Source organism: Paenibacillus sp. UNC496MF (assembly GCF_900113915.1).
In the GTDB taxonomy this organism is placed as follows: domain Bacteria; phylum Bacillota; class Bacilli; order Paenibacillales; family Paenibacillaceae; genus Paenibacillus_Z; species Paenibacillus_Z artemisiicola.
The window spans coordinates 16979-73769 of sequence record NZ_FORE01000018.1 but is presented as its reverse complement, the minus strand read 5'-3'; the positions used below and the strand labels follow the sequence as shown (position 1 = coordinate 73769).

Here is a 56791-nt window from a genome sequence, read left to right as displayed (position 1 = left end):
TTCGACGCCGCAGCGGACGGTGACGACGACGGGCGAGGAGCGGACGATCCGCACCGAGGGCCGGCACGATCCGTGCATTTGCCCGCGGGTGGTGCCGGTCATCGAGGCGATGGCCTGCCTCGTGCTGGAGGACCACTACAAGCGCCAAGCCGCGCTGCACGGCTGAGCGGCGGGCGCGCGGGCAAGGCGGGCTGACGTGGTCGGCGATGAGCGGACAGTGATCTGGAGGCGGGCGGACGGTGGTCGGCGAACAGGCCGGCGGGATGCCGCGGCGAATAGGACGGACCGGCCGGCAGCATCCTAACCTGGATTTGACAGGGAAGGAGGGAGGCACATGCGAACATGCGCCGCGCTGCTGCTTGTTCCGCTGCTGCTGCTCGCGTGCCGTCAGACGGCCGCCCAAGCGGGGGCGCCCGCGAAGTACGAGCCGGAGGACGGCTACCACTCGTACGTCCGCTGGAACGGATTGGCGCGAGAGGCCGTCTCGACACGCTACCCGGGGGCGGCGCTGATCGACATGCATTATCTCGGCTGCACGTGCGAGTCGCCCTCGTCCCGGCAGTACTTGTTCAAGTATTGGTTGCGCCGGCACGGCCGGGAATTCGGCGTCTACGCGACCGTGGACGCGCCCCTCGGCGCGGGTGCTCCCCGGGCGGCGGCCGCGGAGACGGCGGATGCGCGCATTGCTTCGTTCGCGCGGTGGGAGCGCCATGCCGCCGCCGCCGTTCGGGCGAAGCATCCCGGCGCCGAGCTCGTCGGCCGGAAGCCTTTCGGCTGCCGCTGGCTGGGCGCGGGCGCCGCGAGGCAGGCGTTCCGGTTCTGGATTCGGCAGGACGACCGCAACCGGCTGCTCCGGGTCGAGGTCGACTACGCGTTGGATACGCGCCGGCCGATCGCCGCGCGCGTGGAGTCGCTTCGCGAGTTCTAGCCGGCGGGCGTGCGGCTCGGCGCAGGGAGCGCTCGTGAGCGGCCGGCTCGGCCGCGAGCTTCGCTCCGGGCGGGGCAGCGCTGTCCGCTTCCGCCGCCGGATCGCGGGAATTTCCCGGCTGCGCGCGGTTTGCGGCCTGCCTGACGCTCGGATGGCGGCGCCGCCGCATGCCGAGATTCGCCGCGAGGCGGTACAAACCCGAATACCCCGGCATCCGAGATCGCGGATGCCGGGGTATTCGACGCAGCCGGCTCGGCAAACGAGCGCGGGCGAGTTTTCGCGGCCATAGGATCCGTTAGTAGACCCGGATGCGGCTCTTACAACGTCTTTTCGCGGCGATAACGGAACGTGTGTCGGCATGATTCGAAATGGGCCCTGAATCGGAGGAGTAGCGAAAAGTATGTCCGCCCGATCATCGGTCCGTATCGCCGGCTCCATTCAGCAGTGCCAGGGCTAGGCGCAAGGCCATGCGGGCGAACAAACGGCGGATCAGGATCCCGGTAATGCGGGACCCCGATCCGCCGTTTCGCGTACAAAGCGTGTCGCGTGCGCCCTCGAAGGCGCGGCCGGGCGTTCTGAGCGCCAGCCGCACACGCGCTCGCCAGCCGCCCGGACCGGTGGCGCGGGCCATGCGCCCGACTGCCGCTCGTCCGTCGCTCCGCCGTACGCCGCGTACCCCTTGGTCCGCCGAAAGCGCCTCAGCCGAGCGACTGCAGGTACTGCGCCAGCGCCGGCTTGACCGTGACCGCGCCGTACAGGCCGCCGACCTCCCGCGACGCGACGATGCGCTCCCCGTCGAGGGCGATCGAGGCGGCTTTGCTTTTGTCGAGCGCGCCCGCCTTGCGGATCGCCCGCAGGAAGGCGAGGTTGCCGGTCATGCGGGTGCTGTCGAACACGACGCACCACTCGCCCCGCGCCTTCGGCAGCGCCTTGCGCAGCGCGTTGAAGTCGGCATGGTACGAGTAGTAGAGCACGCGGACCCGCGGATCCTCGTAAGGGGCCAGCACGGCCTCGGTCTCGTGCCGCGTCGCCAGGCTCACGACCAGCAGCTCGAAATTCGTCTCGTACTGGTCGATGACCTTCTGAATGGCGTGCGTCGCCTGTTCGACCTCGTTCGGCCGCAGGAGGAACAGCACGCTGATGTCGGGCTTGATGCCCCGCCGCTGCCGCGTCTCGTAGTGGGACCGGTGCACCTCGTTCCAGCAGACGCGGTGTTTGGCGGGCTGCTCGACGATGTGCGTCGACAGGCTGAACGGCGAATCGATCCGGTAATCCATGAGCTGGATCGGGATGTACTTGATGTCGCAGTAATCGGTCAGCCGGATCCAGTAGTCGTAATCCTGAATATAGGTGAACCGGTAGCCGTCGATTAGACGGCAATACGACGTGCGCTGCAAAAAGCAAGGCCCGATGATGCAGCCTTCCAGCAGCGCGTGTTTGGACCGGTCCTGGAACCGGCGGACCTCCTCGATCACTTCCGGCGGATGCGCGGCCATGCCGTCTTCCCGGATATGCCGAAAGGCGCTGTAGACGATGCCGATATTCGGATGGGAACGGTCCATTTCGCGAACGAGGACGTCGAGGCAATACGGATAGTAGTAGTTGTCCGTCGACACCCAGGTCAAATATTCGCAGCCGGCGTCCATCACGATTTCGAAGCCGTAGTTGAGCGCGTAGGCGACGCCTTGATTCTGGGGATAGGCGGCGATGCTCACCCGCGGGTCGCCTTGCGTCAGCTCCTGGAAAAGCGGCACCAGATCCGGGGCGCCGTCCACGACGATGGCGAGGAGGAAGTCCCGGTAGGTTTGGTTCAGGACGGATGCGATCGCGATCCGGATATAGGCTTCGTTTTGATAGTAAGCGGGCATGACGATTCCGACTTTCGCCACGGTTCACACTCCTTCCTTTTCTAGCAGTCTATGAATCTCGCGCGGCGGGGGAACGGGCCGAGCGTCCATTTTTGGCCGGGCGGGGAAAGCTGGCGGCGCGATCGCGCGGAATAGATTGACAGTCGATGTATCGAGTGCTAATATATCAACATACGATATATCGACTAACGAAGTAATGGAGGCCGTCCGCTATGGCAAAGCCGAAAGTGCCGCTTCCGCTCACGGAGGCGTTCTATTACATTCTGATCGCCCTTTATCCGCGTCCTTCGCACGGCTACGGCATCATGCAGGACGTCGAGGCGATGAGCGGCGGCCGGGTGAAGCTCGGGGCGGGCACGCTGTATACCGCGCTGAACGCGCTGCTCGGCAAAGGGATGATCGAGCATTACCCCGTTCCGGACGGGACGGACGCAAGGCGCAAGCTGTACGTCATGACGGAAGCCGGCAAAGAGGCGGCCGCGGCCGAGATGAACCGGCTGGAGGAGCTGCTGGCGGCCGGCCGGCGCATCATGCAATCGGGGGAGGCGTGAGGAAGATGGCAGTGGAGACGGTGAAGAAGACCCATCTGTGGATGAGCTGGCAGTACGAGCAGGAAGAGGACTGGGTGAACGCCATGTCCGCCCAAGGGCTGCATCTGCGGCGGGGGGGCGTCGTTCGGAGCACGTTCGAGCGGGATGCTTCCGCGCGCTACACGTACCGGCTCGACTATCAGCCGGGGCTCGGGAAGGGGGAGAAGCTGGCGTCGTACCTGGAGCTGTACCGCGACGCCGGCTGGGAGCACGCCGGGAGCTTCTCCGGCGTCTGGTTTTATTTCCGCCGCCCGTGGCAGCCGGGGGAGAGCCCGCGTCTGTACACGGACCGGGACTCGCTCGTCGCGCACTACAAGCGCATTCGCGGGGTGATGGCCGTGATGCTGCCGATCAATGCCATGCTGCTGTGCGTGAACGGCGTGAACCTGCTTCCCCGGGCGGGCCATCTGTGGGGCATCGTCATTCCCGTGCTGGCGATCTATGCCGCGATCTTCGCGCTGCTCGGCATCGGCATCGCCAAGATGAACCGCAAAATCAAAGAAATCGAATCCTGAGCCGGGCAGGACTCGGCGAGCGCGAAAAAAAGGCCGGCCCGCTCCCAAGGGAGCAGGCCGGCCTTCCGCCGCTTCGGTCGTCTGCCCCGTCGGCAGCCTGCCGCATCTAGGGCCACCGCCGTATCGGGTCCTTCGCCGTATCGCCCCTCCGCCGCATCGCCCATCCGTTGCGCGGCGTTTGCCGGAGGCCGGCTTAACGCGTGTCCCCGTCCTGCGGGATCGCCACGCGTTCCGTCAGCCCTACCGCCGCGAGCCGCTCCCGCAGCAGGTCGCGGGTAACGCGGCAATGGTTGATCGCGTCCATATGGACCGCGATCACCTCGGCGTCCGGCGCATGGCGGACGACCGCGATTACGTCGTCCGCGTCCATCGTGATCGGGCCGCCGGTCAGAAACTCCGCGCCGCCGGCATTGACGACGACGACGTCCGGCCGGTGCGCGTCAAGCGCGCCCTTGACCTCGTCGCACCAGATCGTGTCGCCCGCGACGTAGACGGTCGGCTCGCCCGGCGCCCGCAGCACGAAGCCCGAGACCGGGCCCATCCGCCGGCCGATCTCGCCGGTGCCGTGCCGCCCGCCCGTGCGGACGATCGAGATGCCGCGGAACGAGGCGCCGCCTTCGACCTCCGTGACGTCGCCGAAGCCCCGGCCGCGGAAGGCCGCTTGATCGCCGGGCTGGCAGAAGACGGGCACCGCCTTCGGCAGCCCCTCGGCCGCCGCGTCGTCCCAATGGTCGAGGTGAAGATGCGTGACGAGCACGGCGTCCGGAGACAGCCACCGCGCCGGGTCGCCCGGCAGGCCGACCAGCGGATTGCGGCGGTCGTCGCCGGAATTCGGGATGGGCGGGTTGACGCCCGCCGCGCCGAGCATGGGATCGACGAGCAGCGTCGAGCCGGCGTATTCGAGCCAAAGCGAAGCATGGCGAATCAGCGTGAATTTCATGGATATGCACCTCTCCTGCTAGGATTAATCGGTTCCGTAACGATGGTACCACGTAACGCCCGCCGCGTCCCGCGCGCGCTGAACGCATACGGGGCCGGCGATTTTCACGGTGAAAGGAAAGTGAACGGGATGACGCATCGATTCGACGACACGGACCGGCGGATCGTAGCCTGCTTGTTGGAAGACGCCGCCAGGTCGAACAAGGACATCGGCGCCGTCGTGCATCTGACCGGACAGGCGGTCGGCGCCCGCATTCGGAGGCTGCGGGAGCTCGGCGTCATCGAGGGCTGCACGCTCCGGTGGAACCCGGACAAGCTCGGCCTGGCCGTGCAAGCCTTCATCACGATGTTTCTCCGCTCCAATTCGGCGCACGCGGCGCTGATCGCGTTCGCCCGGGAGCGGGAGGAAATCGCCGAGATGCACCGCGTCAGCGGCGAAGGCTGCTACTGGCTGCGGGTCCGCGTGAGCGGCGGGGCAGAGCTGAACGCCTTGCTTGACGAGCTGCAGGCGTTCGGCAATTACAAGGTCAGCCTGTCCATCGAGACGGTCAAATCCGAATGAAGCCGGCCGCCGATCCAGGCGGCACCATGCGCAAAGAGCGCGGCCCGTACATCGGTCCGCGCTCTTGTTATCATGGCCGGCTTATACCGTCCCCTGCGTGCTCCTGCCCGCTCCGTAGATAGCGGCCGTCTTGGCCACGCGCGATCCCAGCGCTTCGCCGAGCGCAAGCCCTTTCGCGAACAGCGACTGGCTCAGCGGATCGTGGGTATCCTCGACGGGCGACGTCACCCCGACGCCGTAATAGCTGCCGTAGAGCGCGTTTTCCGGGATGTTCGCCGGCAGGCCGACGATCATCATGCCTTGATGCAGCATCGGCGTAATGAGGTTCAGCAGCGTGGCTTCGATCCCGCCGTGAATGGTGGCCGTCGTGCAGAACACGGCGCCGAGCTTGTCGACCAGCGTCCCGTTCGCCCACAGGTAGCCCAGCTTGTCGATCCATTCCTTCAAGCCGGAGCTGATGGAGCCGAAGTGTCCGGGGCAGCCCCAGATGATCGCGTCCATGTCGGCCAGGTCTTTGACGTCCGCCTTATTGACGTGATTGATGAACACCTGCGCGCCCGGCACGCGTTCGGCCCCTTTGGCGATGGAACGGGCAAGCTGCTCCGTATGTCCCGCTTCGCTATCGTACACAATATAGATTTTCATCGATTGTTCTCCTCTCTGAATGGTCGTTCCGCGCGCGTCCTCACTCGTTTTCCTTAAGCGACCCGGTCAATTTCTTGAGCGTTTCCCGGTAGGCCTGGTCGGGGGACAGGTCTTTCTTCGGTTCCGCGTCCTCGATGGGCGCGCTCTTCAGCTTCAGCAGCGCCTTCCGGTACTCCTTATCGTTGAAACTCTCGTCGTCCGCGGCGGGCGGCGTCGGATTGAGAAACCCGCGGATGGCGTCGCGGAACTCGACGTCCTTGCTCGGCCGGTCCGCGTGGGCCGCGATTTCCGCGCGCGCCGGCTGGGCCGCCGCCACGCTTGCTTCCGGCACGGCGGCCATGTCCTGCGGCACCGGGACCTGAACCGGATCCTCCTGCGGCTTCACCTTGCGGATGAAGAACGCCAGGAGGAGCGCGGCCACGGTCAGCCAGGTCGCGACGACGAACGATTGATTGATGCCGTAGATGGTCGCCTGCTGCGTGACCTCGGCCATTTTGGCCGCGTCCTTCGGGTCGATCTGTCCCGCGATGACGAGGTCCTTGGCGTGGGCGGTCGCCTGGTTGGTCATGACCGTGACGAGCAGCGCCGTCCCGAGGGCGCCGGAGACGTTCCGCAGCGTCTGGGACATCGCGGAGCCGTGCGCGTTCAGGCGGCGCGGCAGCTGGTTCAGGCCGGCGGTCTGAATCGGCATCATCAGCATGGACATCCCGAACATCCGCGCCGTATAGACGATCATCATGTGGCTATACGTCGAGTCGGCTTCCAGATGGCTGAATTCGTACGTGGTGATGGTCGTGATGACGAGGCCGATGACGGCAAGCCAGCGCGCGCCGATCTTGTCGAACACCATGCCCGTAATCGGCGACATGATGCCCATCAGGATCGCGCCCGGCAGCAGCAGCAGCCCGGATTCGAGCGGCGTGAAGTGCCGGATGTTCTGCAGGAAGATCGGCAGCAGGATCATGCCGGAGAACATCGCCATCGTGATGATGGCGTTGATCAAGGACGTCAGCGAGAACATCCAATATTTGAACACGCGCATTTCGAGCAATGGATTCTTCACCAGAACGGAGCGCAGGATAAAGAGGATGAGCGCGACGGCGCCGACGGCGATGCAGACGATGACCTCGGTCGCGTCCCAGCCCTTGGTGCCCGCTTCGCTGAAGCCGTACAGCAGGCCGCCGAAGCCGAGCGTGGATAAGACGACGCTCAGGACGTCGAGCTTCGGCCGCGAAGTCTTGATGACGTCCTTCATCGAGAAGGCGCCGAAGATGACCGCGGCGACCGCGAGCGGCAGCACGATGTAGAACAGCACGTGCCAGTCGTAGTTCTCGACGATCCAGCCGGAGAGCGTCGGGCCGATCGCCGGCGCGAAAATCATCGCGACGCCCATGAGGCCCATCGCTTTGCCCCGTTCCTCGACGGGGAAGATGGTGAGCGTGACGACCGTCATGAGCGGCATCAGAATGCCGGCGCCGATGGCCTGCACGAGACGGCCGGTCAGCAGGATGCTGAAGTCGCCGGAGAGCGCGCAGACGATCGTGCCGATCGCGAATAGAGATGAGGCCGTGAGAAAAAGCTTCCGGGTGGTGAACCGGTTGACGAGAAAGGCGCTGATCGGCACGAGCACGCCGTTCGCCAGCAAATAGCCGTTGGACAGCCATTGGATCGTGCTTTCCGTCACGCCGAGATCCGTCATCATTTTCGGAAGCGCGACGTTCAGCACCGTCTGGCTCAGCAGCGCCACGAACGCGGCGATGAGCAAGGAGGCCATGATCGGCCCTTTGCGCAAAGAGTTGGATACCATCGTAGTCATGGTCTAAGCTTCCTCCCTGGATTTTCGTAAAAGACGCAGTACTTCGCGCTGGAGCCGGTCGAGCTCGCGCTGGTCGGCTTCCGACAGCTCCAGCAGCGACCGCATCATGTGCAGCCGGGTGGCTTCCGTTTCGCGCCAGAGCGCCTCGCCCTGCCCGGTCAAGGTCAGCGTCATCGCCCGCCGGTCGGACGGGGTGCGTTCCCGCTCCACGAGGCCCGCCTTGACCATCCGGTCGACGATGCCGCTCGTCGTGCTGTTGCCGAGAAAGAGCTTGTCGGCCAGCTCCGACAGGCGGAGGGCGGGCTGTTCGTGCAGCACGCGAAGGACGATGAGCTGAGGCGCGCTTAATTTATGCTTGCTTGCCGCTTTGGTCATCAGCTGGAAGAACGACTGATTGACCTCGCGGTAGCTTTCGAAGATGCGCAAGATCCGCTCCTCCATGAAAAACTCCTTCCGCTGAATATTTCGCATGCGAACTATTATCCACCCGTTTAGTCAATATGTCAATCGAGACATATAAAAAGTTTATGCCAATCCAGGCTGCAATTTGTCTAAGCTGCGGTTAGTATCCTCCGTCAGCACGCGGTTCATCCTCGAACGGAGCCCGACCGGGCGCGGATCAAAGAATTCCAAAAATTGTGAACGTATGCTATGATGGGGGCAAAATTCAACGAATCGGATGGTGACGCGCATGTGCCGGAATATCAAAACGTTGTTCAACTTCGACCCGCCCGCGACGGAAGACGAAATCAAGGCGGCCTCGCTGCAGTTCGTGCGGAAGCTGTCGGGCTTCAACCAGCCCTCCAAGGCGAACGAGGAAGCCTTCCGGCAGGCCGTCGACGAGGTGACCGCGGCCGCGGAGAAGCTGCTGTCCTCGCTCGTGACGAACAGCCCGCAGCGCAGCCGCGAGGCGGAGATCGAACGGGCGCGCATCCGCTCCGTCAAGCGGTTCGGCCCGAAAGAAGGCTGACTTCGCCGGTCGGCCGCCTTGGCATGACAAACAGCCTTGTGCCGGTTCGGGTCCGCCGCCGCGGTCCGAGTGGACAAGGCCTTTTTGGAGTTGGGAGCCGGCAGCGCGGCCGGCTTTCAATCGCCCCGCTTGCGGCGGTATACTGGGCTTCGGAGCCCGCGATCGCCGCGCGTTCCCAATTCATCTTGCGAGGTTCCCAATAAACGAATGTCTAATCGAACGCCTGCTCGAACGCCGAAAACCAAGTTTCCTTATTATTTGCTGCTGGCCGTCGCGGCCGCGTTCATCGCGTACGCGATCTACAAGAACGTGCTTCAGGACCCGGAGGCCGCCGGATTTTTGCGTCATAAGACGAATCCCGCCGATCTCGTCAATCTGCCCGTCTGGCTGCCCGTGATGCGGATTCACCTGGGCTTCGCCTGCCTCGCCCTGCTGACGGGGGCGGTCAACTTCTCGCCCTGGGTCGTTCGCCGCGCGCGCCGGTTCCATCGGGGCAACGGATACGCCTACCTGATCTCCGTGCTCGCGGTTTCCTTAAGCTCCGGCTACATGGCGCCGAACGCGACGGGCGGCGAGGCGGTCAGCTTCGCGTTCAATATGCTCAACATCGCGTGGCCGGCCTTTACCGTGCTCGGGATTCTCGCGATCCGCAAGAAGCGCGTCGAACGCCACCGGCGGTGGATGGCGCGCAGCTACGCGTTCTGCTTCACGAACGCGGCCGTCCATTCGCTGGCCTACGCGCTCGACCGCTGGACGAGCCTCTCCTACGAGGAAGCGTACCGCATCGGCGTCTACGGCGGCATCGCGCTGCTGCTCGCGGCGGGGGATCTCGCCGCCCGGCTGTTCTTCCGCAAGCCGGCCGCGATCGAGCCGACGCCGTGATGTTCATGCGGCCGGGGGCTCTCCGGCCGGGCGCGCCGCAGCGCCAAGAAGGGCTGCGTCCGCAGCTGCACGAAGCAGCCGGCCGCAGCCCTTCTTCGCGGGCGGGCGCCCGCCCGCGCGTCAAGCGCTTTAAGGGAGGCCGAGCTCCCGGCCGTATTCTTCCGGCGACTTGCCGATCAGCGCCTTGAAGCTCTTGATGAAGTGGGCCTGGTCGTAGAAACCGAGGTCCTGCGCCAGGCGCGGCCAGTCCGGCGCGCCGCGCTCGCGTTCGATCCGCTCGGCCGCTTCCTGCAGCCGGTACCGCTGGATGATCCATTTCGGGCCGACGCCGACGTAGCGGCCGAAGAGGCGCTGCAGCGCCCGTTTGTTCAAGGCGAACCGTTCGACGAGGTCCTCGACCTTGGCGAGCTCCCGGTTGCCGATGACCTCCCGCACGATGTCCCCGACGAGGCGAACGGCTTCGTCGTCGTCCGGCGCCGGGAGGCGCGAGCCGAAGAAGGCTTCCGCCAGCCGCACCCGTTCTTCGTCCGCGTCCGCGGCGAACAGCCGCGCCTCCGCGTCCCGCGCCGCCTCGCCGAACAGCTCCGTCCACGGCACGGCGCGGCCGGTCAACAGCGCCGCCGGCCGCCGCCAGAACGGATAGAAGCCGCCCGGGCGGAATTTGATGCCGAGCACGTCGCCTTCCTTCCGCAGCCGGCGGACGAACGTCCGCGTCGGCACGCCGTACACGCCGGCGAAGCGGCCGTCCCCTTCGCGCTCGAACGCGACGTTGACGCTGGGATAGGACAGTACCGTCTGGGAGTAGGGGGCCTGACCCCGCAAGTCCCAGCGCACGATCCAGTAATGCTCGATATACGGCGCGAGGACGGGAGACGGGTCGATGCGCCGCAGCGCGAACTTTTGCCGGGCCAGATCCGCCTTCAGGATGCCGCGGTCCGATCGGCCGCCGGAATTGTCCCAATCGTTCATGCGATGCCTCCTTCCGCGAGCGCTGTCGCGTTTTTACAATACCGGCCGAGATTGAAGCGCTATACTCGAGACTAGCACCATGATGCCGGGCGTGCAATAAAAAACGGTAGTCATTGCGGACAAGTTTGGAGGCGCATTGGAATGGAAGAGTTGAAGTACGAGCTGTATATCGGGGCGAAGCCGGAGGACGTCTGGCGCGCGCTCGTATCGCCGGAAGGCACGAAAGCGATCTTCTTCGGCTGCGTGCTGGAGACGACGTTCGAGCCCGGCTCGCCCTTCGCGTACGTCGGCCCCGGCAACGACGGGGACCGGACGGTTCACGTCTACGGCACCGTCGTCGACTACGAAGCGAATAAGCGGATGAGCTATCTGGAACATCCCGGCCCGTCGTACCGGGACAATCACGAGGCGCTGGAGACGCGCGTCGCGCTGACGCTGGAACCCGTCGGCGAAACGGTGAAGCTGACGCTCGTCAACGACCTGTGGCCGGAGGGACACCCGTCCTACGCGAATACGAAGCAGAGCTGGCCGATGATTCTGAGCAACGTCAAGACGTACGCCGAGACGGGCAAAACGCTGGATTTCGGCTGGTAGACGGCGCTCCCGCCCGCCTGCCGGACGGATGTCCCGCTGCATCTTCCGCTAGCCAGGGCAGTGCCGCAATCGCGGCGGGCCTTGGCTCTTCGCATGCTTGCCGGCTTCAGCACCGAACGCGAAGCTCCGGCTTTGCCGATTCTTCGGTTTACGGCTCCCGCAGTCGGCCTTTATACTGATGGGACAGCAGGGGCCGCTTATGCGAAGCCCGTCGGCACGCGGCGGGCAAGGCGGCTCCGGACCAAAGGAGTGGTGGAGAAGATGGAGCATTACGTATACGGTCAGCTCGCTTTCGTGCGCGCGCAGACGCTGAAGCTGATGGAGGGCGTGACGGAGGCGCAAGCGGACGTCGTTCCCGAAGGATTCCGCAATCATATCCGCTGGCATTTGGGCCATATCTACGTCGTCTTGGACCGGTACGCGCACAAATACACGGAGCTGCCGCTCCAGGCGCCCGCCGGCTGGACGGCGCTGTTCGAATACGGCACGTCGCCGCTTACGGCGCCGGCGGACGCAGCGTGGCCGACGCTGCGGGAGCTGGAGGAACGGCTCGGTGGCCAGATCGAACGCATCCGCCTGACGTTCGGGGAAGGCATCCGGCAGCCCGTCGTCTCGCCGTACACGACGTCGGCGGGCATGCATCTCGAGACGCTGGAGCAGTTCTTCAGCTTCAACCTCTACCACGAGGCGATGCATCTGAGCACGATCCGCAATTACCGGAAGCTGCTGTCCCTGTAGGGACGGCGGTTTTTTCGCAGCCTCGGCTCGGCGTTCCGGGAGCGCCGGTCCGGGCGCTTCGCGGCGGCAACCGGCTGCGTCCGATTTGGCCGGCGGCCGGCCGCCGCGAGAAGTGTCCATCCCCGTATGCGCGCCTCGGCGGTTCGGGGCGGAACGGTTTCGTTTTGCGCGCGGGCGGGTAATGAACAGTGGGCAGTGCGTTAAGTCCCGATAGCTCGAAGGAGGGGTTCGCGATGAGTTTTCACAACATTCTCGTGGCATACGACGGAGGCATGCCTTCCGTAAAGGCGCTGGATAAAGCGATGGATATGGTCCGGCATTACCCGGAATCCAAACTGACGGTTCTCTACGTCTACAGCGTGGCCGCGGTCGCCGTGGCCGACTCGGTCGTGGCCGTGCCGGCTTCGATCCAGCGCGAGCAGTTTCTGGAAGCGCAGGAGCAGCTGAAGCAGGCGGAGGCGCAGATCGCTTCGATTCCGAACGCGACCTCGGTGCTGCTCGAAGGCAGCCCCGGCGAGACGATCGTCCGGTACGCCAAGCAGCATGACAACGACCTGATCATCGTGGGCAACCGCGGCTTCGGGCCGCTGCGCGAGTTCGTCATGGGCAGCGTCAGCCATTACGTCCTGCAGCATACGGACGTGCCCTTGCTCGTGATCAAGTAACGCAGCCAACCGCCCGCGCTTCGCCGCGGGCGACCGGAACGGTCCGTCAGCCGGCTTGCCGCCGCGCCTGGCGGGCCGTTTTTGCGTGCGGGGCGAGGCGGTGACGAGCGATTACGATCGCGAGCCGCGCATGCCCGGCGGCCGCTTCCAAGCACGCGATTAGACGACTAACGTTGTTCGGTGAGCGGGATCCTAGGCGGCAAGCGGGGAGCAGCGCTAAATCGCTTATGCAAAAAGCAGGAATTCTATGTTATCGTAATTTTGTAATTAAAATTACAACATGATGCAAGAGAAAAGACAGGAGAACAACCATGCCTTCGAAGAAGAAAAGCGTCGTGGTATCCGTCCGGCTGGACGAGGCGGCGCTCGCAGCGGTCGATCTGCTCGTCGAGTCCGGACTGGAATCGAACCGGTCGCGGGCCGCGACGCAGCTGATCGGCGCCGGCATCGGCGCCTCCGCGGAACTGCTCCGCAAGGCGCGGGAGCTGGCGGATCAAGTGAAGCGGCTGCGCGGCGAGATGATCGAGGCGGTCAAGACCGGCAGGACGGACAAAGTGTCCGAGCTGCTGCGCCGGGATCCTTCGCTCGCGAACGCGCGCGGCGAAAGCGGCGAGACGGCGATCTTGATGGCCGCCTATTACCGGTCCGCGTCCGTCAAGGAGCTGCTGCTCGAGCACGGCGCGGAGCTCGGCGTGTACGAGGCCGCGGCCGTGGGCAGCACGCAGCGGGTCGCGGAATGGCTGGAGCGGGAGCCCGGCTTGCTCGGCAGCTATAGTCCCGACGGGTATACGCTCCTTGGGCTTGCGGCGCATTTCGGCTCGGAGGAGACGGCGGCGTACCTGCTGGAACGGGGCGCGTACGTCGACCAGCGCAGCCGCGACGGGAATTTGGACAACATGGCGATTCATGCGGCGATTGCGGGTAACTATCCGCAACTCGTCCGGCTGCTGCTGGGCCGGGGAGCGGACGTGAACGCCGTCTGCGCGGGCAAGTGGCGGCCGGGCTTTGCCGCGCTGCACGTGGCCGCGTACTTCGGCCGCGACGCGATGATCCCGCTGCTGTTGGAAGCGGGCGCCGACCGCGGCGCGCGGACCGCCGACGGCCGGACGGCCGCCGAGGTAGCCGTTTTGCGGGAACATCCGGAAACGGCGAGGCTGTTGCAAGGCGAATTCAACCAGTAAGGGAGAAGATGCACATGGAAGCGAAACCGAGCATCGCGCCGGAGCTTGTCCAATCGTTCGTGGGCAGCGCGCACGGCGATTTGGACCGCGTCAAGGAGCTGCTGGAGCAGGAGCCCGGGCTGCTGAACGCGGCGTGGGATTGGGGCGGCGGCGATTGGGAGACCGCGCTCGGCGCGGCCGCGCACATGGGCAGGCGGGATATCGCGCTGTACCTGCTCGACAAGGGCGCGCGTCTCGACCTCTTCGCCGCCGCCATGCTGGGCAAGCTGGAGATCGTGAAGGCGCTGCTGGCGGACGATCCTGCGCGGAAGGACGCGATCGGCCCCCACGGCATCCCGCTGATCGCGCACGCGCAGGCGGGCGGCGAGGAAGCCGGTTCCGTGGTCGCCTTTCTGCAATGAAGGCCCTGCGCCCGCAGCGGCGGGAGCGGCAGGAGAGTCGCCCCGCGGCTGCCCGATGCCGATGCGGCCGCGGAATGGCTTTGTTAACGTATAGGAAAACGCCCCCGGGGCCGAGTATGATGGAGGTTTTGTCCATTTAGCGAGAGGAAGGAAGCGAGCCATGCAGGAGCAAACGATTTCGACGTTCTTCATGTTCAACGGACGGGCGGAGGAAGCCATGAACTTCTACACCTCCCTGTTCGGAGGGTCCGAGATCCTCCATATCCGCCGGCAGCCGAACGGCAAGGTGCTGCACGCGGCATTTACGCTGAGGGGGCAGCCATTCATGGCGATCGACAACATGCTCGGCATCGAGCATCCGTTCACGCCGGCGATGTCGCTGTTCGTGGCGTGCGAGACGGAGGAGGAGCTGCGCGGCGCGTTCGGGAAGCTGGAGGACGGGGGCCAGGCGCTGATGCCGCTCGGCCCGATCCCGGGCAGTACGCTGTTCGGCTGGGTGCAGGACCGGTTCGGCGTCTCGTGGCAGCTGAGCGTTCCGGCGGCGCAAACCGAATAACCGGCAGGCAGGATGTGCATCCGAGCGCAGCACGGACGCGGGCGAGTGCCAAAAGGGGGCCCTCTTCGAGGCCTCCTTTTTGGCATGCATCTACTCGGATCCGAACAAGCGTTCATTATCCGATCTTGTGGAACGGGGACGCGATCGCGACGGCGGAGCGCAAGGTCAACCTGCAGGGCGCGTTCAACTTCCGCGACCTCGGCGGCTACAAGACGACGGACGGCCATACCGTCAAATGGGGCAAGCTGTACCGCGCGGAAGAGCTTGGCCGCTTGGCGGCGGCCGACCTCCGCTACGTCCGGCGCATGGGCATCAAGACGGACGTCGACTACCGGACGGACGCCGAAGCGAAGGCGATGCCGGACCCGGTGCTGGCGGGCGCCGATTACGTGCGCACCGACGCGGGCAATGCGGGCGGCGCGGCGGACCTGAACGCGATGATCGCTTCCGGTATGATGAAGGACGAAGAATCCGCGGTGCAAATGATGGCGGGCTTCAACAAGCAAATGGTGGACGACCCAAAATTCTACGCGCAGCTGATGGAGCTGCTGAACGACCCGGCCAACATGGCGCTCGTGCAGCACCGCACGGCCTGAAGAAGCAGATCCAGGATCCGAGCGTCATCGGGGCCTTGACGGCGCTGATGGGCGTGCGGAAGGAGTTCCTGCATGCCGCGATCGACGAGATGAAAGCGAAGTACGGCTCCATTGACGGCTTCATCGAGAAAGGCCTCGGAGTGACCAAAGCGGAACGCGCGAAGCTGATGGCGATGTACCTGGAGTAGAGGAAAGCCCGGCTTTTCGGCGCTGCCCGCCCCGGAGGCCGGCCGAAAAACGAAGCATGACAAACGAAAAACGAAACGGGAGACCTCCGTATGGGGGTCTCCCGTTTCGTCGTCCGTCAGCTTGACGGTTCTTGCACGGCCGGCGGCGCCCCGGCGACGAGGTCCGCGACGTTCGTCTTCTGCAGCGCTTCGTCCAGCACGCTCCGATAGAGCGGCACTTCGGGCTGCTGCGCGGCGAGCTGCTCGTAATAGTACGCGACCTTGCCGAAGTAATACGGATACGCGTCGACGGCCGGCACGAGGCCGCCTTCTTCCAGGCGGTAGGCTTCGATGCGGTACGACTGCTCCGAGTCCTGCAGCCAGAGCGCCAGCTCGCATTTGCCGTCCGGCCCGTGCGCCGCCGGCATATCCTCGATCTCCAACCAGTCGTAGACGAAGCCGTCCGGCACGAGCCGCGAGAGACCGGCCCCCGTCCATTGCAAAATATCCAGCTCCACCCGGCCGTCCTCGTATTCCCAGCCGATCAGCAGACTGTTCTGCCCGGTCCGGGCGACGGGCGCCGCCGCCATGTCCGCGACGTAGGCGCCTTTGCCGTTCGCGTGCGCGAACATATGCCATTGACCGCCGTTATTCTTCAGCACGATCAAATTTTGCTCGCCTTGATAGCGGTACAGCGCGATGAGCTCCACCTGGAAGTCGTAGTCGATGTCGGCGAACAAGACCGCCGGCATGTTGGCATGCCGCGTCAGCAGCGCCAGCTCGCCGCCGTACGGTATGAACGACCGGACAATCGAGACCGCGTGGTGCACATTCTGGTTCATCCCCATCCCCCGTTTCCATGTTCTTCAAGACAGCATATGCCGCCCGGGCGGGGTACATGCCAACGAAAGCGGGGAATGGCGTGCAGGCCGCGGAGCCGAAGCGGCCGCGCTGTTGTTGTCCGGCCCCGGCGTGGTGGTATAATGGGAGCAGTGTGATTTTGGCATAAGGAGCTGCGCGGCATGGCATTGGAAATCGAACGGAAATTTTTGCTCGCGGCGGAGCCGGAGCGGCTGGCGGAGGACGGGGTCATCCGCATCCTCACGACGCAGCGGATCGAGCAGACGTACCTCGCGATCGACGAGACGCAGGAGGTGCGCGTGCGGCGGATCGTGGACGCGGCGACCGGCGAAGTGACGCATACGCACACGTTCAAGAACGGCAACGGCTTGTCCCGGGAAGAGATCGAATACGGGATCACGGCGGGCATTTACGGGCAGCTGACCGAAGGGCGCGGCCTCGTGCCGCTGACGAAGGACCGCATCACGGCGGAGTGGAACGGCCGGAAGGTGGAGATCGACCGGTACGATCAGATCCGGCTGACCGTGCTCGAGGCGGAATTCGATTCGCTTGAGGCGGCGACCGCGTTCGCGCCGCCGGATTGGTTCGGCAAGGACATCAGCTCCGAGCGGCAGTACAGCAACAAGAAGGTATGGCGGGATCTTCAGAACCGCGGCCGTTAGCGCGCGGACGCCTGCCGTCAAACGGCCGCGGGGCTCAATGCGAAGCCGATAAACATGGCGAAGGGCACAGCCCTTCGGCCGAAGACGAAAGGACGCGGGCAGCCATGACAACGACGGAACAAGACCGCGTGCTCGAAGCCGCGGAGGCCTATGCCCGCGCCGAGCTGGGCGGGGACGTCACCGGCCACGACTGGTGGCATATCCACCGCGTCGTCCGCATGGCGCGGCATTTGGCCGGGCGCGAAGGGGCGGACGTCTTCGTCTGCGCGCTCGCGGCGCTATTGCACGACGTGGCGGACGAGAAGCTGAACGACTCCAAGGAAAGCGGGATGCGCAAGGTCGAGGACTGGCTCGCCGGCCAGCCGGCCCGCGAAGAGGATCGCGCGCACGTGGTCGAGATCATCGCGAACATGTCCTACAACGGCGGCGCGAATCCGCCGATGCGGACGCTCGAAGGGCAGGTCGTGCAGGACGCCGACCGTCTCGACGCGATCGGCGCGATCGCCGTCGCGCGCGCCTTCGTGTACGCGGGCTGGAAAGGCAGTCCGATCTACGATCCGGCGCTGCCGCCGCGCGAGTCGATGACGCCCGAGGAATACCGCAATGGGAAGAGCACGGCGATCAACCATTTTCACGAGAAGCTGCTGAAGCTGAAGGACCGCATCAACACGCCGTCCGCGAAGGCCATCGCCGAAGAGCGGCATGCCTACATGGCGGCGTACGTGGAGCGGTTCATGTCGGAGTGGGACGGGATCGGGGAGTAAGCCGGACGCCGGTTATGCCGCGGCCGGTACGGCTCCCGGGGCGCCAATCGAAGCTTCTTGCAAGGACGAAAAAGGCTTGCCGGTCCCGCGAACGCATCCGTTCGCGGGCGGCAAGCCTTTTTGGACGTTACTCGTATTTATTGCGCCTGCTCGTCCAGCTCCAGCTCCAGCACGACGGGGCAGTGGTCGCTGCCCATGACCTCGCAATGGATCTCCGCGCCGGTCAGGGAGGGGACGAGCCGCCCGGAGACGAGGAAGTAGTCGATGCGCCACCCCACGTTCCGCTCGCGCACCTTCGGCATGTACGACCACCAGGAGTAGACGTCGGCGCGGTCCGGATAGAAGTGCCGGAAGGAATCGACGAAGCCGGCCGCGAGCAGGTCGGTCATTTTGCCGCGTTCCTCCAGCGTGAACCCGGAGTTGCCCATATTCGGCTTCGGATGCTTCAGGTCGATCTCCTCGTGCGCCACGTTCAAGTCGCCGCAGACGATGACGGGCTTCTTGGCGTCCAGCTCCAGCAGGTAGCGCCGGAAGCGGTCCTCCCATTCCAGCCGGTAGTCCAGCCGCGCCAGGTCGCGCTTGGCGTTCGGCGTATAGACGTTGACGAGGTAGAACGCTTCGAACTCCAGCGTCAGCAGCCGGCCCTCCGGCTCGTAATCCTCTTCCATGCCGTAGCGGACGGAGAGCGGCTCGGCCTTCGTGAACACCGCCGTGCCGGAATAGCCCTTCTTCTCGGCGTAGTTCCAATAGGTCTTGTACGCCTCGCCGTGCTCCAGCTGGATTTGGCCCTCCTGCAGCTTCGTCTCCTGCACGCAAAAGATATCCGCGTCCACCCGTTCGAAATAATCCATGAATCCTTTGGTCACGCAGGCTCGCAGCCCGTTGACGTTCCAAGACACCAGCTTCATGCGGTACAGCTCCTCCACTCCATGTTGGGTCTACTGTACCCGCGAAGCGGCGGAGGTGTCAACCTGTCCGGATCGCCGGGAGTGTCGCGCCTCCCGCGCGGAGCGGCCGCCGGCGGCAGGAGCCCGGCGCCGTTTTTTTGACTTCGCCGATCCCGTTCTTCTATACTATCTTCCAACAGGCATTACGGGGCTGAGAAGGGGATGGGGCGGCATGGCGGGGAAGCGGGGAACGAAGTACGAAAATTTGGTGCCGACGGCGATGGGCATGAACCTGCGGTCGATCGGCACGATGCTGCGGGATCAATTCAAGCGGGATCCGCGGCGCCAGCCGGCGCGGCCGATTCCGGTCGTGCCGCTGTCGCTGCCTGAGCGGGCGCGGCCGGAGGGGATTCGCGCCGCGTGGTTCGGGCATTCGGCGTTCGTGCTGGAGCTGGAGGGCCGGCGGCTGCTGTTCGACCCGATGTTCTCGCCGTCGCCGTCGCCCGTGCCGATCTTCGGCGGCCGCCGGTACAGCGGCGCGCTGCCGCTCGAGCCGGAGGACTTCCCTCGGCTGGACGCCATCGTGCTCTCGCACAACCATTTCGACCATCTCGACAAAGCGTCCATCCGCAAGCTGCGGGACAAAACGAACCGTTTCGTCGTGCCGCTCGGCGTGCGAGGCCTGCTGGTGAAGTGGGGCGTCCCGCCGGAGCAGGTCACGGAGCACGGCTGGTGGGAGGAGCTCGAGGTCGCGGGGCTTCGGCTCGCCTGCACGCCGGCGCGGCATTTCTCGGGCAGGGGGCTGTTGGACCGCAACGGCTCGCTCTGGTGCTCCTGGGTCGTCATCGGCGCGCGCGGCAGGTTCTTCTTCAGCGGGGACAGCGGCTATGCGCCGCATTTCAAGGCCATCGGGGAACGCTACGGCCCGTTCGATCTGACCTTGATGGAATGCGGACAGTACGACGAGCGCTGGGCGAACATTCACATGCTGCCGGAGCAGACGGTGCAGGCGCATCTGGACGTGCGCGGCGGGCTGCTCGTGCCGGTGCATTGGGCGGCGTTCACGCTCGGCTTCCACGCTTGGGACGACCCGGCCGAGCGCGTGCTCGCCGCCGCCCGCGCCCATGGCGTGCGCATCGCCACGCCCCGGATCGGGGAGATCGTCGAAGCCGCCGAGGACGGCTATCCGCAGACGCCTTGGTGGCGGGAGTGGCGGTAGCGCCGCTCGCGCGACGCAGGCGGCATGAAAGATCGCGACTAGCCGAACGCGATTGCGGGAACGTAGTCGAAAGAACGTCAATGAGCCTATGAATCGCAGAAAGCCGGACGTTCCCGCGGGAGCGTCCGGCTTGTTTTCGTACGGCGCGCGCCGCGTGCAAGCCGCAGCCGGATTGCATACTCGCGGCGCGGAAATCCGATACTAACCGGACGGTACATTTTGGCAGGCGGATGGGTGGGGGCGAAACGCAAAAACAGCCGCCCGGAACCAACGACGGCCGCGGCGGAACAGGAGCGTCTGCATGAACAAAGATGGCTACACCCTGCATCACGCCGTCTCGGCGGACGGCACGCGCATCGGCTACCGCCGGCTCGGCCGCGGGCCCGGCCTCGTTCTCGTGCACGGGGCTTTCGTCTCCGGCCACGAATTCGAGAAGCTGGCCGCGGTACTCGCGGACGCGTTCACCGTGTACAATCTCGACCGCCGCGGCCGCCGGTACAGCGGGCCGCAGGGCGACCGGTACGGTATGGACCGGGAATGCGAGGACGTCCTGGCGGTGCTCCGGGCGACGGGATCGTCCCTGCTGTTCGGGCACAGCTACGGGGGATTGATCGCGCTCGAGCTGGCGCGGACGAATCCCGGCGCGGTCGCGCGGCTCGCGGTCTACGAGCCGGCGGTCTCCGTGCGGGGCAGCTTTCCGTCCGGCTGGATGCCCGGGTACAAGCGGGCCATGGCGGAGGGCCGGGAGCTGCGCGCCTTCGTGCGGTTCTTGAAAGGGGTCGGCACCTCCCAGCCGATCTGCCGGCTTCCCGCCTGGCTGCTGGAGCTGCTGCTCCTGCCGACGCTGTACTTCTGGGAAGGGCGCAAGCTTCGGGACAAGCTCCCGACGCTGATTCGCGAGATGGAAGAGACGTTCCGGCTCGACTCCACGTGCGGCGGCTATGCGGCGATCCGGGCCGAGACGCTCGTCATGGCCGGCGGCCGCAGCCCGGACTTCATGCTGACCGGCGCCCGCGCGGCCGCCGCCGCGATTCCGGACGCGCGTCTGCACGTCCTCGGCGGACGGGGGCATAACGCGCCGGAGCTGCTCGGCCAGCGGGCGATCGCGAGGCGGCTGAAGACGTTCTTCGGCGCGGAAGCCGCCGAGCCGCCCCGTTAAACGAAGAGAACCTCGGAAATCCGCCGCGCGCGGTCGAATTTCCGAGGTTCTTCGCGATGTCCTTGCCTGCGATTCGTTGCATGATCGCGCGGCGGAATAGACCGAATGCCGCTTGTTAGTGGCAGCATTTTAACGAAAGCGCGCGCGGAGGAATTCCATGCCGATCCGAGCTTGCGCTTCGCTTACTTCGTGGCCGCTGAACGGGTAGTCGACGATCGTTTTGTCCGCTTCGATCCGGTTGTAGACCGCATAGACCGTCTCGGGCATGCAGACGGGATCCTTCCAGCCGACGGACATCAGGACGGGCGCCTGGATCCGCGGGGCGAGGTTCAGCAGGTCGAAATGGGCGAGCGTCCGCAGCACGGTCCCGAGCCGCTCCGGGTAACGCTTCAGGTACTGGGCGACCTCGGTCAGGGAGCTGGCGGAATGCAGCACGCCATAGTCCATATGGCACTGGTTCGGAATATCCGCGACGACCGCGGCCGCCTTCGGATTGAGCGCCGCCGCCAGCAGCGCGAGCCCGCCGCCCTGGCTGCCGCCCACGGCCGCCACCCTGCCGGCGTCGACCTCCGGCTGCGCCGCGGCGGCGTCCACGGCGCGCGCCGCGTCCAGCGCGATCGCGTGGTAGTACGAGCCCTCCGGTTCCAGCACGTTGCCGGACACCCAGCCTTTGACGGCACCGGAGCGCAGCGGCATCCGGTTGCCGGTCTCGCCGCCTTGGCCGCGGACGTCCACGGCCAGCACCGCGTAGCCCTGCAGCAGCCAGGCGGCGTGCCGTTCGGGGTAGCCGCGGTCGACGGTGTAGCCGGGGAACGCGACGACGCACGGCAGCCCGCCGCCATCGCCCGGGGGCGCCTCCGGCGCCATGAACCACGCGTGAATCGGCGTATCGTCGTAGCCGTCGTACGTCAGCCGGTCGACCGCTACGCCGGGGAACGGGGAATCCGTCCGTTCGCGGCGCGCGCCGAGCGGACGGTTCGCGTCGGCGTCCAGCGCCGCGCTCCAGAAGGCGTTCAGCTCCGCGGGATCGATCGTCGCCGGCGCGTGGTACAGCTCCAGCTCGCGCTTGCGGCGCGCGATGGCATCATTCATCGGTTCGTTCCTCCTCGCTTCTTCTTATAACGGATGCGTTCGTTCTTCGGGGGCGGCCAGCCAGGCACGGCGACCCGGCTGGCGAGCGGCCGCGGCCGCCCACAGCATGACGGCGAGCAGCGCGATCGCGGTGCCGGCGAACAGCCAGCGCGTGCCGTCCGGACCGTAGGCGTCCAGGAACCAGCCGGCGCCTTCGGGCAGCAGCGCGCCGCCGATGCCGCCGCACGCCATGAGCAGGCTCGTCGTCCGCTCCGCCGCGCCCGGCACGGCGCGGTTGGCGAATACGAGCGCGATGGCGAACATGCCGGACATCATGAGACCGACGACGAACGTCAGCACGAAGATCGGCACGCTGTCCGTGAAAAAGGTCATGAGCACGAACAGGACGGCCGCGACGAGACAGGTGCCGAGCAAATAAACGGCGCCTCCCAGCCGGTCGGCCAGCTGGCCGGAGACGAGCCGTCCGAGCACCATGGCGCCCCAGAACAGGCTGAGCACCAGCGTGGCCGACGCCTCGGTCATGCCGTTGCCGGCGACGAGCAGGGAAGGCAGGTAATGGATGTAGCTCATCTCCAGCCCGACGTAGACGACGAAGAACAGGGCGCAGGCCGCGAGCACGATGCCGCTCTGGCGGCGGGAGAACGCGCGGCCGGCCGCGAGCCCGGCGGGCGCATGGCCGTGGGCGCCGCCCGTCTCCGCCTGCGCGGGCCGGTCGAGCACGGTCGGCCACCAAAGCAGCCAGAGCAGGAAGGTGACGGCGCCCATGACGCCGACGATGCCGAAGGACAGCCGCCATTCGCCGGCTTCGATGAGCGCGGCGCCGGCGAACGGAATGATCAGCGCGCCGACGCCGAAGAACGTCTCGACGCGGCTCATGGCGACGTTCGCCTTCGCGCCGGAAGCGCCGACGACGAAGGAGCCGACCACGGCCTCCGTCATGCCGAGCCCGACGCCCGCGAACGGCGCGATCGTCAGCATGGCGCCCCAGGGCGGACGCAGCGCGTAGAGCAGCTCGGCGACGGTCATGAAGGCGATCGCCGCCAGGAGCACGGGCTTCTTGCCGAGCCGGTTCATAAGGCCGGGCGCGCATAGAATGCCGGCCATGCCGCCGAGGAATTGGAACATGACGAGCCGCCCGCCGTCCCCGTAGAGAATGCCGTACGACTTGACCATCGGTTCCATGACGGCGCCGATGGCGAGCTGCCCGAGGCCGATGACCAGGTAGGCGATGCAGCCCAGGATGAGAAGCCTTTTCATAAACAAGTAACCCCCGCTTGATGGACTTCCTTCACCTTAACACAAACCCGGGGGCGGCAGAAGGTGAAAATCGTTTCATCGGGGCGGGGGATCGGGTCGGCGGAAGCGGACGCGCGCCGGGGGGCGGCGAGGCGGCAAGCGGTCGTCAGGCGGCTTGCTTGCGCCGCGGCGCGCGCCCGGTCGCGGCCGATCGGCCGCGCGAACGGTGAGCGGGCCGATCCGGCCGTTCACCGCAGGTCGCTCGGCCAGATCACGAAGGAGCGGTTGTCGCGCTCCGCGCCGAGCGTCCTCAGCACGTCCGCGACCGGCGATTCCGCGATCGGCGCGCCGTTCCACCGGTCGATTTTGATTTTGCTCAGCTTCTGCTGGCGGAGCAGCGCGCGGAAGACGTCCCGCAGCGCCGCGGGGAGCTCCGCGTCCCGGGCGGCGGCGTCCGGCTCGTCCGGCGGCGCCGTCAGATCGACGATGTGCCGGCCGTTGTTCTCGAGCCAGAAGCGCCACCGGCCGTGCTGCAGCACGAGGAAGCTGCCGCTCTTGCGCGCGAAGCCCGCGCCCCGCGCGGCCGGCCAGTCGGCGGCGAGGCCGAACGGGTTGGCCGGATCCGTCGCGGCCAGCACCGTCACGGCGTCGCCCGCCTGCGCGGGCAGCGGACGGCGCACGGCCTCGATGCCCTCGCGCCGGGCGAACTGCAGCGTGCCGACGCCTTCCACGAGCAGCCCGCGCGTCACGACGCCCCACTGCTCGAGCTGCTTCAGCACGGGAAACAGCTCATCCCAGCCGAAGGGCGACAGCTGCTGCACGAGCTCCCGGGAGACGATGCCGCAGCTGTCGAGCAAATGCTGGGTCCAATGCAGCGCCGACGCCGACAGGTCGGAGCTCACGGACCGCAGCGCCTCGGCGCCGAGCTCGCCCGGTACGCCGGCGGACGCGCGGGCGCCCGCGGCGCGAGTCGCGCCGGCGCCGCCGGCAGCCGGGCCGCGCTCAGCGGCCGGGAGCGAAGCCGGGCCGCCGTCGCCGGACTCGCCGTCCCCGGCGTCCGCAAGCGAACCGGTCCAGTACCAGCGCCCGAGGCCGGAGCCCGTGCGGGCGAGCTGCTTGCCCTTGGTCGCGAGCTGCAGCCGGAGCGGCGCGAACTGGTCGTTCGAGACCGCGCCTTCCCAGACGAGGTCGAGCAGGTCGGCGAGCAGCTCGGACGGCGGCTTGCCGTAGTCGCGGCTCAGCTTGGTCAGGAAGCTGGCGCCGCCCGCCCGGAGCAGCCCGAGCAGCCGCGGATGCTTCGAATCCGGCGCTTCGGCTCCGGCCTGCGCCCGCGCCCGGGCGTCCGCCCGCAGCACCGGCGCGTAGAGCGGCCGGGCGTCCGCGAGGAAGAAGGCGATGCGGCCTTCCTTCTCGGTCTCGCCCTTGCGCCCGAGCCAGAGAACCTCGCCCGAAGCGCAGAGCAGGTCGAGGTCTTCCTTGCGGTAGCCGGCCACGCGGGCGGGGAAGACGAGCGACTCCCAATGCGAGGCGGGCAGGAAGAAGCCCTGCAGCCGTTCGATGACCGCGCGCAGCCCGTCGATCCCGCTCAGCTGCGTGCCGGAGAGCACGTGCTGGAGCTGCGACATGTAGGCCATCCAATCCACGGGATCGACGGCCTCGGCCTGCTTGCGCGCCTGCTCCAGCGTCAGCCGGACGAGCCGCTTCGCCACGCCGCGGCTCGTCCAGATCCGTTCGTCCTCGTCCGCGAACGGCGCGTGCTCGGTCCGCTCCAGCGCGACCAAGGTCTCCGCGACGCGCGCGGCGTCCGCGGCGCCGAGCCGCGGATACCGTTCCCGCAGCTCGGCCTCCGTGAACGACAGCCGGTTGTCCGCGAACCGTCCCGCGACGAACGCGATCGCGGCTTCGCTCCGCGGGAACGCGTCGTAGAGCTCGCGTTCCTCGGCGCAGATCCAGCGCCGTCCGCCGCCGAAATCGAGCGCGGCCGCGCGCCCGGCCGCAACCAGCGCCTCCAGCCAGGCGCCCGCGTCCCGCCCGGCCGCGGCGGCCAGCTCCTCGGCGGACTGGTCGCCCCGCCGCTTGAGCAGCGCGAACAGCTCCTCCGCGTTCGCGGGCGCGATCGGCCCCGCCTCCAGGCGCGCGGCCTCCTCTCGGGCGACGGCGGGATCGACCGCCCGCCGCACCGCCTCCTCGCCGAACAGCTGCCCGGCGAGCGCCTTGCTGACGCCGAGCAGCTGGAGCTGCGTCGCCTCGCTCAGGCCGTCGCCCTCGTAGAGCATCGCATTGGCGTAATCGGCGATGAACTGCGCGGCGAACGGCGACGGCGCCCGCGTTTCCTTCGCGAACACTTCGATGCGGCCGTCGGCCGCGGCGTCCAGCAGCGTTTTCAAACCCTCCGCGTCCAGATAGTCGTGCAGGCACTCCCGCATCGCTTCCGCCAGATAGGGAAAATGCTCCGCGTATGGCAGCGCCTGCTTCAGCAGCTCCTCGCTGCGCAGCCGCTTCTGCCACATCGGCGTGCGCGTGAAGCTGCGCGACAGCAGCAGCGACGTCTCCGCGATCCGGCGGAACGCCACGGCGAGCAGGGGGGAGCCCGCGATCGCCTCGGTCAACAGCATTTCTACGCCGCCGGCCGTCAGCTGCCGCAGCGTCTGCAGCCAGGACGCGTCCCAGTCCGGCACGACGAGCTCGATGCCGTTGTCCTTGGCGTTGCCGTACATCGAATAGGGGAGCAGCCGCCCGAAATGCCGCTGGATCGCCAGCAGCCACGTCCGGTTCAGGCGGCGCCCGAACGGGCTATGGATGACGACGCGCGTCTGCTGCATCAGATCGCGGTAATATTCGACGATGATCCGCCGCGCGGTCGGCAGCCCGAGCGCCCGCTGCTGCGCTCTTACGAGCTCGATCAGCTCGGAGGCCGCGTAATGGTCGAGCCCGTAGTCGGCGTCCAGCCAGGCGGCCGCCGCCTCTTCGAGCGCGCGCGTTTCCTCCGGGGCGGGATCGGCATCGTCGTTCAGCCGCAGCCGGCTCGCGAGTTGGTCCAGAAATTCGCCGAGCCGCGCGCCGACCTCGACGCTCCGGCTGCTCGCTTCCGCCTTCCAGAACGGGATCTCGCTGAAGCGGTTGGGCGCCTCCTGCACGTAGACGCGGTCGTTCTCGATGCGGCTGATCATCCACGAGCTCGTGCCCAGCTGGAACACGTCGCCGGCACGGCTCTCCGCGATGTATTCTTCGTCCAGCTCGCCGAGATGGACGCGGCTGTCCGCATGGTGGACGGGGTAGGCGGAGCTCGACGCGATCGTGCCCGCGCCGGTGACGGACGCCATGGCCGTGTTCGCCCGCTTGCGCAGCGTGTCCGTATCCCGGTCCCAGTCGATGAGCGGGCGGGCGAACGGGTAAAAGCCGGACAGCACCTTCAGCGCCGCCTCGAGCCGCTCGCGCGGGAAGCCGCGGTAGCATTCGCTGCGCGCGACGAGGCCGTGCAGCGCGTCCACGGTCACGTCCGCGGCGGCGACGACGGATACCGCGTGCTGCGACAGCACGTCGAGCGGCTCCCGCGGCAGGACGATCGCCTCGATCTCCCGGCGCGCGATGCTGCGGCACAGCACCGCGGCTTCCGGCAGCTCGCCGCGCTGGCGCGCCACGATATAGCCGCGGCTGACGTCGCCGACGGCATGGCCGGCGCGGCCGATGCGCTGGATGCCCGCGGCGGCGGCCTTGGGCGAGTCGACCTGGATGACGAGGTCGACGTGGCCCACGTCGATCCCGAGCTCGAGCGAGGAGGTCGCGACGAGGCAACGCAGCTCGCCGGTTTTCAGCATCCGCTCGACCTCGAGCCGCCGCTCCCGCGCCAGACTGCCGTGGTGGGCGCGCGCCAGCTCGCGGCCGGCATGCTCGTTCAGCCGCAGCACGAGCCGCTCGCACAGCCGGCGGCTGTTCACGAACAGCAGCACGGACCGCGCGCCTTCCATGAGCGCCATGAGCCGCTCGACGAGCGGCTGCCAGATGCCGTCGCGCGTGCGCGGGGGCCGGCTCAGGTCCGGCATCGTCACCCGGACCGCGATCGCCTTCGTCATCGCGCTCTCGACGATGACGACCGGCCGGGGCGCGTAACCGAGCGGGTGCGCGGCGCGGGCCGCCGCCGTCTCCGCGTCCGGCTCGGCGTCGCCGACGGGCGCGGCGCCGGGCGCTCCGGCATCGGCGGCCGCCTCCGCGCTCCCCGCGCGCTTCGCGTCCTTGGCGCCGACCGTACCGGTTCGGGCGTCCGCTTCCCCGCGCGCCCCGTCGGCCGCCGCGGCACCGCGCGCGCCCGTCCGGCTTCCGGGCGTGTCCGCCACGGCCCCGCCCGCGCGCCCCGCGTCCGCTTCGCCCTCGCCGGCCGGCGCCCAGCCGCCCAGAAACCGGGCGACCCGGCTGAGCGGCTTCTGCGTCGCCGACACCCCGATGCGCTGCACCGCGCGGGGCGCCAGCGCCGCCAGCCGCTCCAGCGACAGCGACAGGTGCGCGCCGCGCTTGTCGCCGGCGAGGCTGTGGATCTCGTCGACGACGATCGCTTCGGTCAGGCGCAGCATCTGCCGGCCCTTGTCCGACGTCAGCAGCAAATAAAGCGACTCCGGCGTCGTCACGAGCACGTCGGGCGGCCGGTTCGCCATGCGCGCCCGCTCGGCCGGGAGCGTGTCGCCGGTGCGGACCGCGGTGCGGATGCCCGGCCAGGCGCCGTGTCCGGCCTCGGCGCCGTACGTCTCGATCTCGCCGAGGAAGCCGACCAGGTGATGCTGGATGTCGTTGTTCAGCGCCTTGAGCGGCGTGACGTACAGCACGCGCACGCCGGCCGGCCAGCCCGCGCCATGGGCCAGGGCGGCTTCCTTGGCCAGCGCGACGCGGCTCAGGCAGGGCAGCAGCGCGGCCAGCGTCTTGCCGGAGCCGGTCGGCGCGGCGATCAGCGTATGGCGGCCGGCGGCGATCGCCGACCAGGCGTCCCGCTGCACGGGCGTCGGCTCGCCGAACGCGCGGCCGAACCAGCCGGCGAGCGTCGGGTGGAAACCCGCGAGCGGGGAAGAGGAAAGGGACATGCGTCAGCAGCTCCTTTTGGTTACGTCGTTCGTCATGTTCGATCTCGCGCGGCGGGGGATTTCCTTACGGCAACCGGCTGGAAAATCCTGCGGCGCGCTTTCTTACCACGATAACACAATCGCGGCGCAGGCGAAAATCCGCCCGCGGTCCGCCGGACGCCGGCAAAAGAAAGACCGTTCTCCGGACAATGTCCGAAGAACGGTCTCTGCCGCTAGCGCCGAAGTCGGGCGCGGGGGTTATTCAATCAGCTTCGCCCGCTGCAGCAGCTGGCGGAGCGCGACGGTCGCCATGTCGCGGGTCGTCGGCTCGTCCGGACGGAAGTACGAGACGCCGCCGAGCGACATGCCCTGCATGATGCCCGCGTCCGTCACCGCCGCGATCGCGTCCTTGGCATAGCCGGCGATCTCGGCGTCGTCCCCGTACGCGACGCGGGACGGCGTGCCGGCCGGCTTGACGCCGAGCAGGTCGATCGCGCGGGCCAGCATGACGCCGAGCTGCTCGCGCGTGACGGGGTCGTTCGGCCGGAAGCTGCCAGCCCCGTAGCCCGTGACGATGCCCGCGTCGTAAGCGGCCGCGACGTCCTTCGCGAACCAGTCCGCCGGCTTCACGTCGGCGAACATCCCGTTCGCCGGCGCGTTCAGGCCGAGCGCGCGCGTCAGCATCGCCGCGAATTCGGCGCGCGTCACGGTCTTCTTCGGCGCGAACGCCGTCGCCGACGTGCCGTTCACGAGCAGCTTGCGGGCCATCGCTTCGATCTGCGACTGCGCCCAGCTGCCTTGAATATCGGCGAAGCGCACGTCGCGGCTGACCGCGGCGTACGTCGAGAAGCCCGGACGGCCGACGGTGACGACCGTCGTCCCGTCCGCCTGCGGCGCGAAGACCGATGCGGCCGCGAAGACTTCGCCGTTCTCTTCGTAGCGCACGCCGGCCGTATTGGCCGCGATGCTGCCCGGCACCGTGAACGAGCGGGCGATCCGCTGCCCGGCCGGGACCTCGAGCGGCGTGGAGCCGGTTCCGTTCAGGACGCTGGCCGTGAAGGCAATGGGCTTGCCGATCAGGACGCCGTCCGCGCCGACGGAGAAGGCGCCCGCTTCCTGCGGCGCGATGACGATCTCGAGCGACACGCCCGCCGGGACGTTCGCCAGCAGGGCGGCCGGAATGGCGATCGCGGCGTCTCCGCCGCTCACGATCAGCGTGCTGCCGGCCGGCGCCGCTGCGATCAGCGCCGCTTGCGCGCCGCTAACGGCGAAGGTCGCGCTCTTGCGGTCCGGATTCGCGACCGGCACGACGATCGCCGCCGGAGAGCTGCCCGCCTTGTCGAGCGCCGCCTTCAGGCCGGCGTCGGCGATCGCGGCGCGGATGCCGCCGTTCGCGTCGGTCGCCGCCGGCGTCACGGATACTTGCTTTTGTCCCTGGGCGATGACGGCCGCGACCGACGGGGTCGGCGTCTCCGCGGCAGGCGGCGCCGGCGGCGTCGGCGTCGTGACCGGCGGAACGTAGACGTTCTCCGCCGGAATGGCGACGGGAACCTTGACCGTCGCGAAGTTGTCGGGATTGGCGGTCTGCGCGATGCGGACCGTCAGGTCGACCTTGGCGTCGGCCGAGCCGCCGCCCGGACGCTTCAGCAGGACGTTGTCCTTGACGTAGCTTTCGTCGCTGCTGGCGGAGACGGTATACGCGTAGCCCTCCGTCTCCGGCAGCGTCAGCACCTTGGCGCCGACCGACGTGACGTTGACGGCCGTCGGCGCGAAGTCCTTCGCGACCAGCGACAGGGCGGCTTCGTCCTCGCCTTGGATCCGGTATTGGCCGACGGCCTCGTAGACGGCCTTCGCTTTGTAGTCGTTGTCCAAGAAGGCTGCAAGCACGTCCAGCTTGTAGGTGCCCGGCTTCAAATGCTTGATGACCGGATTGCCGTCCTTGTCCGCCTCGTCGTCGATGTATTCGTCGTTGATGTCATCGATGGTATAGTCGCCCGGCTCGAACGGCTGCAGCTTTCCGGCTCCGTCCACGTTCGCTTCGGCATACAGCGTGCCGACCAGTTCATCGTTCAGATCGAATACGTCGATTTCGAAGTAATTCGCGTCCTCCGCCGTCAGCTTGAAGGAGACCGACGTCGAATCCTGATAGTCGTCCCCGTTCGGCGAGACGGTCGGCGGATCGGCGACGACGTCTTGGACGCCGAAGCCGTTATCGGCACGTTCGTCGCCCACGTGCACGACGAACGGCAGGTGAAGCGCGGGCTGCCCGTCGCCGCTCTCCAGCAGCACTTCGCCTTCGTACCGGCCGTCCGGCGCGTCCGCGGCCGGGGTCGCCGTCAGCCCGAACTCGGCGGCGCCCGCCGCGCTGGCGGTGATCGTGCCGCCCGCCCCGAGACCGGTCAGCGCGAGGCCGAGTTTGGAGGCGTCGCCTTCCTTGAAGGTTCCGCCGCTATCCGACAGATCGTCGTGCAGGACGACGGAGGCCGTATACGTCACGGGCTCGCCGGAGAAGTTCTTCAGCGTCAGCGGCTCCGACTTCGTCTCGCCGGGCTGCATCAGCCCGAAGCTGGCGGAGGAGCCGTAGTTGACGACCTCGTGCTCGTTCATGTAAGCGTCCATGATCGAGATGTGGTCGATCGTCTCCAGCAGGGCCGGGGTGTCGAGCGCCTTGGAGACGTCGACGCGGCCCGCGCCCTGCGTATAGGCGTCGTACGCATGCCCCTCGCCGTCCGTCAGCTCGGCGGCCGTATTGGCGAGCGCGGCCCGGACGTCGAACGGCGTCCATTCCGGGTGCTTCTCCTTCAGCAGCAGCGCGAGGCCGGCGACGTGCGGGGTCGCCATGCTCGTGCCGCTGATGCGGTTGTACGCGTCCCGGTACGAGACGTCCGGCTTGTCTTTGCCATAGGCCGGCCACGTCGAGAAAATATTGTTGCCCGGCGCGACGACGTCCGGCTTGATGCTCCAATCGGCGTCGGAGTTCGGGCCTTTGGAGCTGAAATCGGCGATCCGGTCGCCCTCCGCGCCCACGGCCCGCTCGAAGGACGCGCCGAACGCGAAAGTAAGCGCCGTTTCCGGCTGGGCCAGCACCTGCTTGGCCAGCTTGCGTCCGTAAGCGCCTTCCATGTCGAAGGTCGGAATGAACGCCGGGGAATCGCCGAGCAAGGCGTTGATGAAGCCGTTGCGGTCCTTGATGTCGTCGCTCAGGTTCGGCGCCTTCCCGTCGTTGATGCCGTTGAACACGATGACCGCTTTCGCGCCGTGCGCCTTGGCGATGGCGATCTTGTCGACGAACGCGAGGTCGCCGCGGGAGAGGAGGACGACCTTGTCCGCGGCGTCCTTGCCGGCGTAGTCCGCGTCGTAGCCGAGTCCCGCGTAGACCGCGCCGATCGGCTCCGTGCCCAAGTAGGCGGCCAAATCCTCCTGTCCCGTCCGCCAGCCCATCGCTTGGATGCCGACCGGATGCCCGTCGTCGAACGGGCTGGCGACGGTGCCGGTGAAGTACGGCGATTCCGTCGTCGCCGCCCCGACCGAGATGGCGAGCTGGGAGCTCGCCGGCGAACCCATCGTGTAGTAAGCCGGCCCGGCGTTGCCGTTGGCGATGACCGCCACGACGCCCGCGAGCACCGCGTTGTTGATGGCCGCGGCGTCCGGCGTGTTCACGTCCTTCTCGAGGTCCGAGCCGAGCGACAGGTTGATGACGTCCATGCCGTCCTCGACGGCCCGTTCGATGCCTTCGATGACCTGCGCGGACGAACCGCTGGAACGGCCGGAGTCGATATCGAAGCCGAGCACCTTGTACATATGGAGGTCGGCGCCGTAGGCGACGCCCTTCTGCGCGTATTCCGCGTTCGCGCTGCTCGCCCTGCCGGCGATCGTGCCGGAGACGTGCGTGCCGTGGCTGGTGCCGAGATTTTTTACGGCCGGGTTCGGGATTTCCTCGTACGGGTCGTCGTCGTCGAAGTAGGCGTCGTACCCGCCTTTATAGGCGCCGGCCAAATCGGGATGCGCGTAGTCGATGCCGGTATCGATGACGCCGACCTTCAGTCCCGCGCCCGTGTAGCCTTCCGCCCACGCCTTGTCCGCCCCGATCTGCTCCAGCGGCAGGTTGTCGTAGTAGAGCGGCTTGGTCGGATCGCCGACCGGCGCGACGTCCGGCACGCTGTAATAGGTGCGGTTCTCGAACACGGACGTGACGCCGGGCAGCGCGGCCAGCGCCGGGATCTCGTTGGCCGCGATCGTAACCTCGAGGCCGTTCAGCACGGTGTTGTATTGATGGTTGACGGTCATGTCGAGGCCGGTGGTCCGCGCCGCTTGGATGAACGACGCCTGTTGGCTGTCGGCGGCTTTCCGCGCGGATTCTTCGGTCAGCGTCGCGATGCCGTTCGCGCTGGCGAAGCTGCCGACGGCGCCGGGCTCGCCCGAGAGCGTCACGATGACGCGCGTTTGGGCGGCGGAGGCGGTGTCGATGCGGGGGGAGACGTACCCGCGGATCGGCGAGGACGGGTGTTTCGGTATCGCGCCCGCGAGGGTAATGGCGGTTGTGCTTGTGCCGGAAGCGCTGGCAGGATAGGGGAGACTCATCCCCGCGGTCAACGCCGCCGCCAGGGAGATCGTGAGCAGTTTCCGGATTGCGTTACGGTTTCGCAATGAACATGCACGCCCTTTCCAAGCTTGAGGTATGAAATGCGATTCTATAAGTCTTGTAAACGCGGGAAACCTATTATTTACAATTAAATAAGGGGCTGGAAAAGTCAATAAAGATTATTCAAAATTATTTAACAATTTAAATAATTGAATCGTTGGAACTAGAACGGCAGGTCAATCGACAAGCCCTGCGCGCATACATATGGACTTACGGCAAGCGGCTTCGGGGCATCGGCGGCGGGAGGGACCGGAATGGCGAAATGGCGGGACAGCTTGGAGCGGCGGTTCATGGAATGGCGGCGGCTGGAGTATGCGGTGGAGCATACGCTCGCGGGCCGGCGCGTGCTGCGCGTCGCGGGGCCGCGGACGCCGCGGCTGACGACGCCGGTATCGGTCGCGATCAGGCGGGAGGAGCTGGGCGCGGTGGAAGAGACGTTCCAGGCGGGGCTGGCCTGCTTCTGCCTCGGGGAGCTGACGGCGGAGGGACGCGCCGCGTTTCTGCGGGTCTGGCACGAACGGCTCGAGGCCGGGGCGACCGCCGTGCTGGCCGACCGCCGGGGCGAGGGCTGCGAGACGCCCGCGGAGCTGGCGGACTTGTTCGGGCCGCATGCCAAGGCGCTGAACGTCGAGGTCGGCCCGACCTTTTGGTGGGTCCGCTACGAACGGGCGTAACCGCGCGCGTTCGGCCAAAACAAACAAAGCCGCGGCTGCTTGTCTCGGGAAGAGAAGCAGCTGCGGCTTTGCTTGCAATGCCTTTGCGGGGCGGTCGGACCGCCGCGCCGGCATTATGCGTACGTCTTGCTCGGATCAATCGTCGTTATCGCCCGGCTCGTCGGAAGGATCGTTCGCGTATTTCTCGAACGTGGACTGGTTCATTACGCGGCGCGCCGTTACGTAGCGCTTCGAGTAATAGGATTCGCTCAGTCCGTTGATCGCGACGCCTCTGCTGGTGGACGCGTGCGCGAACTTGCCGTCGCCGACGTAGATGCCCACGTGCGAGATGCCGTTGCCCGTCGTATTGAAGAATACGAGATCTCCCGGAATCAGATCGTCCTTGGCGATTTTCTTGCCCAGCGTGGCCTGCGAACGGGACGCGTGCGGGATTTCGACGCCGAGTTTCTTGAACACGTACATCGTGAATCCGGAGCAGTCGAACCCTTTCGTAGTCGTGCCGGAGTAAACATAGGGTGTTCCGATCAGATCGCCGATGACGCCGTCCATTTTCGACTGCGCGAACACGCTTCCGGTCTGGAAGATGAACAGCATCGCGATTCCGATCACTAGCGCGGAAAACTTCTTCAAAACGGGAAACTCCTTCCGGGGCCTACGAGGTTAGCTGTGGGGTTCGGTTGAAGGCTCCCTATGATCGCCTCTGGCAGACGGTCTTCGGCAGACCGGCTGTCGGGATCAATTCACCCAGAATGGTTCCCCCGTTTCCCTCTTGCAAGGGAATTCGGCAAATTTTTCATTTCTCACGGCTAAATATTCGATCATTTTGTCGCTTCTCCTTCCAGGTTCATCCTTTGTTCACACATTAAAATTATTAGAATGCAACCTTTTGTCTCTCATTTTCGTATAATAGCGCCGTTTTCGCGATCGGAGAACGCGTTTATTCGGCGTTGTCGGAAAAACGTCCGGACCGTGCGGGGCCCGTCCCTTCGCCGCCTTCGGCAGACGTCGAAAAGCCCCGTCGCGGGGCGTACGGGGCGGAACGAAAGTCCTAGGCGATGCGATTCGCGAAGATTCGGACGCGGCTGCCGCGGGGCGGCGCCGAGGGGCAGGCGGGGAGATCCGCCCGCTTCGGCCTTACGGCTGCTTGGACTGCCAGACGTCGAACTGGGAGGCCGCCGTCCACACCTTCATGACCGTGCGAATCAGCTGATAGCCTTGGTGAAGCACCAGCGCGAGCAGCCCGGCCCACAGCATCGACACGGAGGCGACCGTCACGCTGACGAGCGCGCCGATGCCCCACATCGCGAGCGACACGCCGGCGAAGGGCAGGAAGTTCGCGAGGCATTGCCAGAGGCCTCGCATGGAGCCGCTTCCGGCAACGGAACCGAACTGCATCGCGAGGAAGAGCAAGTGGAGCAGCACCGCCCAGAGCAGCCACGCGCCGGCCCACGGCCCGGCCTGCTTCGCGAATTCCGTCAGCGTGCCGCTCGTCAGCAGCAGGTCGAGCGCCTTGGGCAGGAGCCAGGCGGCCGGCGCGAGCGTCAGCGTCGTCTCGGCCAGGTAGAGCAGGGCGACCGGCTTCCAGGCTTTGCGAATGCCGCTCAGGAACTTGGTTCCTTGCTCGTCGCTCGCGCGGTACAGGGAGTGGAACAGGCCGGCGTTCAGGAACGGCGTAATGACGATCCGTCCGGCCAGCAGCCCGCAGAAGAGCAGGGCGTAAGGCCGGAACGCGTCCGTCTTCATGAGCTGGAACTGCGATTCCGTCAGGAACAGCGAGATGGCGCTGCTGCTGGCCGCGTACGAATCGGGAAACCGCTTGAGCAGCGGCACCGCGATGCCCTCGATCGTCCGGTAGAGGAAGAAGCCCCATAGCAGTTCGTAGAGGAACAGCAGGATAATGATGTAGATGTGCTTCGTCGTCAGCTTCCAGCCTTGCTTGATATGCGTCTTCATCCGTCAATCACCTCCTTCATTAATCGCGGCGGGCGTTACCAGGCGAGCGAAGCGAAGAGCGTCTCGGCCAGCTTCGAGAGTCCGACGCTCCAGCGCGTGCGCGTTTTCTCGTCGAGGTCGGCCTTCATGAAATTATTGATGTGCTTGTTGTCGAGCACGTTGTCGTTCTGCGGATCGACCGCGGCCCAGAGCAGCTTGGCGCCATGGACGATCTTGTACTGGACGCTGGCTTCCTGGCCGTCCCATACCTTGGGCATGACCGTGCCGTCGGCGAAATGGAGCACGACCGTCACCGGGCCGTTCGAGCCGCCGGTCTTCTTGATGAGCACGACGTTCTCGTACGCCGTCTTCCCGTCCTGCTTGACCGGCGTGACGCGGATGCCGGCGACCGCATAATCGGACATCGCGTCCCCGTACACGAAATGGCTGAAGTAGTCGTTCCACTTGGTCTTCGTCACCGATTCCACGACCCGCTGGAAGTCGGCGGTGGACGGGTGCTTGAACTTGTACTTCTGGAAGTACGTCCGCATGATCTTGCGCATCGTCGCGTCGCCGACCTGCTTCTCGATGCCGACGAGCACGAGCTTGGCGCGGATGTAGACGTTCTCGGCGTAGTGGTTGTTGTCGTGGTACGACCAGGACAGCTGCTTCAGCGGCGCGGGATCGGTCATGTAGCTGGCTTCCACGGGCAGGTTCGGCGCCACGCCGTATTCGCTTTCCATGACCTTGTCCTCCGCGTAGGAGGTGAAGCCTTCGTCGAGCCACGCTTCCTCGAACTCGTTGGAGGCGACCATGCCGTACCAGTATTGGTGGCCGATCTCGTGCACGACGGTCCGCTCGAGGTCGTACCCGGGATTGTCGTTCTCCGCCGAGAACGCCGTGACGAGCGTCGGGTATTCCATGCCGCCCGCGCCGTTGCCGCCCTTGGGCGGGACGACGATGGAGAGCGTCGTGTACGGATAGGCGCCGTACCACTGCGCGTACTTGGCGAGCGCGGATTTGGCCGCGTGCAGGTAGCGGTCCTTGTACTTGGCGTGCAGCGGATCGAGGTACAGCTTGATGCGCACGCCGGGCACGCCTTCGGTGGAGTACGGCTCCTCCGAATAGACGAAGTCGGGGGAGGCGGACCAGCCGAAGTCATGCACGTCGTCGGCGTAGAATTGGTACGTCTTGCGGCCGTCCTGGACGACGGACGCTTTCGCCTGGAAGCCGGTGGCGGCGACCTTGTAGGACGAGGGCACGTTGATTTTTACGCTGTAAATGCCGAAGTCGCTGTAAAACTCGGAGTTGCCGTGGTACTGGTGCGCGTTCCAGCCCTCCGTGGCCCGGCCCCGCGTGCCCGCGGTCTCGTAGACGGCCAGCTTCGGGAACCATTGGCCCGCCATGACGAAATCGCCGGAGTAGCCCATGCGCGCGAACACCTCGGGCAGCTTCACCTCGAACTTCATGCGCAGCGTCACGCTTTTGCCGGGGGCCACGGGATTCGGGAGCTTGAGCTTGGCCAGCGTCAGATCGTTCGGGTTGCCGTCGTCGGGCTGCACGAAGTGCAGGCGGGGGAGCAGGCTGTACCCTTCCGTCGTCTCCAGCGTCAGCAGGTTCATGTAGCCCGTGCTGTCCGAGGTGGCCTTGTCCTCCCGCAGCTGGCCGCCGGATTCGCGCATGAACGTCGTCTCCTTGGAGCGGAAGGCGTTGGGATAGAGGTGAAAGTAGAGCTCGGACACCTGCTGCCTGCCGGGGTTTGTCCACGTGACGGTCTGCGCGCCCTGCAGCAGGTGCGTATCCGTCTGCAGCGACACGTCGATGTGGTATTCCGCGACGCGCTTGCTGAGCGCGACGGGCTTCGGCTGCATGACGCTGTCCGGCTGCTGCGTCGCCGGAGGCGCGGCCGGCTTGGGCGCGTCCTTCGCGGGGGCGGAGGCGTACGTATATTGCGAAATCCAGGCATGTCCGAACCCTTCCCGCGCCGTTACGCCGATCAGCGCGGCGGCGAGGGCAAAGAGCAGTAAACGTGTGGCGAGGCGTGGCTTCATTCTAAGACTCCCTCCCGTTGACAAGCATCTAAGGCATGTATATGTTTGCTTTTCCGGGATTATTAGCTAAAATGGAATTAAAGTGCGGACTGGCCGGGAAACCGCGCCGGACGCGGAATTCAAGGCTTTGTACAAGGCTTGGGACGGGAGTTGAACGGAGCGCGTGAGCGAACAAAACAACGGACAGCAGCCGCCGGAGAAGAAGGAGAAGAAGTCTCTTTCGCTGAACGTGGTGAGCAATAAGGAACATAAGGGCTTCGGCGCGGGGACGATCGACCTCAGCGACGTCGCCTGCGTCATGATCGATAACGGCGAGGCGTACATCGACGTGGGCGCGATGCACGCGAAGAGCAAGATCGAGCGGGGCATCAAGTTCGGCACGAACAAGGAGGACGTCCCGAACGGCCGCCCGTGTTGGATCGTCTGGGTCGCGGTGGAGCGGGGCGAGGAAGGCGCCCATTACGCGGGCGCGACGGCATGCCCGATGCTGATCGATTCGGAGGCGCGCAGAGGGTGGAAGATTCTCGCGCAGCACGTGAACAACCTCGATTACGCCATCAAGCGCCGGTTCATGCTCGACGAGCTGGGCGCGGAAGAGAAGCGGGCGCTGAAAGGCCTGCTCGTGGCGCATAACCCCGAATGGTGGGACCGTTCGCCGGATAAGCTCAAGGACGCGCTGAACGTCTAGGAGCCGCGTACGACGGAGGTAGGATGGATGGAGAACGCGTTTCGCCGGACGGCGGGACGCGTGTTTTGTCGTGCGCCGCGAGGGAGGGCGAAGGGGAAGCCGGCGTCGTACAAAACATAATAGACAATCATTCTCAATATAATGATAATGATTATCAGTATCAATTAAAGCGGGCACCGGCTGCTTGAAGGAGTGAAGGAATTGGAACCGAAAGCATTGCTCGTCTACGCGAGCATGACCGGCAACACGCGCGACATGGCGGACAGCGTGGTCGAAGGGCTGCTGGAGCATTTCGTCGCGGTGGAGGTCAAGGAAGGTTCGACGCGACCAAGGCCGACTTGGACGTCTACGCTAATTTGCTGTTCGGGGTTTACACGTGGGGAGACGGCGATCTGCCGGACGAATTTCTGGATCTGTACGACGATTTGGGCGAGATGGACCTGTCCGGCAAGCGCGCGGCGGTGTTCGGCTGCGGCGACTCGTCGTACCGCTACTTCGCCGTCGCCGGCGACATCCTGCAGGAGCGGCTGGAGAACCGCGGCGCGCGGGTGCTGCAGGAGACGGTGAAGTCGGACGGCTGCCCGGGCCGAGCTGGACGCCTGCAAGCGGCTCGGCGCCGCGTTCGCGGCGTTCGTCCGGGAGGAGGCCGGCGCGAAGTGAGCGCCGGCCGATCGTGAAGGAAGCGGCCTCGCCCGATCTCCGGTACGGAGAGGGCGGGGCCGTTGTCTTGCCGGGCGGAGACGCGGCCGCCTTGGCATGAGTTTCCGGCCGGCGACGCAAATTAAGCCTGATTCCCCCTGTTCGGAAGCCCGGCTTCTATGGTATAGTCGTTGAACAAGAACAGACGTTCTAAATTCAGGAGGATAGGGCATGAACCCGCAACCGAAAGGGCGCACGCAGTACGCCGACCTGCTCCGGCGCTACTTGCTGCCGCAGAAGCGCACGCTGTGGATCCTCGCGGCGCTGCTGATCTTGACGATCGGCCTGCAGCTCGCCAATCCGCAGATTATCCGCTTCTTCATCGACAGGGCGCAGGGGGGCGGCAGCCTGCAGCCGCTGCTCGCCGCCGCCGGGCTGTTCATCGGCTTCTCGGTGCTGCAGGGCGGCGTGTCCGTGCTGGCGACGTATTACAGCGAGAACCTCGGCTGGAAGACGACGAACGAGCTGCGCGCCGACCTCGCGGCGCACTGCCTCGCGCTCGACATGCCGTTCCATAAGTCGCAGACGTCCGGCGCCCTCATCGAGCGGGTCGACGGCGACGTGAACGCGTTGGCGAATTTCTTCTCCAGCATGATCATCCACCTGCTCGGCAACTGCCTGCTCATGGTCGGCATCATCGTGCTGCTGTTCCGCGAAAGCTGGATGATCGGCGCGGGCATGACGGTCTTCGTCGTCGCCGCGATCTTCGTCATTCAGCAGATCCGCAAGTTCAACGGACCGTTCTGGAAGGAGTGGCGGCAGGCGAGCGCGGAGCTGTACGGCTTCATCGGCGAGCAGCTCGAAGGCACGGAGGACATCCGGGCGAACGGCGCGTCGGGCTTCGTCATGGGCCGCTTCTACGGCATGATGCGCCATATGCTGCGCGTGCGGCTGCGGGCGTTCATCGGCTTCGCCTCGATGTGGAACACGACGATCGTCGTGTTCACGCTCGGCAACGCGATGGCGTTCGCGATCAGCGCGTATCTATGGAAGACGGACGCGATTTCGCTCGGCACGGTGTACCTGATCTTCTTCTACACGGAGCTGCTAGCCAAGCCGATCGAGAAGATCCGCACGCAGATGGAGGACTTGCAAAAGGCGGACGCCAGCATCGCGCGCATCCGGGGGCTGTTCGAGACGCGCTCCTCCATCGCCGACGGCCCGGGGGCGCCGCTGCCGGACGGCCCGCTCGACGTGGCGTTCGACGACGTGACGTTCTCGTACGAGGACAACGCCGGCGAACCGACGCTGAAGGGGCTGCGGCTGTCGCTCGCGCCCGGCGAGGTGCTCGGCCTGCTCGGCCGCACCGGCAGCGGCAAGTCGACGATCGCGCGGCTGCTGCTCCGCTTCTACGATCCGCAGGAAGGCGCGATCCGGATCGGCGGCGCCGATATCCGGCAGTGCAAGCTGGGCGGCTTGCGCCGGCGGGTCGCCATGGTCACGCAAAACATCGAGATCATGGAAGGCACGATCCGCGATAACTTGACGTTCTACGACGACTCCGTGCCCGACGCGCGCATCGTCGAAGTGCTGGAGCAGCTCGGACTGGGGAGCTGGTACGCCTCCATGCCGGAGGGGCTGGACACGATGCTCGCGTCCGGGGGCGGCAGCCTGTCGGCCGGCGAAGCGCAGCTGCTCGCCTTCGCCCGCGTGTTCCTGACCGATCCCGGGCTCATCATCATGGACGAAGCCTCGTCCCGTCTCGACCCGCTGACCGAGCAGCGCATCGAGGACGCGATCGGCAAGCTGCTGGCGAACCGGTCGTGCATCATCATCGCCCACCGTCTTGCCACGGTCCAGCGCGCGGACAAAATCGCGATTCTCGACAACGGCGCCGTCATCGAAGCCGGCGACCGGGAAGCCTTGGCCGCCGATCCGCGGTCGCGGTTCAGCGCGATGCTGGCCACGGGGCTCGAGGAGGTGCTCGCGTGACGACCTTTCAATTCCTGGTCCGGCTGATCACGTTCCGGCCGCTTCTGTATACGGCCAACGCGCTCGCCTGGACCGTCATCTACCTGATTCCGATCGCGCCCGGCCTCATCACGCAGCAGTTCTTCGACTCGCTGACCGGCGAGGACACGCTGAAGGCCGGCACGTGGGGGATCATCGCGCTGCTCCTCGCGGCGGCGCTCGCGCGCGTGGTCATGATCTACGTCGGCTGCATCACCGACGTGGAGTTCCGCTTCCGCGTCGCCATGATCCTGCGCCGCAACCTGCTCGGCCACGTGCTGAAGCAGCCCGGCGCGCGGGCCATCCCGGTCTCTCCGGGGGAAGCGATCAGCTACTTCCGCGACGACGTCGACCAGACGGAGGAAGCCATTAGCTGGTCGGTCGACGTTTTCGGCCTGACCTGCTTCGCGATCGTCTCGAGCTACATCCTGCTCAAGATCGACGTGCAGATGACCCTGCTCGTGTTCGTGCCGCTTATTCTCGTCGTCACGGTGGCGCAGCTGGCCACGTCGCGGCTGCAGAAATACCGGGCCGCGAGCCGCGAGTCGACGGCCCGCGTGACCGGCGCGATCAGCGAGATGTTCGGCAACGTCCAGGCGATCCAGGTCGCCGGCGCGGAGGACCGCGTCATCGAGCGATTCCGGCGGTTCGGCGAGACGCGCCGCAAGACGATGCTGAAGGATAAGCTGCTCGGCGAGGCGCTCGACGCCGTCTTCACGAACGCCGTCAACCTCGGCATCGGGCTCATCCTGCTGCTCGCGGGCACGAAGATGCGCGGCGGCGGCTTTACGGTCGGAGACTTCTCCTTGTTCGTCTATTATCTGACGTTCGTGACGCAGGTCATCTCCAACGTGGGGAAGTTCATGACGTATTTCAAGCAAATGAGCGTCGCGCTGGCGCGGATGCTGGAGCTGCTGCAGGGCGCGCCGGCCCGCATCCTGACGCGCAAGGCGGCGCTGCCGCTCCGCAAGGGCGCGGCCCAGGCGGCGGAAGCCCGCGACGACGCGGCGCCGATCGAAGCGCCCGAGCCGCTGCGGTCGCTGGAGGTAACGGGGCTGTCGTACCGGTACCCCGACACCGGCCGGGGCATCGCGGACATCTCGCTGCGGCTGGCGGGCGGCTCGTTCACGGTCGTGACGGGCGCCATCGGCGCCGGCAAGACGACGCTCGTCCGGGCGCTGCTCGGCCTGCTGCCGAAGGACGAAGGCACGATCGCGTGGAACGGCAGGCCGGTCGAGGATCCCGCCGCGTTCTTCGCGCCGGCCCGCAGCGCGTACGCCGCGCAGATTCCGCGGCTGTACAGCGACACGCTCCGCAACAATATCCTGCTCGGCCAGGAGAACGACAAAGGCAAGATCGGGCGGGCCGTGCACGACGCCGTCATGGAGTACGACGTCGCGCATCTGCAGCAGGGGCTCGAGACGGTGGTCGGGCCGCGCGGCGTCAAGCTGTCGGGCGGCCAGATGCAGCGGACCGCCGCGGCGCGGATGCTCGTGCGGGAGGCGGAGCTGTACGTCTTCGACGACGTGTCGAGCGCGCTCGACGTCGAGACGGAAGCGAAGCTGTGGGACCGGCTGTTCGAGAGCCGCGGCGACGCGACGTGCCTTGTCGTGTCCCACCGGCGGACCGCGCTCGCGCATGCCGACCGGATCATCGTCATGAAGGACGGCCGGATCGAGGACGAGGGCACCGTGGAGCAGCTGCTCGCGTCGAGCGAGACGTTCCGGGAGCTGTGGTACGGAGACGAGCGGGGCAAGGAGTGACCGCGAAGCGCATAGCGCGTGGCCCCATATAATGAAGAAGGCTGCAAGCGGATTGTCCGCTTGCAGCCTTTTTTGCCATGGTCGGCGTCTTGCCCCGAAGCCGGGTTCTAATTGCTCCACCAGCGCTTGAGCTGCTTCCACCAGTTGCTCGTCTGCTCCCGCTTCGCTTCGTCGCTTCCGGCCGCCGCGTCTCCTGCATCGCCGTGCGCGCCGCATACCTCGACCGGCTGCGTGCCGCTGACGAACGTCTCCAGCCGTCGGGTCGGGCAGGTCTTGCCGGCCAGCTTGCCGGATTCGGGATCGACGTAGACGGAGACGACGCCGTCCGGCAGCGGGAAGATCTTCGGCGGCACCGCCGCGAGCGCCTGCTCCGTGTAGGCGGCGAAGATCGGGGCCGCGCGGTGCGCCTCGGCGGGGGTCAGCTTGCGGCCTTTGTCGTAGCCGACCCAGACGGCCGTCGCCAGCTCCGGCGTGTAGCCGACGAGCCAGGCGTCGGTCGCCGTCGTGCCGGTCTTGCCGGCGACCGGGCGCTTGATCATGGCGGAGACGCGGTTGCCCGTGCCCCCGGTATCGAAGACGCTTTCCATCAGGCTCGTCAGCACGTACGCATGCGCGGCGTCGACGACCGGCACGGCCGCGGGCTTCGCTTCGTACAGCACCTCGCCCTTGCCGTCCTCGATCCGCAGGATCGCGGTCGGCTCGATCCGGACGCCGCCGTTCGCGAACGCGCCGAACGCGGACGCCATCTCGAACGGGCTGACCGGGAACGTGCCGAGCGCGAGCGACGGCAGCGGCTTCATCGGGCTGTCGATGCCGAGCTTGCGCGCCATGTCGATGACGTTCTGCGGGCCGACCTTCATGATCGAGTTGACCGCGTAGATGTTGTCGGACGAAGCGATCGCCTGCCGCATGTCGATGAGCCCGTTCGTATACTTGCTGTTGTAGTTGCTCGGCGCGTACGTCTTGCGGCCGTCGTCGTAGGTGAAGACGGTCGGCGCGCTCTTGAATTGGGACACCGGCGTCAGCGCGCCCTGCTGCAGCGCCGTCAGGTAGAGAATCGGCTTGAACGACGAGCCCGGCTGGCGCGTCGTGGCGAACACGCGGTTATACTGGTTCGTCTTGTAATCCCGTCCGCCGACCATCGCCTTGACGTAGCCGGTGCGCGGATCGATCGACACCAGCGCGGCCTGCTGCTCGGAGCCGGCCGGGATGCCCGAGGCGACCGCTTCTTCCGCGGCGCGCTGCGCTTCGGGATCCAGCGTCGTGTAGATGCGGATGCCGCCCTCGCTCAGCAGGCGCTCGTCGATGCCGAGCTTGTCGACCGCCACGTACCGGATGTAGTCCCGGAAGTACGGCGCCATCCCGGCCTGCTTGTTCGAGCCGAGCGGCACGAAGCTGAGCAGCTGCGCCCCCGCGGCCTTGGCATCCGCCTGCAGGATGATGCCTTGATCGGCCATCGTCTGCAGGATCGTCCGCTGGCGGTCCTTGGCGTTCTTCATGTCCATGTAAGGCGAGTAATATTTCGGGCCCTTCGGGATGCCCGCGAGCATCGCGCTCTCCGCGAGCGTCAGCTCGGAGGCGTGCTTGCCGAAGTAGAGCTCCGAGGCGGCTTCCGCCCCGTACGCGCCGTGGCCGTAATAGATCTGGTTGAGGTACATCGAGAGGATCTCGTCCTTGGAGTAGTGCATCTCCAGCTGAATCGTGTACATCGCTTCCTTCAGCTTCCGCGACCAGGTCCGTTCGTGCGTCAGATACAGATTCCGCGCGAGCTGCTGCGTCACCGTGCTGGCGCCCTGCTCCCGCGAGAGATGCTCCAGGTTGACGACGGCGGCGCGCGCCATCCCTTTCAGATCGAAGCCGAGATGATCGTAGAACCGACGGTCCTCGATCGCGAGCGTCGCCTCCACGAGATACGGCGAAATTTGCTTCAGCGGGACCGATTGCCGGTTCTCGCCGGCGTGGAACGTGTCGATGACGCGCCCCTGCAGGTCCAGCATCTGCGACGTCTGGCTGACGGACGAAGCCGGCAGCGCCTGCACCCGCAGATAATAGAGGAAGCCGAACGCGGCCATGAACAGCACGAGCAGCGCCCCGCCCGCGTACAGCAGCCCTTTGCGCAGCCGGCGCAGCAGCGGCATCCACCGCTCGGCTTGAATGGCGACCGGCAGCCGGCGCTTTCCGCCGCCGCCCCGCTTCATGCGATACCCGCTCATACCCGATGCCTCCTTGCGTTTTCCGTAGCTATCCAACTAGTATGGAAAACATTGGGCCGCGGTATTCAGGCGAAGGGAAACGGGGGATGAAATTTTTGAACGGGGCGGGCGGAAGGTTGCTTTTTCCCCCCGTTAACTTATAATACAAAAGGAAACATGCGACCTTATGAATCAACGACCCACCATACATACAAGAAAGCAGGGATTAACCGATGGAATTGTGGTTTACGGAGAAGCAAACCCCGACCTACGGCATTACGGCCAAAATCAAAGAAACGTACGTGAGCGAGCAGACGGAATTCCAGAAGCTCGATATGATCGAAACCGAAGAATTCGGCACGATGCTCGTCCTGGACGGCATGGTCATGACGACGGACAAGGACGAGTTCGTCTATCATGAGATGGTCGCGCATCCCGTGCTGTACACGCACCCGAATCCGAAGAAGGTGCTCGTCGTCGGCGGCGGCGACGGCGGCGTCATCCGCGAAATCCTGAAGCACCCGAACGTGGAGAAGGCGGTGCTGGTCGACATCGACGGCAAAGTCATCGAATATTCGAAGAAGTACCTGCCGAACATCGCGTGCGGCCTGGACGACCCGCGCGTCGAAGTCATCGTGAACGACGGCTTCATGCACATCCACGACCACAAGAACGAATACGACGTCGTCATGGTCGATTCCACGGAGCCGGTCGGCCCGGCGGTCAACCTGTTCACGCGCGGCTTTTACCAGGGCATCTACGACTCCCTGAAGGAAGACGGCATCTTCGTGGCGCAAACGGACAACCCGTGGTTCACGCCGGACCTGATCCAGAACGTCAACCGCGACGTGAAGGAAGTGTTCCCGATCGTGCGCGTGTTCTGGGCGAACGTGCCGACGTACCCGAGCGGTCTGTGGACGTTCACGATGGGCAGCAAGAAGCACGATCCGCTCGAGGTGGACGAGTCCGCCATCCCGGAAATCGACACGAAGTACTATTCGCCGCGCCTGCACAAGGCCGCGTTCGTGTTGCCGAAATTCGTCGAAGACCTCGTGAAATAAGGAAGGACCGATACCGACCATGAAACTCGATCAAAAATATTCCGGCAACGTATTCATCTTGAGCTCGGAGGACTATCAATCGTCCAAGGCCGTCATCTACGGCATGCCGATGGACTTCACCGTCTCGTTCCGCCCGGGCTCGCGCTTCGGCCCGCCGCGCATCCGCGAAGTCTCGATCGGCCTGGAGGAGTACAGCCCGTATCTGGACCGCAGCCTAGAGGACATCGCGTACTTCGACGCCGGCGACCTGCTGCTGCCGTTCGGCAACGCGGCGCGCTCGCTCGACATCATCGGCGAATTCGTGGACGGCGTGCTGGCCGACGGCAAGATGCCGGTCGGCCTAGGCGGCGAGCACCTGTGCTCGTGGCCGATTTTTCAGTCGGTCTACAAGAAATACCCGGATCTCGCGATCATCCACTTCGACGCGCACGCCGACCTGCGCGAGCAGTACGAGGGCGAGCCGCTCTCGCACTCCACGCCGCTGCGCAAAGCCGCGAACCTGATCGGCGGCAAGAACGTGTACCAGTTCGGCATCCGTTCCGGCTCGCGCGAGGAATGGCAGTTCGCCCGGGAGAACATCAACTTCTACCCGTTCGAGGTGCTGGAGCCGCTCAAGAAGGTCCTCCCCGAGCTGGCCGGCCGTCCCGTCTACCTGACGATCGACATCGACGTGCTCGATCCGTCCGCGGCGCCGGGCACCGGCACGGCGGAAGCCGGCGGCATCACGTCGAAGGAGCTGATCGACGCCGTGCACGCCATCGCGCGCGCAGGCCTCAACGTCGTCGGCTGCGACCTCGTGGAAGTCGCCCCGGCCTACGACCCGACGGAGCAAACGCAGATCGTCGCGGCGAAGGTCATCCGCGAAATGCTGCTCGGCTTCATCAAAGCATAACGACGGCTTTACGGCGGCTCGGCCGCCCCGCGCGGGGCATCGGCCGAGCCGCCGCAGAAAGCCGCATAAAAAACCGCTCCGGTCCGTGCATCGCGCACGGCCGGAGCGGTTTTTTTGCGTTTATGGCGCATGGTGCGTTGATTGGGCGCGTTGCGCGGCACGTGCTTGCGGCGCGTGCTTGCGGGGGACTCGGCCGGCAGGAGCGAGCCGCCTTACCGCGGCGCGTCCGTCGAGGCCGCGTCCGCAGCGGCGCGGTTGTTCCGGCGCAGCCCGACCATGACGTCGGGCACGTTCGTGTCCATCGCGTCGACGCCCATCGCCATCAACCGCGCGAACACGGCCGGATCGTCGGACATGCTGCCGTAGACGTAGAAGCCGCGGCCGTGCAGCTCCGCGACCCGCTCCGCGGACAGATGCTGCAGCGGCGTATTCAGGATTTGCGCCCCGAGCTCCTCGAGCAGCGCGATCGGCCGTTCGATCGCGTGCGCGCTGATCGCGGCCGTCAGGACGTCTTGGTTGACGTCGCGCACGGCTTTCACGAGATCGTGCCGGAACGACATCAGCTGCGCCTGCCCGTTCATGCCGTGCTCCGCGACGAGGCGGGCCGTCCGGCGGGCGAGCGCCGGGTCCAAGCGGTCCGCCGGCTGCTTCAATTCGATGCTGAGCCGGATCCGGTCCCGCGCCCAGACGAGCACGTCTTCGAGCGTCGGCACGCGCTCGCCGGCGAAGTCCGCCGAGAACCAGGAGCCGGCATCCAGCGCGCGCAGCTCCGCCAACGTATAGTCGCGCAACGGACCGCGTCCGTTCGTCGTTTTGTCCACCGTCAGATCGTGAAAGACGACGATTTCGCCGTCCTTCGTCAATTGCACGTCGAGCTCGATGAGCTCCGCCCCGCAAGCCAACCCGCGTTCGAATGCGGCCATCGTATTTTCCGGCGCGTACGCCGAAGCGCCGCGGTGCGCTCCGACGGCGATGCCGTCCAATCCGCTGAATATCGTGGTGTTCTTCATGCTTCCGCATCCTTTCCGGGTCAAGATTGCTTCATTGTAGCATGCGGGGCTAGGCGGTAAAGATAAGGTTTTGTTAAAGCGGTTTAATACATCTATTCTACTAATTATTGGGAAATACAGCCCGAATATAGCCGAATATTAATGAATTATTAATTTTACTCCCGAATTTACAATAAATAATCATCAGTTTGAAACGCATTTTACAAAACCGGTTTAAGCTTGTCTTCGGGATGGTACCGTTCCCACATCGGCTCGCGCAAAACGGAAGAAAGAGAGGCCCGACGATTTTTGGCTACCATCGACGACGTCGCGAAGGCATCCGGCGTATCCAAGGGCACGGTTTCGAGCGTCTTCAGCAAGAAACGGCCCATCAGCAAAGAAGTGACCGAGCGCGTACTCGCGGCGGCCAAATCGCTGCACTATAAGCCGAATTATTGGGCGAGAAGCCTCGCCAGCCGTTCGACGAGCATCCTCGGATTGAATATCCGGGGCGAATCGTTCCCGTTCGGTCAATTCCATCTCTCGCTGTTGAACGGGGTGCTGCGCGTTTGTTACGAACGCGGCTACCGGCTCCTCGTCAACACGCTGTCGCCCGCTTATCTCAGCCAAGTCGAGCATATCGCCTCCGACCCGGTCGACGGCGAGATCCTGCTCGACCCCATCGACGGTGACGAACGGATCGCGGACCGGTTCGAGAGCGGCCTGCCCGTCGTCATCGTCGGCCGTCCGCCGGGCTTCTACGAAGGGCGGGTCAGTTACGTCGACAACGACAACGTCGGCATGGCGGCCCAGGTCACGCGGTATTTGCTGGAGCTCGGGCATCGGGACGTCTTGTTCCTGAACGCGCCGGCCGGCAGCACCGTATCGGCGGACCGGGGCGCGGGCTATGCCGCGGCGTTCTGGCAGGCCGGCCTCGAGCCGAAGCCCGGGCGGATGCTGCACAAGCCGCTGCAAGGCTTGTCCTCGCACGCCTTCGGCTACGAATCGGCGTTCGCCGCGCTGTCGGCTTCGCCGGACGTGACGGCGGTCATCGCCGATACCGACACGATGGCGCTCGGCGTGTACAAGGCGGCGGAGCGGCTCGGGCTGCGCATTCCGGAGCAGCTGTCGGTATTCGCGTTCAGCGACGATTCCGTGCTCTCGCCGGAGTTCTCGCCGCCGCTCACCGGCGTGCGGCTCCATGCCGACCGGCTGGGCGCCGAGGCGACGCGGCTCCTGCTGGAGCAGCTCGGCGCGCCGGAGAAGTCCGCGAAGCGGGTGCTCGTGCCGACGGAGCTGGTCATCCGCGGCTCCGTCGCGCCCCCGGCGGCTTCGCGCCCGTAGCTCGCCGTCGGGCCGGCCGCGCGGCGCATGCAAGCGAAGCCCTTGCCGGCCGCATGGACGGTACCGATTGCGACAGGATTGTACCCCATTGTAACGGTAACGCATGAGATTCACGGTTGTGCCGTTGACGTTTGGTTTCGACGCTCTGAAGGTTTAATGACGCTCGGACGCACCGGTCCGTCGCTTGGCTCGCATCAGGATCCAGGCACCATCACACACCACAACGCTGACGCGTTCAGGAGGGTAACGAACGAAATGAACAAAAAAGTATGGTTGACGATGTCGACGGTCGCCGTCGCGGGAACAATGCTGCTGTCGGGCTGCGGCTCGGAGAGCGGCAACAACGCGGCGAACAACGCTCAAGCGGGCAATGCGGCAAACGCGGGCGGCAACGCTTCGGACGCCCCGGCGAACACGCCGGCGAACGCGCCGGCCGGCGACATGAAGCTGCGCATCCTCGACGCCAACGTCGGCGGCAAGACGCCGGAAGAGAATACGAAGTTCGAAGCGGAGATCAAACGCCTGACGGGCATCGAAGCGACCGTCGAGAAGCCGGCGAGCGATTACGACCAGAAGGTGCTCACGGCGCTCGGCTCCGGCGAGAAGTACGACTTGATCGAGCTCAGCGACCTTGGCAAGCTGGCAAGCTTCGTCGACCAAGGCGTCGTGTCGGATTTGACCGACTTCGTCACCAACTCCACGGTGCTGTCCGATCCGGCCGTCATCCCGACGGGCGAATGGGATCAGCTGAAGAGCAAGGACGGCAAGATTGTGGCCGTGTTCAGCAAATTCCAGGGCGGCACGATGCCGATCGTCCGCAAGGACTGGCTCGACAAGCTCGGCCTGAAAGAGCCGAAGACGCTCGACGAGTACTACAACGTGCTTAAAGCGTTCAAAGAGAAGGATCCCGACGGCAACGGCAAGAACGACACGTACGGCCTGAGCACGTCCGGTCTCTACGATGTCCAAGGCTTCATGAGCGCGGCCGGCCTGAAAGCCCGCTACGTGATGAAGGACGGCAAGCGCACGATTCCGTACGCGACGGAAGCGGCGGTGCCGATGTACGAATGGTTCGCGAAGCTCGTGAAGGAAGGCATTATGGATCCGAACTTCGTCACGAACGACACCGGCAAGATGCGCAACCTGTTCCTGACCGACCGCGTCGGCATGGTCACGTACTGGGACGCATGGGTCGGCATGTTCAACAACATGAAGAAGACGGAAGACCCGAACACCAAGTTCCAAGCGGAAGGGCTCGAAAGCATTCCGGGCGCGGACGGCACCATCCTCATGCGCCGCGGAGACCCGGACTTCTGGATCATCCCGGCCAACGCCGAGCACCCGGACGCCGCGAAGAAATTCCTCGAGTTCTGGAACTCGGAGCCGGGCATCATCCTCGGCAGCCTGGGCATCGAGGGCGAGGATTACACCAAAGAAGCCGACGCGTACAAGCTGACGGAAACCGGCACGGAGCACAACATGGACCACGGCGTGCCGTTCTGGTACAACACCAACGTCAAGTATCCGTTCGGCAAGCTGCCGGGCGTTCAGGAAGCGCAGGATCTCGTGACGAAGGACGCGACGCTCGAGCTGACGCTGCCGACCTGGCCGGATGCGGAAAAAATCGTGAACGACTACGCGCTCAAAGCGATGTCCGGCCAAATGGGCGCCGCCGAAGCCGTGAAAAAGATGCATGACGAGCTGCTGAGCAAAAACCTGATCGACGAATAGGACGTTCGCGTCCGAAACGCATCGACGGCAGATGTCCGCGGCCCGCGCGAGCGGCTTCGCAGAGACTCGCATAGCAAGCAGAGGCAGGCAGGGGAGCACGGATCCCCTGCTTGCCCGCTTTTCTTCCCGAAATTGGTCTCGTTTACCAGATAAGGACGTGAATAAGGTCATGAAGGTATTGAAGAGATACGGCGCGCTCTATTTGATGATGGTGCCGGTCGTCGCTTATTTTCTCGTATTCGCCTACTACCCGCTCGTGAAAGGGCTGCAGACCAGCCTGCAGGATTACAAGCTGATGGGCGACCGGCCTTACGTCGGCTTCGCGAATTACGACTTCGTGCTGCACGACTCGACGTTCTGGGCCGCCATGGTCAACACGCTCGTCATCGGAGGCGGCATTCTCTTCTTCAGCTTCATCGCGCCGCTCATTCTCGCGCTGTCGCTGAACGAAGTGCTGCGGACCTGGTACAAGAAGCTGACGCAAATGGTCCTGTACGTGCCGCACTTGCTGTCGTGGGTCGTCATCGGGGGCATCTGGATCTTCCTGCTGTCGCCGGACAGCGGCCTCGTCAACATGATCCTCGTGCATGTCTTTCATATGAAGCCGATCAATTTCCTGTCGAATCCGACCTGGGGGCGCTGGATCATGATTCTCCTGTCCACCTGGAAAGAGATGGGCTACACCTGCATTCTATTCCTCGCGGCCATCGTCTCCATCAACCCGTCGCTGTACGAGGCGGCGCGCATGGACGGCGCTTCCCGCTGGAAGCAGCTGATGTACGTGACGATCCCGCAGCTCGGCAACACGATGAAGGTCGTCTTCTTGCTGAACACGCTCGGCGTCCTGCGGATTTTCGACCAGGTGTTCATCCTGCGCAATCCCACGATCGCTTCGAAGGTGGACGTGCTGATGATGTACACGTTCCAGAAAGGCATACTCGAAATCAAGCTCGGACCCGCCGCGGCGGCCAGCTTCTTCGTCCTGATTATCACGCTCGCCCTGACGCTCGTCGTGCGGCGAATGACACGATTTGATGAGGTGTAAACAATGTCCGATCGATTCGAACGGCTAGGCTGGAAAAACAAAGCATTCGATACGTTGAACGCGCTGTTCCTGCTGGTCCTGATGCTGACCATGATCGTCCCGTTCGTGAACGTGCTGGCGCTGTCCTTCTCGTCGGGCGTCGCGTCCATGCAGCCGGATATCGTGCTGTGGCCGAAGCAGTTCAGCGCGGAAGGGTACAAGATCGTCTGGAAGAGCCTCGATATTTGGCGGCCGCTGCTCAACAGCGTCATCGTGACCTTGGTCGGCACGACGCTGCACGTGCTGCTGTCCAGCCTGGCGGGCTATGTCTTCATTTATCCCCGTCTTCCGGGCCGAAAGCTGCTCATTACGTTCATTCTGATTACGATGATGGTGCCGCAGGAAGCGATCATGATTCCGCTCTACGTGGTCAACAAGGACCTGCACCTCATTAATACGCTGAGCGCGCTCGTGCTCTCGGGGCTCGTCTCCGGCTTCTCGATCCTGCTCATGCGCAACTTCTTCCTGAACATTCCGTTCGAGATGTCGGAGTCCGCCAAGATCGACGGCGCCGGCGAGTTCCGCATCTTCTCGACGATGTACCTGCGGCTCGCGGCCGCGGGCCTCGCGACCGTGACGCTGTTCGAATTCGTCGGCCGGTGGAACATGTTCACGGCGCCGGTCATGTTCATCAGCGACTCCATGAAATACACGCTTCAGGTCGCCTTGAAAGCGATGATCATCGACACGAGCAGCAACTCCGGCACCTATATGGTCACGACGAACGTGCGGATGGCGGGCATCGTCATCAGCATCCTGCCGCTGATCGCGGTCTATCCGTTCGTGCAGAAGTATTTCATGAAGGGCATTCTGCTCGGCGCCAGCAAAGAATAGGAGGGCAAGCGATGGAGACGCGAGAACGGCGCATCACGCTGCGCAGACGGATCGGCAAGGACGAAGAACGTTCCTATCTGGAGGTTCCGTTCGTCGTGGACGGACGCGCGGAGCGCATCGAGGCGGCGTACCGGTATGAACGCGGCGGCGGGGAGGCGGTCGTCGACATCGGCCTTCGCTCGCCGGAGCGGATCGTCGGCTGGAGCGGCGGCGCCCGGCAATCGTTCTTCGTCGGAACGGAGCTGGCGACGCCGGGCTATCTGGCGGGGCCGGTCGCCGAAGGCGAGTGGGCCGTGCTGCTCGGCGCGTACAAGATTCCCGCGGAGGGCACGGAGGTGACGATCGACATCGTGCTGAGCGCGCCGCGCGGCGGTTGGATCAAGGGCGACCTGCACATGCACGGCGTGCACAGCGACGGGCGCTACACGATCGAGGCGGCCAAGGCATCGTGCGCCTCGCGCGGGCTGAGTTACATGGCGTTGACCGATCATAACACGCTCTCGCAAAACCGGGCCGCGCTTGCGCCGGACGAGCGGCTGCTCGTGCTGCCGGGCGTGGAGCTGACGAGCTATTTCGGCCACGCCAACGTATACGGCGCGCCGGAGGCGCTGCGGGACTTCCGCGTCACGACGCCGGAGCAGGCGCGGGCGACGCTGGGCGAGATTCGGGCGCAGGGCGGCTTCGTGTCGCTGAACCATCCGTTCTGCCCGTCCTGCCCGTGGGAGCTCGGCTTCGACCTGCCGTACGACGCAATTGAAGTATGGAACGGCCCGTGGCGGGCGCTGAACGAGCGCGCCGTCGCCTGGTGGCAGGAACAGCTCGCGGCGGGACGCCGCCTCATCGCCCTCGGAGGCAGCGACGCGCATGCCGAGGACCGGCTCGTGAAGCACGGCCGGCCGACGGCGGCCGTGCGGACGGACGAGGCGACGGCGCAAAGCGTGCTGGACGGAATCCGGCAGGGTCGGGTCGTCCTGTCCTTCGACCCGGACGAGACGTTCCTGACGCTGACGTCCGGCGATTACGGCGCCGGCGATCTTCTGCCGCGGGCGGCTCTTGACGGGGCGGGCGCGATTCCGCTCGTCATCGACGTCGAAGGCGCGCGGGGCGACCGCGTCGCGCTGTGGTCGGACCGCGGCCTCGAGGCGGCGTGGGACATCGAGGCCGCGGCGGACGCGCCGGCGAAGGCCTGGGAGGCGGACGCCGCGGCCGGCGGCTGGGCGGTGCAGCGCGAGCTCGCCGCGCTGCGCGAGCATGCCGCGCCCGGCGGGGCGGACCGCGCCACGGCCAGCGCCACGGCCAGCGCCGCCGCGGCCGCGGAAGTGCCCGCGACGCGCGTCCCGGCGGCGGAAGCGGCGGACGGCCGCGTCCGGCTGCGCTTCGAAGGCGCCGCCGACCGGCTGTTCTACCGGCTGGAGGCGCGCCGAACCGCGGCAGGCACGGGCGTGTCCGTCATGACCTGCTTGACGAACCCGCTTTATATCGAACGCGCGGCGGAGTAGATCGCCGGCGTATCGGCCGCTGCCAGGCGGTTCGCCCCGCGTCCGTTCGGATCGGCGTCGGCGCCCCGTTCGCTCGCGGCCCGGCGCCGGACCTGATACGCCCCGTAGCCCCGACGTCCGGCGGCCTATGCCGCGGCGAATTAGCTCCCGCGGGCCGTCCGGCTGCGCCTAATTGGCGCCGGACGGCTTTTTGGCGCGTCCGCCGACCGGCAACCGCGTCCCGCTATTTGCGGCTCGTTCCGCTTTCCCGGTCAAGGTACCGTCCGCGAAGGAGCGCCGTATAATAGAAGCAAGCGATAGTTTCCCGTCCGAAGAAATCCGCGGTTGCCTCGGAAAGTCGCTCGAACGGCGCTTGGAAGCTTTCTTTTTTGGTCATACTGGCTAATAGTGTGAGACGATTAAGGGAGGCGTAAAAGCATGACCATTTTGCCGATACACGAACGGCTTGCGGAGCTGTGGACCATTCGCGGGGCCCGGAATTTGACCGGGGAAGAGCAGGCGGACCTCGAGCATTGTCTGGCGGTCAATGCCATGCACGTCCGGCAATTCGCCAATTTGCACAATTTGTCCCTGGCCGCGTCGATGGCAGGCGACGTCGAGTGGCAGCACGAGATTTGCCAGCGGCTGGAGAAACTGAGCGGCTTCCCGCCTTCGCCCCAGCTGTAGCGCAGGTTCGCGCTGCGGCCCCGCGCGGGCGGACAAGCCCGCCGCGCGCCGAAGGCCGGACAGGGGCCGCTTGCATCGGCCGGCGTCTCCGGGTAAGCTCGAAGGAAAGAGCAGAGGAGGCGATCCGTCCATGCGCGTCCATTCGTTTCCGCCGATGATCCGCGATGGGGCGACGGCGCTCGTCCTCGGCAGCATGCCGGGCGAGGCGTCCCTGGCGGCCAACCAATATTACGGCAATCCGCGCAACCATCTATGGCGGGTGCTGTACGGGCTGTACGGGCGCGAGCCGGACGAGCCGTACGCGGACCGCTTGGCGTTCGCGGCGTCGCGCGGCATCGCCATGTGGGACGTCATCGCGTCCTGCGAGCGCGCGGGCAGCCTCGACGCCAACATCCGGGACGAGGTCCCGAACGACCTGCCGGGTCTGATCGCGGAGCATCCGGGCATCCGCTGCCTGGCGTTCAACGGCGCGAAGTCGCACGATACGTTCATGAAATATTTCAAGCATCATCCCGCCTTCGCGGAGGCGGCGAAGCTCAAGCTGCCGTCGACGAGCCCGATTCCGACGCGGACGATGCGCACGACGGCGGACCGCATCGAAGCTTGGCGCGCGCTGCTTCCGTACCTGGCCTGACATTTGACGCTTGCAATTTTCAATGGGTCGCATATAATAGGGAAAATGACAGCCACATACGATGAACGGGACAGTAGCCTGCAAGACGCTGAAAGCAGCGAGCCGGGACGGTGGAAGCCGGCGCAGCGATGCAGGGGAAGCGCACCCGGGAGTTGATCGACTGAACAGGGCGCCCTTCGCGGGACGCCGGACTAGGCCGATCCGGTCACCCCGTTATCGTGTTCGAGAGGTTTTCGCGTTTCGCCGCGCCCGGTCGGGCCATGGCGGGATGGCGAGACCAGAAGAGTGGTACCGCGGACATCAGCCTCCGTCTCTTTGCAGAGACGGGGGTTTTCTTGTTATTCGGGACCGGTGCGGCCGCCGCGATGGATGCGGCCGTCCGTCCGACTGCATGGGAGGACAGGATATGAAGAAGACGGGAGACCGCCGGCATGAATGATAAGGCAGCCGTAATCATCACGCTGGAAAGCGTCATCGACGGCGAGAAGCAGGTCAGCGTCATGGACGGCGAATGGTACCGCAAGGGCGGCACGTTCTTCCTGCGCTACGAGGAGACCGAAGCGGAAAGCGCGGTGCGGACGGTCGTCCGCTGGCGCGACGGCGAGCTCAGCGTCACCCGGCGGGGCGACGTGGAGTCGCAGCAGACGTTCGCGGCCGGCGTGCGGCGGAGCGGGGAATACGCGTCCCGGCACGCGTCGTTCGCGCTGGAGACGGAAACCAGCCTGCTCTGGGCGCAGTTCGGCGGCTTGATGGACGCCGATCCGGACGGGGAGCGGCTGCTGCCGAATTTGCCGCTGCTGCTGGAATGGCACTACAAGCTGCTCGTCGACGGCGGGCAGATCGGCGATTTCGTCATCCGCCTTCGCGCCGAAGCGGCGCCGGTCGGCTAGTTGCAGCGGGCTTCGCCCGCAAAACTTGGATTATGCTTACGAAGCAGTTTTGCTTCATCTTGCCGA

51 protein-coding genes and 1 riboswitch (1 of these 52 only partly in view) are annotated in these 56791 nt (G+C 65.8%); of the genes, 34 read left to right on the top strand and 17 right to left on the bottom strand.

Annotated elements, in window-relative coordinates; all coding sequences use genetic code 11:
* Window positions 1-166, top strand: partial view of a chorismate synthase gene (gene aroC / locus BMZ79_RS28485; RefSeq protein WP_090647204.1) — the 3' end only. Its footprint begins 890 nt before the window's first position; 166 of the gene's 1056 nt are visible here — the last part of the coding sequence; its start codon lies off the left edge, out of view; the stop codon is at window positions 164-166.
* Between the two features lie 168 nt (window positions 167-334).
* Window positions 335-928, top strand: coding sequence for a DUF3889 domain-containing protein (locus tag BMZ79_RS28480; RefSeq protein ID WP_090647202.1), 594 nt, complete (start codon window positions 335-337; stop codon window positions 926-928).
* A 698-nt stretch (window positions 929-1626) separates the two neighbouring features.
* On the opposite strand, the gene BMZ79_RS28475 is transcribed toward BMZ79_RS28480, so the two are convergent.
* A complete protein-coding gene (locus BMZ79_RS28475; RefSeq protein WP_090647199.1) occupies window positions 1627-2817 on the bottom strand; it encodes a glycosyltransferase family 2 protein in 1191 nt (396 codons plus the stop codon).
* Window positions 2818-3008: 191 nt separating this feature from the next.
* On the opposite strand from BMZ79_RS28475, the gene BMZ79_RS28470 reads away from it, so the two are divergent.
* A complete protein-coding gene (locus BMZ79_RS28470; protein ID WP_090647197.1) occupies window positions 3009-3347 on the top strand; it encodes a PadR family transcriptional regulator in 339 nt (112 codons plus the stop codon).
* Window positions 3348-3352: 5 nt separating this feature from the next.
* Entirely contained in the window at window positions 3353-3901 is a 549-nt protein-coding gene (locus tag BMZ79_RS28465) for a DUF2812 domain-containing protein (protein ID WP_090647194.1), read from the top strand.
* 193 nt (window positions 3902-4094) lie between these two features.
* On the opposite strand, the gene BMZ79_RS28460 is transcribed toward BMZ79_RS28465, so the two are convergent.
* Window positions 4095-4841: an MBL fold metallo-hydrolase gene (locus tag BMZ79_RS28460; protein WP_090647192.1), complete on the bottom strand. Its 747-nt coding sequence runs from the start codon at window positions 4839-4841 to the stop codon at window positions 4095-4097.
* A 129-nt stretch (window positions 4842-4970) separates the two neighbouring features.
* Between BMZ79_RS28460 and BMZ79_RS28455 the strand changes: the two genes are divergently transcribed.
* Complete coding sequence (locus BMZ79_RS28455) at window positions 4971-5402, top strand: Lrp/AsnC family transcriptional regulator (protein ID WP_090647190.1); 432 nt, start codon at window positions 4971-4973, stop codon at window positions 5400-5402.
* An 81-nt stretch (window positions 5403-5483) separates the two neighbouring features.
* Here BMZ79_RS28455 and BMZ79_RS28450 read toward each other — a convergent pair whose 3' ends face one another.
* Genes BMZ79_RS28450 through BMZ79_RS28440 form a run of 3 tightly spaced genes read right to left on the bottom strand, consistent with a single transcriptional unit; the run spans window position 5484 to window position 8334 of the window.
* Window positions 5484-6047: an NAD(P)H-dependent oxidoreductase gene (locus BMZ79_RS28450; RefSeq protein ID WP_090647187.1), complete on the bottom strand. Its 564-nt coding sequence runs from the start codon at window positions 6045-6047 to the stop codon at window positions 5484-5486.
* A gap of 40 nt (window positions 6048-6087) precedes the next feature.
* Entirely contained in the window at window positions 6088-7863 is a 1776-nt protein-coding gene (locus tag BMZ79_RS28445) for a DHA2 family efflux MFS transporter permease subunit (protein ID WP_090647185.1), read from the bottom strand.
* A 3-nt stretch (window positions 7864-7866) separates the two neighbouring features.
* Window positions 7867-8334: a MarR family winged helix-turn-helix transcriptional regulator gene (locus tag BMZ79_RS28440; RefSeq protein WP_256253196.1), complete on the bottom strand. Its 468-nt coding sequence runs from the start codon at window positions 8332-8334 to the stop codon at window positions 7867-7869.
* 220 nt (window positions 8335-8554) lie between these two features.
* Between BMZ79_RS28440 and BMZ79_RS28435 the strand changes: the two genes are divergently transcribed.
* Window positions 8555-8833 carry a DUF2277 domain-containing protein gene (locus BMZ79_RS28435; protein ID WP_090647469.1) on the top strand — a complete coding sequence of 93 codons (279 nt, stop codon included), beginning with the start codon at window positions 8555-8557 and terminating at the stop codon, window positions 8831-8833.
* Between the two features lie 207 nt (window positions 8834-9040).
* Window positions 9041-9715, top strand: coding sequence for a DUF2306 domain-containing protein (locus tag BMZ79_RS28430; RefSeq protein ID WP_090647180.1), 675 nt, complete (start codon window positions 9041-9043; stop codon window positions 9713-9715).
* Between the two features lie 129 nt (window positions 9716-9844).
* Here BMZ79_RS28430 and BMZ79_RS28425 read toward each other — a convergent pair whose 3' ends face one another.
* Entirely contained in the window at window positions 9845-10684 is an 840-nt protein-coding gene (locus tag BMZ79_RS28425; RefSeq protein WP_090647178.1) for a helix-turn-helix transcriptional regulator, read from the bottom strand.
* Window positions 10685-10825: 141 nt separating this feature from the next.
* Here BMZ79_RS28425 and BMZ79_RS28420 point away from each other — a divergent pair, with 141 nt between their 5' ends.
* From BMZ79_RS28420 to BMZ79_RS34545, 8 genes are all read left to right on the top strand, one after another.
* Complete coding sequence (locus BMZ79_RS28420) at window positions 10826-11278, top strand: SRPBCC family protein (RefSeq protein ID WP_090647176.1); 453 nt, start codon at window positions 10826-10828, stop codon at window positions 11276-11278.
* Between the two features lie 261 nt (window positions 11279-11539).
* Window positions 11540-12016 (top strand): DinB family protein, encoded by a 477-nt coding sequence (locus tag BMZ79_RS28415; RefSeq protein WP_177222392.1) that lies wholly within the window; start codon window positions 11540-11542, stop codon window positions 12014-12016.
* 233 nt (window positions 12017-12249) lie between these two features.
* Complete coding sequence (locus tag BMZ79_RS28410; protein WP_090647172.1) at window positions 12250-12681, top strand: universal stress protein; 432 nt, start codon at window positions 12250-12252, stop codon at window positions 12679-12681.
* A 311-nt stretch (window positions 12682-12992) separates the two neighbouring features.
* Window positions 12993-13862, top strand: a complete 870-nt coding sequence (locus tag BMZ79_RS28405) for an ankyrin repeat domain-containing protein (protein WP_090647170.1) — start codon at window positions 12993-12995, stop codon at window positions 13860-13862.
* A 14-nt stretch (window positions 13863-13876) separates the two neighbouring features.
* A complete protein-coding gene (locus BMZ79_RS28400; protein WP_090647167.1) occupies window positions 13877-14263 on the top strand; it encodes an ankyrin repeat domain-containing protein in 387 nt (128 codons plus the stop codon).
* 160 nt (window positions 14264-14423) lie between these two features.
* Window positions 14424-14819, top strand: a complete 396-nt coding sequence (locus tag BMZ79_RS28395) for a VOC family protein (RefSeq protein ID WP_090647164.1) — start codon at window positions 14424-14426, stop codon at window positions 14817-14819.
* A 125-nt stretch (window positions 14820-14944) separates the two neighbouring features.
* The gene (locus tag BMZ79_RS34550) at window positions 14945-15415 is read left to right on the top strand and encodes a tyrosine-protein phosphatase (RefSeq protein WP_177222391.1); all 471 of its coding nucleotides are present in this window, start codon (window positions 14945-14947) and stop codon (window positions 15413-15415) included.
* Window positions 15416-15462: 47 nt separating this feature from the next.
* Window positions 15463-15603, top strand: coding sequence for a tyrosine-protein phosphatase (locus BMZ79_RS34545; protein ID WP_256253193.1), 141 nt, complete (start codon window positions 15463-15465; stop codon window positions 15601-15603).
* Window positions 15604-15719: 116 nt separating this feature from the next.
* Here the strand turns inward: BMZ79_RS34545 and BMZ79_RS28385 are convergent, their stop codons facing one another.
* A complete protein-coding gene (locus tag BMZ79_RS28385; protein ID WP_143089141.1) occupies window positions 15720-16424 on the bottom strand; it encodes a hypothetical protein in 705 nt (234 codons plus the stop codon).
* 180 nt (window positions 16425-16604) lie between these two features.
* Between BMZ79_RS28385 and BMZ79_RS28380 the strand changes: the two genes are divergently transcribed.
* Together BMZ79_RS28380 and BMZ79_RS28375 are read left to right on the top strand one after the other, a co-directional pair.
* Window positions 16605-17105, top strand: coding sequence for a CYTH domain-containing protein (locus BMZ79_RS28380; protein ID WP_090647157.1), 501 nt, complete (start codon window positions 16605-16607; stop codon window positions 17103-17105).
* A 104-nt stretch (window positions 17106-17209) separates the two neighbouring features.
* Window positions 17210-17869 (top strand): HD domain-containing protein, encoded by a 660-nt coding sequence (locus tag BMZ79_RS28375; protein WP_090647154.1) that lies wholly within the window; start codon window positions 17210-17212, stop codon window positions 17867-17869.
* A gap of 137 nt (window positions 17870-18006) precedes the next feature.
* Here the strand turns inward: BMZ79_RS28375 and BMZ79_RS28370 are convergent, their stop codons facing one another.
* Window positions 18007-18777 (bottom strand): exodeoxyribonuclease III, encoded by a 771-nt coding sequence (locus BMZ79_RS28370; RefSeq protein ID WP_090647151.1) that lies wholly within the window; start codon window positions 18775-18777, stop codon window positions 18007-18009.
* Between the two features lie 211 nt (window positions 18778-18988).
* Between BMZ79_RS28370 and BMZ79_RS28365 the strand changes: the two genes are divergently transcribed.
* Both BMZ79_RS28365 and BMZ79_RS28360 read left to right on the top strand, forming a co-directional pair.
* Window positions 18989-19975 carry an MBL fold metallo-hydrolase gene (locus BMZ79_RS28365; protein WP_090647149.1) on the top strand — a complete coding sequence of 329 codons (987 nt, stop codon included), beginning with the start codon at window positions 18989-18991 and terminating at the stop codon, window positions 19973-19975.
* A gap of 301 nt (window positions 19976-20276) precedes the next feature.
* The gene (locus BMZ79_RS28360) at window positions 20277-21134 is read left to right on the top strand and encodes an alpha/beta fold hydrolase (protein WP_090647146.1); all 858 of its coding nucleotides are present in this window, start codon (window positions 20277-20279) and stop codon (window positions 21132-21134) included.
* Between the two features lie 129 nt (window positions 21135-21263).
* On the opposite strand, the gene BMZ79_RS28355 is transcribed toward BMZ79_RS28360, so the two are convergent.
* The 4 genes from BMZ79_RS28355 to BMZ79_RS28340 all read right to left on the bottom strand — a co-directional run bounded on the left by BMZ79_RS28355 (window position 21264) and on the right by BMZ79_RS28340 (window position 33157).
* The gene (locus BMZ79_RS28355) at window positions 21264-22226 is read right to left on the bottom strand and encodes an acetylxylan esterase (RefSeq protein ID WP_090647143.1); all 963 of its coding nucleotides are present in this window, start codon (window positions 22224-22226) and stop codon (window positions 21264-21266) included.
* Window positions 22227-22250: 24 nt separating this feature from the next.
* On the bottom strand, window positions 22251-23483 hold the full coding sequence (locus BMZ79_RS28350) for an MFS transporter (RefSeq protein WP_256253192.1): 1233 nt from the start codon (window positions 23481-23483) through the stop codon (window positions 22251-22253).
* A 227-nt stretch (window positions 23484-23710) separates the two neighbouring features.
* The gene (locus BMZ79_RS28345; protein WP_090647142.1) at window positions 23711-28531 is read right to left on the bottom strand and encodes a DEAD/DEAH box helicase; all 4821 of its coding nucleotides are present in this window, start codon (window positions 28529-28531) and stop codon (window positions 23711-23713) included.
* Window positions 28532-28768: 237 nt separating this feature from the next.
* Entirely contained in the window at window positions 28769-33157 is a 4389-nt protein-coding gene (locus BMZ79_RS28340; RefSeq protein WP_090647139.1) for a S8 family serine peptidase, read from the bottom strand.
* A 249-nt stretch (window positions 33158-33406) separates the two neighbouring features.
* Here BMZ79_RS28340 and BMZ79_RS28335 point away from each other — a divergent pair, with 249 nt between their 5' ends.
* On the top strand, window positions 33407-33826 hold the full coding sequence (locus BMZ79_RS28335; protein WP_090647136.1) for a hypothetical protein: 420 nt from the start codon (window positions 33407-33409) through the stop codon (window positions 33824-33826).
* A gap of 135 nt (window positions 33827-33961) precedes the next feature.
* On the opposite strand, the gene BMZ79_RS28330 is transcribed toward BMZ79_RS28335, so the two are convergent.
* The 3 genes from BMZ79_RS28330 to BMZ79_RS28320 all read right to left on the bottom strand — a co-directional run bounded on the left by BMZ79_RS28330 (window position 33962) and on the right by BMZ79_RS28320 (window position 37809).
* A complete protein-coding gene (locus BMZ79_RS28330) occupies window positions 33962-34456 on the bottom strand; it encodes a C40 family peptidase (protein WP_256253191.1) in 495 nt (164 codons plus the stop codon).
* A gap of 4 nt (window positions 34457-34460) precedes the next feature.
* Window positions 34461-34623: riboswitch (cyclic di-AMP (ydaO/yuaA leader) on the bottom strand.
* 337 nt (window positions 34624-34960) lie between these two features.
* On the bottom strand, window positions 34961-35779 hold the full coding sequence (locus tag BMZ79_RS28325) for a hypothetical protein (RefSeq protein ID WP_090647133.1): 819 nt from the start codon (window positions 35777-35779) through the stop codon (window positions 34961-34963).
* Between the two features lie 35 nt (window positions 35780-35814).
* On the bottom strand, window positions 35815-37809 hold the full coding sequence (locus tag BMZ79_RS28320; RefSeq protein ID WP_090647131.1) for a M1 family metallopeptidase: 1995 nt from the start codon (window positions 37807-37809) through the stop codon (window positions 35815-35817).
* Window positions 37810-37972: 163 nt separating this feature from the next.
* On the opposite strand from BMZ79_RS28320, the gene BMZ79_RS28315 reads away from it, so the two are divergent.
* The 4 genes from BMZ79_RS28315 to BMZ79_RS28300 all read left to right on the top strand — a co-directional run bounded on the left by BMZ79_RS28315 (window position 37973) and on the right by BMZ79_RS28300 (window position 42909).
* Window positions 37973-38497 carry a YwhD family protein gene (locus tag BMZ79_RS28315; protein ID WP_090647128.1) on the top strand — a complete coding sequence of 175 codons (525 nt, stop codon included), beginning with the start codon at window positions 37973-37975 and terminating at the stop codon, window positions 38495-38497.
* 338 nt (window positions 38498-38835) lie between these two features.
* The gene (locus tag BMZ79_RS28310; RefSeq protein WP_177222389.1) at window positions 38836-39174 is read left to right on the top strand and encodes a flavodoxin domain-containing protein; all 339 of its coding nucleotides are present in this window, start codon (window positions 38836-38838) and stop codon (window positions 39172-39174) included.
* 193 nt (window positions 39175-39367) lie between these two features.
* Window positions 39368-41128: an ABC transporter ATP-binding protein gene (locus BMZ79_RS28305; protein WP_090647123.1), complete on the top strand. Its 1761-nt coding sequence runs from the start codon at window positions 39368-39370 to the stop codon at window positions 41126-41128.
* A complete protein-coding gene (locus BMZ79_RS28300) occupies window positions 41125-42909 on the top strand; it encodes an ABC transporter ATP-binding protein (RefSeq protein WP_090647121.1) in 1785 nt (594 codons plus the stop codon). The genes BMZ79_RS28305 and BMZ79_RS28300 overlap by 4 nt, the downstream gene beginning before the upstream one ends.
* A 107-nt stretch (window positions 42910-43016) precedes the next feature.
* Here the strand turns inward: BMZ79_RS28300 and BMZ79_RS28295 are convergent, their stop codons facing one another.
* On the bottom strand, window positions 43017-45122 hold the full coding sequence (locus tag BMZ79_RS28295) for a transglycosylase domain-containing protein (RefSeq protein WP_256253190.1): 2106 nt from the start codon (window positions 45120-45122) through the stop codon (window positions 43017-43019).
* A 212-nt stretch (window positions 45123-45334) separates the two neighbouring features.
* On the opposite strand from BMZ79_RS28295, the gene speE reads away from it, so the two are divergent.
* A complete protein-coding gene (speE, locus tag BMZ79_RS28290; RefSeq protein ID WP_090647118.1) occupies window positions 45335-46162 on the top strand; it encodes a polyamine aminopropyltransferase in 828 nt (275 codons plus the stop codon).
* Window positions 46163-46181: 19 nt separating this feature from the next.
* Complete coding sequence (gene speB, locus BMZ79_RS28285) at window positions 46182-47054, top strand: agmatinase (protein ID WP_090647116.1); 873 nt, start codon at window positions 46182-46184, stop codon at window positions 47052-47054.
* Window positions 47055-47266: 212 nt separating this feature from the next.
* On the opposite strand, the gene BMZ79_RS28280 is transcribed toward speB, so the two are convergent.
* A complete protein-coding gene (locus BMZ79_RS28280) occupies window positions 47267-48064 on the bottom strand; it encodes a glycerophosphodiester phosphodiesterase (RefSeq protein ID WP_090647113.1) in 798 nt (265 codons plus the stop codon).
* A 288-nt stretch (window positions 48065-48352) separates the two neighbouring features.
* Here BMZ79_RS28280 and BMZ79_RS28275 point away from each other — a divergent pair, with 288 nt between their 5' ends.
* The 8 genes from BMZ79_RS28275 (at window position 48353) to BMZ79_RS28235 (ending at window position 56725) form a co-directional block, all read left to right on the top strand.
* Window positions 48353-49387, top strand: a complete 1035-nt coding sequence (locus BMZ79_RS28275; RefSeq protein WP_090647110.1) for a LacI family DNA-binding transcriptional regulator — start codon at window positions 48353-48355, stop codon at window positions 49385-49387.
* Between the two features lie 255 nt (window positions 49388-49642).
* Window positions 49643-51118, top strand: coding sequence for an extracellular solute-binding protein (locus tag BMZ79_RS28270; protein WP_256253189.1), 1476 nt, complete (start codon window positions 49643-49645; stop codon window positions 51116-51118).
* Window positions 51119-51287: 169 nt separating this feature from the next.
* On the top strand, window positions 51288-52163 hold the full coding sequence (locus BMZ79_RS28265) for an ABC transporter permease subunit (RefSeq protein ID WP_090647108.1): 876 nt from the start codon (window positions 51288-51290) through the stop codon (window positions 52161-52163).
* Between the two features lie 3 nt (window positions 52164-52166).
* Complete coding sequence (locus BMZ79_RS28260) at window positions 52167-53036, top strand: carbohydrate ABC transporter permease (RefSeq protein WP_090647105.1); 870 nt, start codon at window positions 52167-52169, stop codon at window positions 53034-53036.
* 11 nt (window positions 53037-53047) lie between these two features.
* Window positions 53048-54535 carry a CehA/McbA family metallohydrolase gene (locus BMZ79_RS28255; RefSeq protein WP_090647103.1) on the top strand — a complete coding sequence of 496 codons (1488 nt, stop codon included), beginning with the start codon at window positions 53048-53050 and terminating at the stop codon, window positions 54533-54535.
* 417 nt (window positions 54536-54952) lie between these two features.
* Complete coding sequence (locus tag BMZ79_RS28250) at window positions 54953-55201, top strand: DUF7667 family protein (protein ID WP_177222388.1); 249 nt, start codon at window positions 54953-54955, stop codon at window positions 55199-55201.
* Between the two features lie 130 nt (window positions 55202-55331).
* Window positions 55332-55835, top strand: a complete 504-nt coding sequence (locus BMZ79_RS28245) for a DNA-deoxyinosine glycosylase (protein WP_090647100.1) — start codon at window positions 55332-55334, stop codon at window positions 55833-55835.
* A gap of 431 nt (window positions 55836-56266) precedes the next feature.
* Complete coding sequence (locus BMZ79_RS28235; protein WP_090647095.1) at window positions 56267-56725, top strand: YwiB family protein; 459 nt, start codon at window positions 56267-56269, stop codon at window positions 56723-56725.
* The last annotated feature ends 66 nt before the right edge of the window (window positions 56726-56791 follow it).

Excerpts from the sequence above, each read along its gene's own strand:
- BMZ79_RS28255 (WP_090647103.1), top strand. The coding sequence starts at position 53,048 with ATGGAGACGCGAGAACGGCGCATCACGCTGCGCAGACGGATCGGCAAG.
- BMZ79_RS28350 (WP_256253192.1), bottom strand. The coding sequence starts at position 23,483 with ATGAAAAGGCTTCTCATCCTGGGCTGCATCGCCTACCTGGTCATCGGC.
- BMZ79_RS28465 (WP_090647194.1), top strand. The coding sequence starts at position 3,353 with ATGGCAGTGGAGACGGTGAAGAAGACCCATCTGTGGATGAGCTGGCAG.
- BMZ79_RS28400 (WP_090647167.1), top strand. The coding sequence starts at position 13,877 with ATGGAAGCGAAACCGAGCATCGCGCCGGAGCTTGTCCAATCGTTCGTG.
- BMZ79_RS28395 (WP_090647164.1), top strand. The coding sequence starts at position 14,424 with ATGCAGGAGCAAACGATTTCGACGTTCTTCATGTTCAACGGACGGGCG.
- BMZ79_RS28385 (WP_143089141.1), bottom strand. The coding sequence starts at position 16,424 with ATGAACCAGAATGTGCACCACGCGGTCTCGATTGTCCGGTCGTTCATA.
- BMZ79_RS28425 (WP_090647178.1), bottom strand. The coding sequence starts at position 10,684 with ATGAACGATTGGGACAATTCCGGCGGCCGATCGGACCGCGGCATCCTG.
- BMZ79_RS28345 (WP_090647142.1), bottom strand. The coding sequence starts at position 28,531 with ATGTCCCTTTCCTCTTCCCCGCTCGCGGGTTTCCACCCGACGCTCGCC.
- BMZ79_RS28435 (WP_090647469.1), top strand. The coding sequence starts at position 8,555 with ATGTGCCGGAATATCAAAACGTTGTTCAACTTCGACCCGCCCGCGACG.
- BMZ79_RS28235 (WP_090647095.1), top strand. The coding sequence starts at position 56,267 with ATGAATGATAAGGCAGCCGTAATCATCACGCTGGAAAGCGTCATCGAC.
- BMZ79_RS28410 (WP_090647172.1), top strand. The coding sequence starts at position 12,250 with ATGAGTTTTCACAACATTCTCGTGGCATACGACGGAGGCATGCCTTCC.
- BMZ79_RS28270 (WP_256253189.1), top strand. The coding sequence starts at position 49,643 with ATGAACAAAAAAGTATGGTTGACGATGTCGACGGTCGCCGTCGCGGGA.
- BMZ79_RS28430 (WP_090647180.1), top strand. The coding sequence starts at position 9,041 with ATGTCTAATCGAACGCCTGCTCGAACGCCGAAAACCAAGTTTCCTTAT.
- BMZ79_RS28440 (WP_256253196.1), bottom strand. The coding sequence starts at position 8,334 with ATGCGAAATATTCAGCGGAAGGAGTTTTTCATGGAGGAGCGGATCTTG.
- BMZ79_RS28260 (WP_090647105.1), top strand. The coding sequence starts at position 52,167 with ATGTCCGATCGATTCGAACGGCTAGGCTGGAAAAACAAAGCATTCGAT.
- BMZ79_RS28480 (WP_090647202.1), top strand. The coding sequence starts at position 335 with ATGCGAACATGCGCCGCGCTGCTGCTTGTTCCGCTGCTGCTGCTCGCG.
- BMZ79_RS34545 (WP_256253193.1), top strand. The coding sequence starts at position 15,463 with ATGGGCGTGCGGAAGGAGTTCCTGCATGCCGCGATCGACGAGATGAAA.
- BMZ79_RS28305 (WP_090647123.1), top strand. The coding sequence starts at position 39,368 with ATGAACCCGCAACCGAAAGGGCGCACGCAGTACGCCGACCTGCTCCGG.
- BMZ79_RS28375 (WP_090647154.1), top strand. The coding sequence starts at position 17,210 with ATGACAACGACGGAACAAGACCGCGTGCTCGAAGCCGCGGAGGCCTAT.
- BMZ79_RS28460 (WP_090647192.1), bottom strand. The coding sequence starts at position 4,841 with ATGAAATTCACGCTGATTCGCCATGCTTCGCTTTGGCTCGAATACGCC.
- BMZ79_RS28450 (WP_090647187.1), bottom strand. The coding sequence starts at position 6,047 with ATGAAAATCTATATTGTGTACGATAGCGAAGCGGGACATACGGAGCAG.
- BMZ79_RS28335 (WP_090647136.1), top strand. The coding sequence starts at position 33,407 with ATGGCGAAATGGCGGGACAGCTTGGAGCGGCGGTTCATGGAATGGCGG.
- BMZ79_RS28355 (WP_090647143.1), bottom strand. The coding sequence starts at position 22,226 with ATGAATGATGCCATCGCGCGCCGCAAGCGCGAGCTGGAGCTGTACCAC.
- BMZ79_RS28455 (WP_090647190.1), top strand. The coding sequence starts at position 4,971 with ATGACGCATCGATTCGACGACACGGACCGGCGGATCGTAGCCTGCTTG.
- BMZ79_RS28265 (WP_090647108.1), top strand. The coding sequence starts at position 51,288 with ATGAAGGTATTGAAGAGATACGGCGCGCTCTATTTGATGATGGTGCCG.
- BMZ79_RS28295 (WP_256253190.1), bottom strand. The coding sequence starts at position 45,122 with ATGAGCGGGTATCGCATGAAGCGGGGCGGCGGCGGAAAGCGCCGGCTG.
- BMZ79_RS28365 (WP_090647149.1), top strand. The coding sequence starts at position 18,989 with ATGGCGGGGAAGCGGGGAACGAAGTACGAAAATTTGGTGCCGACGGCG.
- BMZ79_RS28245 (WP_090647100.1), top strand. The coding sequence starts at position 55,332 with ATGCGCGTCCATTCGTTTCCGCCGATGATCCGCGATGGGGCGACGGCG.
- BMZ79_RS28250 (WP_177222388.1), top strand. The coding sequence starts at position 54,953 with ATGACCATTTTGCCGATACACGAACGGCTTGCGGAGCTGTGGACCATT.
- BMZ79_RS28415 (WP_177222392.1), top strand. The coding sequence starts at position 11,540 with ATGGAGCATTACGTATACGGTCAGCTCGCTTTCGTGCGCGCGCAGACG.
- BMZ79_RS28280 (WP_090647113.1), bottom strand. The coding sequence starts at position 48,064 with ATGAAGAACACCACGATATTCAGCGGATTGGACGGCATCGCCGTCGGA.
- BMZ79_RS28360 (WP_090647146.1), top strand. The coding sequence starts at position 20,277 with ATGAACAAAGATGGCTACACCCTGCATCACGCCGTCTCGGCGGACGGC.
- BMZ79_RS28405 (WP_090647170.1), top strand. The coding sequence starts at position 12,993 with ATGCCTTCGAAGAAGAAAAGCGTCGTGGTATCCGTCCGGCTGGACGAG.
- BMZ79_RS28370 (WP_090647151.1), bottom strand. The coding sequence starts at position 18,777 with ATGAAGCTGGTGTCTTGGAACGTCAACGGGCTGCGAGCCTGCGTGACC.
- speE (WP_090647118.1), top strand. The coding sequence starts at position 45,335 with ATGGAATTGTGGTTTACGGAGAAGCAAACCCCGACCTACGGCATTACG.
- BMZ79_RS28470 (WP_090647197.1), top strand. The coding sequence starts at position 3,009 with ATGGCAAAGCCGAAAGTGCCGCTTCCGCTCACGGAGGCGTTCTATTAC.
- BMZ79_RS28325 (WP_090647133.1), bottom strand. The coding sequence starts at position 35,779 with ATGAAGACGCATATCAAGCAAGGCTGGAAGCTGACGACGAAGCACATC.
- BMZ79_RS28380 (WP_090647157.1), top strand. The coding sequence starts at position 16,605 with ATGGCATTGGAAATCGAACGGAAATTTTTGCTCGCGGCGGAGCCGGAG.
- speB (WP_090647116.1), top strand. The coding sequence starts at position 46,182 with ATGAAACTCGATCAAAAATATTCCGGCAACGTATTCATCTTGAGCTCG.
- BMZ79_RS28420 (WP_090647176.1), top strand. The coding sequence starts at position 10,826 with ATGGAAGAGTTGAAGTACGAGCTGTATATCGGGGCGAAGCCGGAGGAC.
- BMZ79_RS28445 (WP_090647185.1), bottom strand. The coding sequence starts at position 7,863 with ATGACTACGATGGTATCCAACTCTTTGCGCAAAGGGCCGATCATGGCC.
- BMZ79_RS28320 (WP_090647131.1), bottom strand. The coding sequence starts at position 37,809 with ATGAAGCCACGCCTCGCCACACGTTTACTGCTCTTTGCCCTCGCCGCC.